Source organism: Mesorhizobium sp. M0140 (assembly GCF_040322475.1).
In the GTDB taxonomy this organism is placed as follows: Bacteria; Pseudomonadota; Alphaproteobacteria; order Rhizobiales; family Rhizobiaceae; genus Mesorhizobium.
The window spans coordinates 1-55,893 of the sequence record NZ_JAMYTM010000002.1 but is presented as its reverse complement, the minus strand read 5'-3'; the positions used below and the strand labels follow the sequence as shown (position 1 = coordinate 55,893).

Below are 55,893 nucleotides of genomic sequence, written 5' to 3'. Positions count from 1 at the left end.
GGCCTCGCGGGTCCAGCGCCGTCTCGACGGCATCGCCGCCACCATGGTGGATGTCTCGCACGGACGGCTGGACACCCGCATTCCGCTGACCGGCAAGGGCGACGACATCGACATCGTCTCCAGCCAGGTCAATGCCGCGCTCGATCGCCTGTCGGCACTGGTCGAAGGCATGAAACAGGTCAGCGCCAACATCGCCCACGACCTGAAGACGCCGCTCAACCGGTTGCAGATGATCCTCGACACCGCATCGGAAAAGAACCTGTCGGGCCAGAAAATCGCGGCTGAACTGGCGGAGGCGCATGCCGAGAGCCTGCAGATCAACGAGACCTTCGATGCGCTGCTGCGCATCGCGCAGATCGAAGCCGGCGCGCGCCGGGCGCGGTTCACCGATGTCGATCTGGGCGAGGTGCTGCAAACCATCGCCGAGATCTATGCCGATGTTGCCGAGGACGACGGAAAGTCGCTGTCGTTGGCGCAACCACAGGAAACGACGGACCGGATCCATGGCGATCGCGAGCTGTTGACGCAGATGTTCGCCAATCTGGTCGAGAACGCGCTGCGCCATTGTCCATCGGGCACGACGATAAAGCTGTCGGCGACGCGCCAGGGCGAACGCGTCGTTGCCGGTGTCGCCGACAACGGTCCCGGCATTCCCACCGACGAACATGAAAAAGTGTTTCAGCGGCTTTATCGGCTGGACCATAGCCGGTCGACATCCGGCAGCGGGCTGGGTCTCAGCCTTGTCAGGGCCATCGCCGACCTGCATGGCGCGTCGATTACGCTTGAGGATTGTCGGCCTGGCCTTGAGGTGGCGGTGAGCTTTCCGCCGGCGCTGGATTGGTAGGCGAAATGAACCATTCGTCCAATGCCTGAGGTAAGGAAATTGGCGAAAGCCGAAGTGACGGCCAATCTCCCCCCTTGCGGGGGAGATGCCTGGCAAGGCAGAGGGGGGTGCTGTCCCGCCGACCTGTCGATCTGTCACACGGCGCAGATGGCCGAGGCTAGCGCCTGAGCCTGCCGGCCATCTCCCCCGCAAGGGGGGAGATCAGCAGCTTCACCTATCTATCCGCGTCGACAGGATGATCGACGACAAAGTCCGTTCGACTCCGTCCATGGCGCCGATCTGGTCGAGCAGCATGTCGAGGTCGCGGATCGACGGCGCGTCGACGATGACGATCATGTCAAAATTGCCGCTGACCGAATGCAGCGTCCTGACCGTCGCCAGGCCGCGCAGGGCGCGCACCACCTTGTCGGCGAGCTTGGGCGTCACGGTGAGCAGCACATGTGCCCGCACCAGCCCCTGCTCGTAGTCCGGCGCCAGCCGCACGCCATAGCCTGATATGATGCCGCGCTGCTCCAGCCGTTCGATCCGGCTCTGTACCGTGGTCCGCGAGACGCCAAGCCGCCGCGCCAGCTCGGCGGTCGAGGCGCGCGCATTCTCGCGCAGCAGGGAAAGCAGGGCTTGTTCGGCGTCACTGAGCATTTCGACGATTCTTCTCGGCAGACTAGCCAATAGATGGTTTCGTTTCGAACAAAACCACGCTTCCATTCGACGGGCAAGCTGCGAATCTGGGCTTACAATCAGTGAGGGATCGGTCATGAAGAAAATTGTCGTTGTCGGCGCCGGAAAGATCGGCTCGACCATTGCCGAGATGCTCGCCGCCACGGGGGATTATCAGGTCACGCTCGTCGACCGCTCGGCAGCACAACTCGCTTCCGCCGAAGTGCCGGCCACGGTTGCGACGCTGGAGCTCGACATCGAGGCATCCGGCACGCTGGAAGCCGCCCTCGCCGGCAAATTCGCGGTGCTCAGCGCCGCTCCCTTCCATCTGACCACCCGCATCGCCGAGGCGGCGACCAGTGCCGGCGTGCACTATCTCGACCTGACCGAGGACGTCGTCTCGACCCGCCGGGTCAAGGAATTGGCGCACTCGGGCAGAAACGCCTTCATCCCGCAATGCGGCCTGGCGCCGGGCTTCATCTCGATCGTCGCCAACGATCTCGCCAGCCGCTTCGACACGCTGGAGAGCGTGCGCATGCGCGTCGGCGCTTTGCCGCAATACCCGTCCAACGCGCTGAACTACAATCTGACCTGGAGCACCGACGGCGTCATCAACGAATATTGCGAGCCCTGCGAGGCGATCGTCGAGGGCGAACTGGTCGAAGTGCCGCCGCTGGAGGAGCGCGAGGAGTTCTCGCTCGACGGCGTCACCTACGAGGCCTTCAACACCTCCGGTGGGCTCGGCACGCTGGCCGAGACGCTGAAGGGCAAGGTGCGCACGCTGAACTACCGCACGATCCGCTATCCCGGCCACGCCGCGATCATGAAGGCGCTGCTCAACGACCTTGGCCTGCGCCACCGCCGCGACGTGCTGAAGGACATTTTCGAGAGCGCCCTGCCGGCGACGCTGCAGGATGTGGTCATCGTCTTCGTCACCGTCTCGGGCCGCAAGAACGGCCGCCTGCTGCAGGAGACCTACGCCAACAAGATCTACTCGAAGCGTGTCGGCGACACGGTGCGCAGCGCCATCCAGATCACCACCGCATCCGGCATCTGCGCCGTGCTCGACATGCTGGCCGACGGCAGCCTACCGGCGACCGGCTTCGTCAAGCAGGAAGACATCGCGCTCGACGCATTCCTAGCCAACCGCTTCGGCCGCGCCTATGCCCAGCACGAGATGGTGAGCCGGCTGGCGAGCTGAAGTTCTTCACCCTCCCCCTTGTGGGGAGGGTCGGCTCGCATGCGTAGCGAAGCGTAGACTGCGAGACGGGGTGGGGTGAGCGCTGACGGTCGGCGAGGACCCCCACCCCGCTCCGCTTCGCGGATCGACCCTCCCCACAAGGGGGAGGGTAAGCATCCTCAAATATGCAGCGCGTGCCCCAGCGCCTTGAGCGCCGCTTCCTGGAACCCTTCGCCCTGCGTCGGATGCGCATGGATCGTGCCGGCAATGTCCTCCAGCCGCGCGCCCATCTCCAGCGCCAGCCCGAATGACGCCGCCAGTTCCGACACACCTTGCCCGACCGCCTGGATGCCAAGCACCAGATGGTTGTCGGCCCGCGCCACTACGCGGACGAAGCCGTCTTCGCCCAGCTTCGTCATCGCCCGGCCATTGGCGGCGAACGGGAACATGCCGATCTTGATCTCGCCGCCCAGAGCCCTGGCCTCTTCCGGTGAAAGACCAGCGGTGACGAGTTCCGGATCGGTGAAGCAAACGGCGGGAATGGCGCGCTTGTCCCAGTTGCGCTTGTGACCGGCGATGATCTCGGCGACCATCTCGCCCTGGGCCATCGCCCGGTGCGCCAGCATCGGCTCACCGGTGACGTCACCGATGGCAAAGATGCCGCGCATCGAGGTGCGGCACTGCTCGTCGATGCGGATGAATTTTCCAGCCATATCAAGGTCGATCTGGTCGAGCCCCCAGCCTTCGGTCACCGGCTTGCGGCCGACCGTCACCAGGATTTTTTCGGCGGCGACCTTGGCGCTCTTGCCGTCGGATGTCTCGATCAGCAGCGCGTCGCCTTTGGCACCCTTGGCCTTGGCACCCGTCATCACCTCGATGCCGAGCGCGTTGAGCCGCTTGACCACCGGACGCGTGAGCTCGGCGTCATACTGCGCCAGCACGCGTGGCAGCGCCTCGACGACAGTCACCTTGGCGCCCATCTTGGCGAAGGCCATGCCGAGCTCGAGGCCGATATAGCCGCCACCGACGACGGCAAGCTTCTTCGGCACTTCGCTTAGCGCCAGCGCGTCGGTGGAGGAGATCACCGACCCGCCAAAGGGCAGGAACGGCAGTTCCACCCGCGTCGAGCCGGTGGCGATGACGATCGCCTCGGCGCGGATCACTTGGCTTCCCGTCTCGGTCTCGACCTCCACAGTCTTGCCGTCGCGAAAGCTCGCCCAGCCATGCACGGTCTTGACTCCTGCCTTCTTGAGCAGGCCGGCGACGCCGCTGTTGAGCCGGCTCACGATGCCGTCCTTCCAAGTGATCGTCTTAGCCAGGTCGAGCGTCGGTGCGGTGAGCGAAATGCCAAGCGGGCTCTTGCCGCCCGCCATGTGTGAGACCCTCTCGAACTCTTCCGCCGCATGGATCAGCGCCTTGGATGGGATGCAGCCGACATTGAGGCAGGTGCCGCCCGGTTTGCCGGCCTCGACGATTACCGTATCGACGCCGAGCTGTCCCGCGCGGATGGCGCAGATGTAACCGCCAGGACCGGCGCCGATGACGAGCAGCTTGCAGGAGATTTCTTTCATGACGGCACGCTCTCTATGGTGACGAAGGCCCCCTCATCCGGCCGCTTCGCGGCCACCTTCTCCCCGCTGGGGAGAAGAGACTGGCGCCTGCGCTGACGACCTCCTCTCCCCTCGGGGAGAGGTCGGATTGCCCCGAATTGCCTTTGCAATTCGGCTGGCAATCCGGGTGAGGGGGACTTCGACATCGGCCTCATCACCCTCAATCCACGAAAATCAGCGCCGGTGTTTCCAGCAGCGTCTTTATCCGCTGGATGAACACCGCCGCGTCCCAGCCGTCGATGACGCGATGGTCGAAGCTCGACGACAGGTTCATCATCTTGCGCGGCATGAACTGGGTGCCGTCCCACACCGGCCGCACCATCATCTTGTTGACGCCGATGATCGCCACTTCCGGATGGTTGATCACCGGCGTCGTCGCCACGCCGCCCATGGCGCCGAGCGAGGTGATGGTGATGGTCGAGCCGGACAGCTCGTCGCGTGTCGCGGTGCCGGACTTGGCCGCCTCGGCCAACCTGATGACCTCAGTGCCGCATTCCCAGATGTCGCGCGCCTCGGCATGCCTGACCACCGGCACCACCAGCCCCGACGGCGTCTGCGCGGCAATGCCGATATGGATGCCGCCATGCTGGTGGATGATGCCGGCCTCGTCGTCGAACAGCGAATTGAGGTTGGGCTGGTCCGCTATCGCCTTGACCATCGCCCGCATCAGGAACGGCAGCAGCGTCAGCTTCGGCCGCTCCACGCCCGGGCGCTTCTCCTTGTTGAGTGCGGCGCGCAATTCCTCGAGTGCTGTAACGTCGATCTCCTCGACATAGGTGATGTGCGGGATGCGCGATTTGGACAGCGTCATCTTCTCGGCGATCTTGCGCCGCAGCCCGACCACCTTGATGTCCTGTATCGTATCGTTGCGGGCGAGACCGGATGTCCTGGCGACCTGCGGGCCGCGCGCCAGGAACGCCTCGATATCCTCATGGCCGATGCGCCCGGCAGGGCCGCTCCCCGCAACCTGCCGGAGATCGATGCCCGCCTCTTTTGCCCGCAGACGGACGGCCGGAGAGGCCAACGGTCTTTCGCCCTCGGGACGGGGTGCGCCGGCGGGCGCGACAACTCCGGACGTCGGCGCAGTACCCCCGCCCCTAGCCCCTCCCCACAAGGGGGAGGGGGATTCTGTCTGCGCTGCTCGCACGCTTTTTGCGGAGGACTCTGATGATGGCGAAGTAGATTTTGCTCCGCCCTTGGAGGCCGTGGCGCGTCCCCCTCCCCCTTGTGAGGGGCTAGGGGTGGGGGTACTCTCAGCCGTGACTTTTGCCGGCGTCGCACCACCCGCAACATTGCCCTCGCCCGCCACCTTCAGCCGCACGATGGGCGAGCCGATCGCCACCGTGTCGCCGATCTCGGCGCCCAGCCACAGGATTTCGCCGTCGACAGGCGACGGGATTTCGACCGTCGCCTTGTCGGTCATGACGGCGGCAAGCACGGTGTCCTCGCGCACCATGTCGCCGATCTTGACGTGCCATTCGACGAGCTCGGCTTCGGCGACACCCTCGCCGACATCGGGCAGCTTGATGATGTGTTCGCCCATCTCAGGCCCCCATGGTTTCAAGCAAAGCACGGCCTACCCGGGCGGGACCGGGGAAATAGTCCCATTCCTGCGCATGCGGATAGGGCGTGTCCCAGCCGGCAACGCGAGCGACCGGCGCTTCGAGGTGATAGAAGCAGTTTTCCTGCACCAGGGCCGACAGTTCGGCGCCGAAGCCCGACGTCAGCGTCGCCTCGTGCACGATGACGCAGCGCCCAGTCTTCTTGACCGAGGCGACGATCGTGTCGAGATCGAGCGGCAAAAGGGTCCTGAGATCGATGATCTCGGCACCGATGCCGGTTTCCTCGACCGCGGCCTGCGCGACATAGACCATGGTGCCGTAGGCGAGCACGGTGAGGGCCGAGCCTGCCCGGCGGATCGCCGCCTTGCCGAGCGGCACGGTGTAGTGGCCGTCGGCGACCTCTCCGAGCTCATGTTTCGACCACGGCGTCACCGGCCGGTCGTGATGGCCGTCGAAAGGGCCGTTGTAGAGCCGCTTCGGCTCCAAAAAAATCACCGGATCGGGGTCTTCGATCGCCGCGATGAGTAGCCCTTTGGCGTCATGTGGGTTGGACGGCACCACGGTCTTCAGTCCCGACACATGGGTGAACAGCGCTTCCGGGCTCTGGCTGTGCGTCTGGCCGCCAAAAATGCCGCCGCCGGTCGGCATGCGCACCACGATCGGACAGGTGAAATCGCCGTTGGAGCGGTAACGCAGCCGTGCCGCTTCCTGCGTCAGCTGGTCGTAGGCCGGATACATGTAGTCGGCAAACTGAATCTCCACGCACGGCTTCAGGCCATAGGCGGCCATGCCGATGGCCGAGCCGACAATGCCGGATTCGTTGATCGGCGCATCGAAGCAGCGGCTCTTGCCGTATTTGGCCTGCAGGCCTTGCGTGCAGCGGAATACGCCGCCGAAGAAGCCGACATCTTCGCCGAACACGACGACTTTGTCGTCGCGCCCCATCGACACGTCCATGGCATCGCGAATGGCCTCGATCATGGTCCGTCTCGGCATGGCTCAAACCCCCGCCTGCTGGCGCTGGCGTCTGAGATGCGGCGGCATCTCGGCATAGAGCCCTTCGAACATGTCGCGCGTCGACGGCTTGCCACCGGCATGCAGCGTGCCGTGGCTTTCCGCTTCCTTTTGCGCCGCGATCACGGTGTCGAGGATTTCCGCCTCGGCCTGCGCGTGCCGCTCGTCCGACCAGACGCCGAGCGCGATGAGATGGTTCTTCAGCCGCACGATCGGGTCGCCGAGCGGCCAGGCGTCGGATTCGGTCTTTGGCCGGTAGGCCGAGGGATCGTCCGAGCTCGAATGCGCGCCGGCACGGTAGGTGACATATTCGACCAGCGTCGGCCCGAGATTGCTGCGCGCCCGCTCCGCCGCCCATTTGGCAACGGCATGCACCGCGAGATAATCATTACCGTCGACGCGCAGCGACGGGATGCCGAAGCCAAGGCCTCTCGCCGCGAAGGTGCCCGAGCCGCCGCGTGCGATGCCTTGAAAGGTCGAGATCGCCCACTGGTTGTTGACGACGTTGAGCACGACGGGCGCCTTGTAGGTGGAGGCGAACACCAGCGCCGAATGGAAATCGGATTCGGCCGTCGAGCCGTCGCCGATCCACGCGGCTGCGATGCGCGAATCGTTCGATATCGCCGAGGCCATCGCCCAGCCGACCGCCTGGATGTACTGCGTCGCCAGATTGCCGGAGATCGAGAAGAAGCCGTGCTCCTTCGACGAATACATGACCGGCAATTGCCGGCCCTTCAGTGGGTCGGCCTCGTTGGAATAGATCTGGTTCATCATCGTGACCATCGGATAGCCGTCGGCGATGAGCAGCCCTGCCTGGCGATAGGTCGGAAAATTCATATCGCCCGGCGCCAGCGCCTTGCGGAAGGCGCAAGCCACCGCCTCTTCGCCCAGATGCTGCATGTAGAACGAGGTCTTGCCCTGCCGCTGCGCCATCTGCATGCGCGCGTCGAAGGCCCGCAGCGTCATCATGTGGCGCAGCCCGGCCAGCAGCTCGTCGCTGGAAAGCAGGCCGGCCCAGGGACCGACGGCCTCGCCATTGCGGTTCAGCACACGGATGATCGAGAAGGCATGATCGCGGATGGTTCGGGGATCGACGGAGATTTCGGGGCGCGGCACCGAGCCGGCCTTGGGGATCGGCACATTGGAAAAGTCAGGCGTCCCGCCCGGCCGCACTTCCGGCTCCGGAACGTGGAAACGCAACATCCCAGCATCGGCCATGACGTCTGTCCTCCAATGTTGCCTGGTGCCGATATTTGCATATCTGCGCCGCCAGGCCAGTGCGAATTCGTCGGGGTAGCCTGCGGACGTCGGTCCCGGCCGCGCCGGCCGATCCAGCCTCCCCAGCACCAAGATGAAGATATGTCGACGAAATTTCTTGTCGATGTTGGGGGACGGCGCGCAATTAGGGAGAAGGTTGGGCTGGGTTTGCCGGAAGATAAGGTGATTGGCGAAGGCGGCGAAGCGTAATCTCCCTCCTTGAGGGGGAGATGGCCGGCAGGCCAGAGGGGGTCGGTTCGACTGGATGCGACCTCCTTGCGGCAGACGAAGGTTAGCGCTCCACGCGCAACGACCCCCTCTGTCGCCTTCGGCGACATCTCCCCTCAAGGGGGGAGATTACTCGCTCCGCCGCTTTTGCCAATCTTCCACGCTGCGAGAAAATCACGCGCATCATCCTTTGCCCCAATCACCAACCTCCATTCACCCCGCCCCCGCATCATGCTAACCAACCCGCCATGGCACAGAAGAAAGCATATGAGGTCGATGGGTGGTTGGCGCGGCCTGATGCGCGCATTTCCATCGTCCTGCTTTACGGCCCCGATCGCGGCCTCGTCTCCGAGCGGGCGAAGGCCTTTGCCGGCAAGACCGGCCTGGCTCTCGACGATCCCTTCTCGGTGGTCAGGCTCGAGGGTTCGGAGGTCGACCGCGACGAGGGCCGGCTGCTCGACGAAGCCCGCACCGTGCCGATGTTTTCCGACCGGCGGCTGCTATGGGTGCGCAATGCCAGCGGCCAGAAGGCATTGGCCGACGACGTCAAGGCGCTGACGGCGGAGCCCGCGCGCGATGCCATCATTCTCATCGAGGCCGGCGATCTCAAGAAGGGTGTCGGCCTGCGCGCCATCGTCGAGGCGGCGGACAATGCCATGGCGCTGCCGTGCTATGCCGATGAGGCGCGCGACATCGACGGCGTCATTGATGCCGAACTGGGCAAGGCCGGCATGTCGATGACCATGGAGGCGAGGCAGGCGCTGCGCCGTAATCTCGGCGGCGACCGGTTGGCCTCGCGCGGCGAGATCGAAAAGCTCGTGCTCTACGCCCATGGCCAGAACGAGATCGGCCTGGAAGAGGTCAAGGCGATGTCGGGTGATGTCTCCGGCGCCTCTTTCGACGACGCGGTCGACGCGCTTCTCGAAGGCAAGATCGGCGACTTCGATATCGCCTTCACCCGCCATTGCCAGTCTGGCGGCCAGCCCTTTCTGGTGCTGTCCTCGGCGATGCGGCAGCTGCAGCAGATCCAGGCCATGCGTGGCCAGATGGAGTCCGGCAACCGCAACGCCGCCTCGGTCGTCGCCGCCGCCCGCCCGCCGGTGTTTTTCTCCAGGCGCAAGCTGGTCGAGAAGGCGCTGGAACGTTGGAACGTCGACGCGCTCAGCCGCGCGCTGATGCGGCTGCAGACGGCGGTGCTGCAGACCAGGCGGCGGCCGGATCTTGCGGTTGCGCTGGCAAGGCAGGCGCTGCTTGGGATAGCGGTGGAGAGCAGCCGGCTGGCGCAGCGCGCCTGATCTCCCCCCTCGAGGGGGAGATGTCGCCGAAGGCGACAGAGGGGGTCGCCGCGCGTGAAGCGCCGACCTCCATCTGCCGCAAGAAGGTCGCATCCAGCCGAACCGACCCCCTCTGGCCTGCCGGCCATCTCCCCCTCAAGGAGGGAGATTCGCGGCTTCGCCGATCTCGCCAATCACCAACGCGACAAAAGGAAAAGGCCGGCCCAACGGCCAGCCCCTTTCTCATATGCGCCAATCAATCTCCGGGTAGAAGATAGTTTGCCGGCTAATTACCGATCCTGCTTCAGCCGCCTGCACAGCTCATCAAGCTGTTCCAGCGACCGGTACGAAACCCGCAGCACGCCGCCTCTGCCCTTGTGATCCACCGACACGATCATGCCGATCGTGTCGGTCAACAGTTTTTCCAGCGCCAGCGTGTCGGCGTCCTTTTCGTCAGGACTTGGCGCCGGCTTGGCTTCCCTGGCGCTGCTGGTGCCGGCCGGCATCTGCGCCAGCGCTTCGGCCTGGCGCACCGAAAGGCCCTCTTCGACGATGCGCTTGGCAAGGCCGGCCGGATCTTCCGCCGTCACCAGCGTGCGGGCATGACCCGCCGACAGCGCGCCGTCGACCAGCATGTCGCGGATCACGTCGGGCAGCTTCAAGAGCCTGAGCGTGTTGGCGACATGGCTGCGGCTCTTGCCGATCACCTGGCCGAGATCGGCCTGGGTGTAGCCGTGCTCGTCGATCAGCTGCTGATAACCAAGCGCCTCCTCGACCGCATTGAGATCGGTGCGCTGGACGTTCTCGATGATCGCCAGTTCGAGCGCGGTGCGGTCGTTGACCTCGCGGATGATGACCGGAATCTCGGACAGCCCGGCGCGCTGCGCCGCGCGCCAGCGCCGCTCGCCGGCGATGATTTCGTAGCGGCCGGCCTGTGTCGGCGAAGGCCGCGCCACCACCGGCTGGACGACGCCATGTTCGCGGATCGATTGGGCAAGGTCCGTCAGCTCGGCATCGCCGAAATGCCGGCGCGGATTCTTCGGATTGGGGGTCAGGAACTCGATCGGCACCTTGCCGTCGGCGCTCATGCCAGGCTTTTCGGGGACTGCCGGACGATTGATCTCGCCGATCAGCGCTGCCAGCCCACGCCCCAGTCTCTTTCTTGAAAGGTCTTCGCTCATCTTTATTCCAGTTGGCTATTCCAAATCGTTTCGGTATCGAATCGGCTCTTAGCTATGCATCCGGCCTAATCAAGCGGCGCGCAACTTGCGCTCGCGGCGGATCACTTCCGACGCCAGTTGCAGATAGGCCTGACTGCCGGAGCACTTCAAATCATAGAGGATCGCCGGCTTGCCGTAGGACGGCGCCTCGGACACCCGCACATTGCGCGGAATGACGGTCTCGTAGACCTTGTCGCCCATATGCGCTCGCACATCCTGCACCACCTGGTTGGCGAGATTGTTGCGGCCGTCATACATGGTCAGCACGATGCCCTGGATGGTGAGATCCGGATTGATCGAGCGGCGCACCTGCTCGACCGTCTCCAGCAACTGGCTGAGACCTTCGAGCGCAAAAAACTCGCATTGCAGCGGTACAAGAACAGAATCGGCCGCAGCCATTGAATTCAAAGTCAAAAGATTGAGCGATGGCGGGCAGTCGATCAGCACATAGCCGAATGGTGCGCCGCGCTCGGTCGCAGCGCGCAGCGCATTGCGCAGCTTGAGCACACGGTCGGGCGCCGAGGCGATCTCCATTTCGATGCCGAGCAGGTCGAGCGTCGACGGCACGATCGACAGGCCGGGCACGGCTGTGGGGATGGCCGCGGCCTCCAGCTCAAGCTCGCCGGTCAGCACGTCATAGGAGGACACCGTGCGGTCCTTGCGATCGATGCCGAGGCCGGTGCTGGCATTTCCCTGCGGATCGAGATCGACGATCAGCACCTTTTCGCCGATCGCGGCCAGCGCGGTCGCCAGATTGATGGCGGTCGTCGTCTTGCCGACACCGCCCTTCTGGTTGGCTACAGTGATGATTCGGGGGCCATTCTTCATCATGGGTTTATGCCAGAAATTCATTTTGGGCGCCAAATCGCCTGTCAGTGACGGATCAGACAGGTCGCAGGTTGGACAATTCCAGGATGACGCCGCCAGCGTCGGTCACACTTGGATGTTCTACCAGATCGAAGGACCATCGGTGAACGCTTTCTTGCACTTCGGTGCGGTAATCCCGGCCTTTGTGGAACAGGCCGCGTGCGCCTGAAATCAGCCAGGGCGCCGACAGGTCCAGCAAGGTCGAAAGCGAGGCCAAAGCCCGCGCCGTGACAACTTGCGGTGTCGAAACAAGCGCATGGCTGTCATCGATGCGGCGCGCCACGACTCGCGCCGGCAGGCTGAATTGCCCGACGACGGTCTGCAGGAAGGACGCCTTTTTGCGATTGCTTTCAACCAGATCGATGCTAGCGCCGTCGCGCTCGGCAAGCAGGAAAGCCATGACAAGGCCCGGAAATCCGCCGCCCGAGCCGAGATCCACCCAGCGCGTGGCTTGAGGCTCTAAGCGCCCGAGCTGCGCACTGTCCAATATATGGCGCTGCCAGACATCGCCCGACGTCGATTGCGCCACCAGATTGATGCTGCGATTCCATTTCTGGAACATCTGCTCAAAGGCCACCAGCCGATCGAATGTTTCACGTGAAACCGGGCCCGCCGCGTCCTGCAGGCTCTCTAGGGACATAGAATTCACGCAACATCCTTCTGTGGGCGCTGGGCGCTCTCCGCGTGGCGGACATGCGCGACGATGATCGCCAGTGCCGCCGGCGTCATGCCTTCCATGCGCTGGGCATCGGCGATGGAGCGCGGCCGCCGCGCTTGCATCTTCTGCTTCAACTCGTTGGACAGCCCCGGCACCCCGGCGAAATCGACCGTCTCGGGGATCAGCCGGCTCTCTTCATGCCGGATCTGCGCCACATCCGTCTTCTGACGATCGAGATAGACTGAATATTTCGCTTCCGTCTCGAGGCGCTCCGCCGTCTTGCCGTCGATCGCCGCAAAGCGCGGATCGACGCCAGCCAGCCAGGCGACATCGACGTCAGGATAGGACAGCAATTCATAGCCGGACCGGCGCACGCCATCCCGGTTGATGTCCAGCCCGTGTCGCGCCGCCTCATTCGGTGTCATGGTGAGCGACTTCGCCAAGTCCCGCGCCTCGTCCAGGCTTTGCATGACCTGCCCGTAGCGTTGCATGCGCTGTGCCGAAGCGATGCCCAGCTTTGCAGCCAGAGGCGTCAGTCGTTCATCCGCATTGTCGGCACGCAGCGACAGCCGGAATTCGGCCCGAGAGGTGAACATCCGGTAGGGTTCGCTGATGCCGCGGCTGGTCAGGTCGTCGACCATCACCCCAATATAGGCTTCGGTGCGGCTGAGCACGATCTGCTCGCTCCCCGCCGCCCGCCGCGCCGCATTGAGGCCTGCGAGCAAGCCTTGCCCGGCTGCTTCCTCATAGCCGGTCGTGCCGTTGATCTGCCCGGCGAGGAAAAGACCCCTGATGCGCTTCGTCTCCAGCGTCTGATGCAGTTCGCGCGGATCGACGTGATCATACTCGATGGCATAGCCGGGCTGCAGCATGGTTGCGCGCTCCAGCCCCGGAATGGTTTTCAATATATCGAGCTGTACGTCTTCGGGCAGCGAGGTCGAAATCCCATTGGGATAAACCGTGTTGTCATCGAGCCCTTCCGGCTCGAGGAAGATCTGGTGCCCGTCCCTGTCGCCGAACTTGACGATCTTGTCCTCGATCGACGGGCAATAGCGCGGCCCAACGCCCGCGATCGAACCGGAATACATGGCCGACCGGCCAAGATTGACGCGGATCAACTCATGCGTGGCCGTCGTCGTGCGGGTGATGCCGCACTCGATCTGCGGCGTGGTGATGCGGTCGGTCATCAGCGAGAACGGCACAGGATTCTCATCCGCCGCCTGGCTTTCCAGCGACGCCCAGTCGATGGTCCGGCCGTCGAGCCGTGGCGGCGTGCCGGTCTTCAGCCGTCCGAGTTTGAAACCCGCGCGGTCCATCGTCGCCGAGAGCCCAAGGCTGGCCTGCTCGTTCATGCGGCCGGCGACAATCTTCTTCTCGCCAATATGGATAAGCCCACGCAAAAAAGTTCCGGTCGTCAGCACGACCGCGCCACAGCCAAGCCGCCTGCCGTCGGCGAGGAGAACAGCCGTGATCCGCCCATCGGCGATCTCAAAATCCAGAACCTCGCCTTCGACCACGTCGAGATCATTCTGCTGCCGAATCGCTTCCTGCATGGCAAGGCGATAAAGCTTCCTGTCGGCCTGCGTGCGGGGGCCGCGCACGGCGGGACCCTTGCGGCGGTTGAGCAGGCGGAACTGGATGCCAGCCGCATCCGCCACGCGCCCCATCAGGCCATCCATGGCATCTATCTCGCGGACCAGGTGGCCCTTGCCGAGCCCACCGATCGCCGGATTGCACGACATGACCCCGATCGTGTCAAAGCGCAGCGTCACCAGCGCGGCCCTGGCACCAGCGCGCGCGGCAGCACTGGCCGCCTCGCAACCCGCGTGGCCGCCGCCCACCACAACCACATCATAGTGATTGGTCATTCCAACACGTCCCAGACTCAAAAAAGATTGAGGGACACATGTCCCTGCAGAGCAGTGCTGTCAAGAAAACTCCGCAGCGAGTTTCACGTGAAACAAGGTGGTGGGGAGTTGCAGCGGTGTTTCACGTGAATCATTTGGAATGGGACCTTTTGCCGGAGCCCTGCCAACTTTCGTCATCCACGGGCGGAGCGGGAGCGAAGCGGACGCGCAGACCCGAGGATCCATTCCGTGAACGAGATCGAGGAATGCGACGCAACAGAATTCAGCACCGCTGCGACGCTCCAAGTCACGGCATGGATCCTAAGGTCTGCGCTGCGTCGCTGCGCTCCCTGCTCCGCCGTGGCTGACGAAACGTTAAGCGTTTCCGCCAATTGCCAACGCATGCGGCCCAAGCGCGCCGTCAAGCCTCTGCGCCAGAAACCAATTCCTGTTCGAGGACCCATTGTTTCACGTGAGTCATTTGCCAATACAGAACTGCGAGAAGATCACGTCCAGCATGTCCTCGACGTCGATGGCGCCGAAAATACGGCCCAGGCGATCCGCGGCAAGCCGCAACTCTTCGGCGCGCAATTCTTGCCCGACAGTCTGGCCGTCGGTTGCGCGAAGCAGGTGGATATTCGCTGCGCCAAGCAATTCGACGTGGCGCAGGCGCGATGGCAGGACATCACCGACGCTGCCGGCTGCTTCCGCAGCTCGCCGGCCGATTTCCGCCAGCAGTCTCTCCACGCCCGTCCCGTTTTTTACCGAAATGATGAGGTCATAGTCCGCGGCCGCATCGATTGCAGCGCGGTCTTCCAGCAGATCAAGCTTAGTGCCGACCCGCAAGCTCGGAGCGCCGGTCGGTAGCAGACCGATGTCCCTGGGGTCCGCAACGTCCTGCAGCAACAGCAACAGATCGGCGCCATGCGCCTTGGCCCTCGCCTTCTCGATGCCGATCGCCTCGACCTTGCCCGGCGCATCGCGCAGCCCGGCCGTATCGGTAAGCCGGACCCGCAGCCCCCCGAGATCAAGTGTCACTTCAAGCAGATCCCGCGTCGTGCCGGGTTCATCCGTTACTATAGCGGCATCCCGCCGGGCCAGGGCATTGAACAGACTCGACTTACCGGCGTTGGGCGCGCCAAGGATAACGACCTCGAAGCCGTCGCGAATGATCTCGGCGCCGCGAAACCCGGCGATGTGGCGATCGATCTCGCCGATCATGGTCCTGACATCAGACCAGACCGTATCCGAAACGGAACCGGGGACATCGTCCTCATCGGCGAAATCGATTTCCGCCTCGATCATGGCCCGGGCATGGATCAGTCTGCGGCGCCAGCCAAGATAGAGTTCGCTCTGGACGCCTTCGGCATTTTGAACGGCAAAACGCCGCTGCGCCTCGGTCTCAGCATTGACGAGATCCGCCAACGCCTCGGTCTCGACCAGGTCGACCTTGCCGTTGAGAAAGGCGCGGCGCGTGAATTCGCCGGGTTCCGCGTGCCTGACGCCGTCATGGCCTGCGATCGTCTCCAGCACTTTTGCCACAACGGCACGACCGCCATGGACGTGGAATTCCGCAACGTCCTCGCCGGTGAAACTGGCCGGACCGCGAAAGAAAACGACCAGGCCAGTGTCGAGCACGGTCCCATCGGGTGCCCTGAATCGGCGCAGAACTGCCGAGCGGTCCTTAACCATGCCGCCGGCAATCGTTTCGATTACGAATCGAGTCTGCGGGCCGGAAATACGGATGACGGCGACGCCGGCCGGGAGCCGGCCGCTCGACAGCGCTACGATGGAACCGCTTGAAATCATTTGCCCGCTCTACCGAACCGCCCTAGCTTTACACCCATCAGCCAATCGCACCCGAGTTTGCCCAGTGACGCTGCCAGCGCAAAACCTGCTTGCCGAAGAAGCCAGCCCCTATCTGCAGCAGCACAGCGGCAATCCCGTCCACTGGCGGGCCTGGTCGCCGGCTTCGCTCGAGGAGGCGAAGGCGCTGGACAGGCCGATCCTGCTCTCGGTCGGCTATGCCGCCTGCCATTGGTGCCATGTCATGGCGCATGAAAGCTTCGAGAACGATGGTGTCGCCGCCGTCATGAACCGTCTGTTCGTCAATATCAAGGTCGACCGCGAGGAGCGTCCCGACATCGATCAGATCTATATGGCCGCACTCTCCGCCATGGGCGAGCAAGGCGGCTGGCCGCTGACCATGTTCCTGACGCCGGACGGCAAGCCGTTCTGGGGCGGCACCTATTTTCCGCGCGAGCCACGCTATGGCCGCCCCGGTTTCATCCAGGTGATGGAGGCGGTGGACAAGGCCTGGTGCGAGAAGCGGGCGAGCCTCAACCAGAGTGCCGACGGCCTGACCATACATGTCGAGGCGCGGCTTGCCGGCTCGCATGCGAAAACAGGGCTCGATCGCGGCACGCTGGCTGAGCTTGCCAAGGGCATAGACGGCATGATCGACCGCGATCTCGGCGGCTTGCGCGGCGCGCCGAAATTTCCCAATGCACCGTTCATGCAAACGCTGTGGCTGTCCTGGCTGCGCGACGGCAACGCCAGCCACCGCGACGACGTCCTACTCAGTCTTGAGCAGATGGTGAGCGGCGGCATCTACGACCATATCGGCGGCGGGCTCAGCCGTTACTCGACCGACGCCGAATGGCTGGTGCCGCATTTCGAAAAGATGCTTTACGACAATGCCCAGCTGATCCGCTTCTGCAACTGGGCCTATGCCGCAAGCGGCAACGAGTTGTTCCGGGTCCGAATCGAAGAGACGATCGACTGGCTGCTGCGCGAAATGCGCGTCGACGGCGGCGCATTTGCCGCCAGTCTCGACGCCGACAGCGACGGCGAGGAAGGGCTGTTCTACACTTGGAGCAAAGACGAGGTCGAGGCCGCACTCGGTGACGATTCCGCCTTGTTTGTCAATCACTTCACGCTCTCCAGCCCGCATGGCTGGGAAGGCAAGCCGGTTGTTCACCAAACCCTGTCCCAGCAATCGCAATATGTGATCGATCGCGAAGAGATCAGCCCGCTCAAGGGGAAACTCCTTGCAGTCCGGGAAGAGCGGGTCAGGCCCGGCCTTGACGCAAAGACCCTCACCGACTGGAACGGCCAGATGATCGCGGCGATTGCAGAAGCCGGCCGGTCGCTGGCGCGGCCTGACTGGATCGATGCGGCGGCAAAAGCCTTTGCCCATATCCGCGCTGCCAGCCGCGACGGCCGCTTGCCGCATTCGATGCTCGGCGCCAGAAAACTGTTTCCTGCTTTGTCCAGCGACTATGCCGCCATGACCAACGCAGCCATCTCGCTGTTCGAGGCCACTGGGGATTGGAGCTATGTCGACCAGGCCGGCCAGTTTGTCGAGCAGCTCGACCATTGGCACGCCGATACCGAAAAGGCAGGTTATTACCTGACTGCCTCGGACAGCACCGACGTGCCGATCCGCATCCGCGGCGATGTCGACGAGGCCATTCCGTCCGCCACCGGCCAAATCATCGAAGCACTGGTCCGGCTCGCCTCCGTCACCGGCGATCTCGAGCTGCACGAGAAAGCCTGGGAGGTCGCCGAACATGCCGCCGGCCGTGCCGCAAACCAAGCCTATGGCCAGGCCGGCATCGTCAACGCCTGCGCGCTGGCGATCGAGCCGCTCAAACTGGTCATCGTCGATACGCTGGGCGATCCAAAGCTCGTTCCGGTTGCGAATCAAAACCCGGATCCAAGGCGGGTGGACATCATCGTGCCGATCGGTACGGATACGAATCGACCCTTGCTACCCGGCGGGATGCTGCCGCCGACCGATAAAGCGGGCGCCTGGCTCTGCACCGGCCAGGTTTGTCTTCCCGCCGTCACGGATCCCGAAGAGCTGGAACGCCTTCTCAACCACCAATAGGTCAGGCGCCTTGCGCCGGCTCGGAGAACGCCTCGGTCGAAGAACCAGCCGGCCGGCGCTTGAACAGCAAATCCCTGGCAGCAACCACCGCGCCAATGGTGATCAGCACGCAGGCGAGCGCCACCGACCAGTGGAAGACGCCAAAGCCTGCCAGCAACAGCACGATGACCGACAACAGCGGCGCGGCGTAGGACAGGGCGCCGAGGATCATGATGTCCCCGTGCTTGCAGCCAAAATCCCAGGCGTAGAAGCCGGCTCCCAGAGGAATCGTGCCCAGAATGACGATAGCCGTCCACTGCGTCGGCGTCTGCGGCCAGACCGTGGTCTCGAGCATCAGGTGCAGCGAGAAAGCGACCGCCGCCGTGATGAAGCAATAACCGGCCACGACATCCGTCGGCACCTGACCGAAGCGGCGTGACAGGACGGAATAGCCAGCCCAGATGAAGGCGCAGAACAGCGCGATGACATGGCCCTTCATCACCCCATTGGCTAGGCCGACATTGCCGCCCTTGGTGATCACCACGATGGCGCCGGCAAGCCCGAGAACGACGCCCACGACGTGGTGAGCCTTCAGCCTTTCACCGGGCAGGAAGGCTGCAAAGACGACGATCAGCAATGGCCAGAGATAGGCGATCAGGCTGACCTCGACCGGCGGCGCCGACTGGATCGCAAAGAAATAGGCGCAGTGGTAGATGCACAGTCCCGCCGTGCCGATCGCCCAGACCGGCCATGGCTGCCGCAGCGATCGGATCGCGCCTGGGCGGAAGATCCAGCTGCCGGCGCCGACCAGCCCTCCGAGCAGGAAGGTCATGGCTGCCAGCTGAAACGGCGGGATCGGGCCAGCGGCGGTCGAAAGCAGCGCCAGGAAAGACCAGGTCAGGATGGCCGAAAAGCCGATCAGGGTCGGGATCGTCTTCTTCACATCGCTGCTTCCAGTTTGCAGACACGAGCTTTGCATGAAGGGAGAATCGTCTGCCGCCACATACAGCCGCCCTATATCGGGAAAGCGACCTGCCGCCGGACAATGAAAAACCCCATCCCGGTCTTCCGGAATGGGGCTTCAATACATAAGCCGGAAGATTTCGGCCTGACCTTTACGTGTTCATCGAATCGAAGAAATCCGCATTGGTCTTGGTCTGCTTGAGCTTGTCGATCAGGAACTCGATCGCGTCGGTGGTTCCCATCGGCGCCAGGATGCGGCGCAGCACGAAGATCTTCTGCAGATCCTGCTTGGAAACCAGCAAGTCTTCCTTGCGGGTGCCGGACTTCAAGATGTCCATGGCCGGATAGATGCGCTTGTCGGCCACTTTGCGGTCGAGCTGGATTTCGCAGTTGCCGGTGCCCTTGAACTCTTCGAAGATGACTTCGTCCATGCGGCTGCCGGTATCGATCAGCGCGGTGGCGATGATGGTCAGCGAGCCGCCTTCCTCGATGTTGCGGGCCGCGCCGAAGAAGCGCTTCGGCCGCTGCAGGGCGTTGGCGTCGACACCACCGGTCAGCACCTTGCCGGATGACGGCACGACGGTGTTGTAGGCGCGGCCGAGGCGGGTGATCGAATCGAGCAGGATGACGACATCGCGGCCATGTTCGACCAGGCGCTTGGCCTTTTCGATGACCATTTCGGCGACCTGCACGTGGCGCACCGCCGGCTCGTCGAAGGTCGAGGAGATCACCTCGCCCTTCACCGAGCGCTGCATGTCGGTCACTTCTTCCGGCCGCTCGTCGATCAGAAGCACGATCAGATAGCATTCCGGATGGTTGGCGGTGATCGAGTGGGCGATGTTCTGCATCAGAACCGTCTTGCCGGTACGCGGCTGCGCGTTGATCAAAGCGCGCTGTCCCTTGCCGATCGGCGCGACGAGGTCGATCACCCGGGCCGAGATGTCCTTGGTGGTCACATTCTCGATTTCCATCTTCAGCCGCTTGGTCGGATAGAGCGGCGTCAGATTGTCGAAGTGGATCTTGTGACGGATCTTCTCGGGATCGTCGAAATTGATGGTGTTGACCTTGAGCAGCGCGAAATAGCGCTCGCCCTCTTTCGGGCTGCGGATCGGCCCTTCGACCGTATCGCCGGTCTTCAGCGAAAAGCGCCGGATCTGCGACGGCGAAATATAGATGTCGTCGGGACCTGGCAGATAATTGGCGTTGGCGGAGCGCAGGAAGCCGAAACCGTCCTGCAGCACCTCGACCACGCCATCACCGATGATCTCGATCTCCTGGGCGGCCAGCTTCTTCAGGATCGCAAACATCAGCTCCTGCTTGCGCATGACGCTGGCGTTTTCGACCTCGAGCGATTCGGCATAAGCGATCAGCTCTGGCGGTTTCTTGTTCTTGAACTCGGCGAGTTTCATTTCTTGCATAGACGGACCTTGGTAGATTGAGTCTGGGAATAGATGGAGTCTGGGTAGGCTTTGGGAAAATATCGGCGGGATGCGACAAATGCCGGGCGCGGCCGAAAACAACGAGGGGCGGCGCATGACGGGAAGGAAGACCCGTCTTTTATCGTCGGTCGGGTGAAAGAGCAAGCTGCGTTTTGCGTGGCCTATGAAGGCTTAAAACGCATCAATGCCTGTCGCTGGCTCCTGGCCGTTTTGATCGACATGCATCAGAACGGCTTGACCACCACCAGGATGACGATTGCGATCATCAGCAATGTGGGGATCTCGTTGACCATTCGCCAGTGCCTGGCCGGTTTTTCATTGCGGTCCTCGGCGAATTTGCGCACCGCGCCCGAGAGATAGCCATGCATGGCCGACAGCAAAAGCACCGCTCCGATCTTGGCGTGCAGCCAGCCGCCCTGGAAACCAAAACCCTTCCAGGCGAGCCACAGGCCGAACACCCAGGTGACGATCATCGCCGGGTTGATGATGCCCCGCAGCAGGCGCCGCTCCATCACCTTGAAGGTTTCCGACTGCACCGAGCCCTTCTCGGCATCGGCGTGATAGACCAGCAGCCGCGGCAGATAGAGCATGCCCGCCATCCATGAGATGACGGCGAGGATATGGATCGCCTTGGCCCAGGGATAGAAACTGTCGGGTGCCGCGAAATACAAAAGCGCGGTGAAAACGACCAGTACGGCGATACCTGATATCATGCGCATCATCGCCTGGCCGGTGCTGTTCGTGTTGTTCATCTGAGCCATCAGCGTGTCGCGCTCCGCACCTGTTTCACCATCGCCTCGACATGGGCGATCGGCGTCTCCGGCGTGATGCCGTGGCCGAGGTTGAAGATCAGCGGCCCGTCTCCCAGCGCTCCCAGGATCGCCTCGACGCCATCCGACAGCGCCTTGCCGCCAGCCACGAGCCGCAAGGGATCGAGATTGCCCTGAACCGCACCTGAGCGCTGCAATTCCTTCGCCGCGACCAAGGGCACCGTCCAGTCGATCCCCAGCGCCGTTACGCCGGTCTTTTGCCGATAGGTCCGGTAGCGCGAACCGGCGCCCTTGGGAAAACCGATGATCGGAACATCGGGATGAACCGCCCGCACCCGGCCAACGATCTCGGCCATTGGCTGAACGCAGAACAGGTCGAAAGTTTCATCGTCCAGCACGCCGGACCAGGAATCGAAAATCTGCACCACATCCGCACCCGCCTCGATCTGGCGGATGAGATAGGCGGCCGAATGTTCGGCAAGCACCTTCAGCAGTCGTTGAAACGCCACCGGCTCGCGATAGGCAAAAAGCCGCGCCGGCGCCTGGTCGGGTGTGCCATGGCCGGCGATCATGTAGGTCGCCACCGTCCACGGCGCGCCGCAGAAGCCTATCAGGGTTGTCTCTTCGGGCAGTTTGGCCCGCAACCGGCGAACCGTCTCGTAGACCGGTTCGAGATTCACGTGAAACACCTTGCCTTCCAGAGCCAAAATCTCCGGCGCGGTGATCGGCGTCAGCAGCGGCCCTCTGCCCTCTTCGAAGCGCACGTCACGGCCAAGCGCATGCGGAACGACAAGGATATCGGAAAACAGGATCGAGGCATCGAAACCAAAACGCTCGATCGGCTGCAAGGTCACTTCGACCGCAAGGTCGGGATCGTAGCAGAGATCCAGGAACGAGCCTGCTCGCCTGCGTGTCTCCCGATACTCCGGCAGATAGCGCCCGGCCTGACGCATCATCCAGAGCGGAGGCGGAAAATGGGCCTTGCCCCTGAGGACATCCAGCATGATCCGGTTCTGGGGCATCGGGCGCTCGCTTCTCCCAGCCTCTTCTATAATCAAAGATTCTTATATCTAAAATTCTTCTGATTCTAAGAGTCTGTTGGTTCTGGTGGTTGTCACCTGTCCCGCTTTGCCCCGGAAAACACCAGCCAACATATTGTCGCGTGCTTCTTTTTCCCAGATGTAGGGTTCTGGGGATAGCTCCGAATCGATCAATTGAGTCAAAGTGTTAGGCACAGCGGTGAAAGGCGGGTCCTGTGGACGGACCGTAGTCGAAAAAAGCCGTCCCCAAACTTGTCCCCAGTCGCCCGACGAAGCTGACAGCGCATCGAATTGTGGACAAACTGCCATCTGATACAGTCGCCTCCGACAGGCCCGTCTTTTCATCCCGCTTTATCCACAGAAGCCCACAGCCCCAGGTGACCCCTGTGAACAAACCCCAGAGCTTCTTCCACCTGCACCTGATTTCCGACGCGACCGGCGAAACGCTGCTTGCCGCCGGCCGGGCAGCTTCGGCGCAGTACAAGGACGCGCGCGCCATAGAGCATATCTATCCGCTGATCCGCACCGAAAAGCAGGTGGCGAAGGTGTTCGAGGACATCGAGGAAGAGCCGGGCATCATCCTCTATACGGTCGTCGACCAGAAGCTGGCGCGCGGCATCGACGAGCGCTGCGCGGCCATGGGCCTGCCCTGTGTATCGGTGCTGGAGCCGGTGCTGACCGTGTTCCAGTCCTATCTCGGCACCCCGGCCGGCCGCCGCGTCGGCGCCCAGCATGTCCTCGACGCCGAATATTTCCGCCGCATCGATGCGCTCAATTTCACCATGGACCATGATGACGGCCAATTGCCGCTCAATATGGACGATGCCGATGTGGTGCTGATCGGCATTTCTCGCACGTCGAAGACGCCGACCAGCATCTATCTCGCCAACCGCGGCATCAAGACCGCCAACATCCCGATCGTGCTCGGCGTGCCGGTGCCGGAAAGCCTGGTTGCCGCCAGCAAGCCCCTGATCGTCGGGCTGATCGCCACCGCCGAGCGCATCTCGCATGTCCGGCAAAACCGCATCCTCGGCAACAGCAGCTCGTATGAGGCATCGGATTATGTCGACCGCGCGGCGATCAGCGAAGAGCTCGCCTATGCCCGCAAGATCTGCACGCGCCATGGCTGGCCGATGATCGACGTCAGCCGCCGCTCGATCGAGGAAACGGCGGCGGCCATCGTTGCCCTGCGGGGGAAGACGCGCTAGGGCGTCGATATTCAGGTGATGCCGGCCTGCAAATGGCGGCTTCCTGCGCTTCCGGTGCTCACGTACTTTAAGTACGCTCCGCTCCGGTTCTCGGAAGCCACCATTTTCGACTCGGCCTGACCTGAATCTCAACACCCTAGTCGGTGCCAGAAAACCAGGCGTAAAAACCATGACTGAAAAACTCATCCTCGCTTCAGGCAGCCCGTTCCGCAAGGCGATGCTCGTCAATGCCGGCGTCGATGTCGAGGCGGTGCCGGCTGAAGTCGACGAGCGGGCGCTCGAGGGGCCTTTGCAGGATAGCGGCGTCTCGCCCGAGGACGTCGCCCTGGTGCTGGCCGAGGCCAAGGCCACCGAAGTCAGCGAGCGCAGGCCGGGCGCCCTGGTTCTGGGCTGCGACCAGACGCTGTCCCTTGGCGACGAGGTGTTCCACAAGCCGGCCGATAGGGAAGGCGCACGCCGTCATCTCTTGGCGCTGTCGGGCAAGACCCATCAGCTCAACAGCGCCGCTGTTCTGGTCCGCGACGGCAGGGTTTTGTGGCGGCATGTCGGCATCGCCTCGATGACCATGCGCAAGCTCGACCCGGCCTTCATCGGCCGCCATCTCGCCCGCGTCGGCGCCAAGGCGCTGGGAAGCGTCGGCGCCTATCAGATCGAAGGCGAAGGCATTCAATTGTTCGAGAAAATCGAGGGCGATCATTTCACCATTGTCGGCCTGCCGCTTCTGCCGCTGCTGGCCGAACTGCGCACGCTGGGAGCGATCGATGGCTGAGGCGTCGAAAAAAGCCTTCGTGTCGGGCCATCCGGTCAAGCATTCGCGCTCGCCGAAGATTCATGGCCACTGGCTGGCCAAACATGGCATCGACGGGAGCTACCGGGCCATCGATATCGCGCCGCAAGACTTTGCCGTATTCGTGAAAACGCTGCAGGCAAACAATTACCGCGGCGGCAACATCACCATCCCGCACAAGGAAGCGGCTTTCGCATTGGCCGAACGCCGCGACCAGGCGGCGCAAGAAATCGGCGCCGTCAACACGCTGTGGTTCGAGGATGGCGTCCTGTGGGGCGGCAACACCGACGGTCACGGCTTTGCCGCCAACCTCGACGATCATGCGCCGGGCTGGGCGAGCAAGGGCCCGGCGGTCGTGCTTGGCGCCGGCGGCGCGTCGCGCGCCGTCATCCATGCGCTGAAGGAGCGCGGCGTGACCGACATCCGCATCGTCAACCGTACGCTCTCCCGGGCTATAGAACTGCGCGATCGTTTCGGCGCCGGCGTGTCGGCGCATGGCATGGCGGCTACGGATGAACTGCTCGGCGATGCCGGCCTGCTGGTCAACACCACGGCGCTCGGCATGCATGGCAATGAAGGCCTGTCGGCCGATCCCGCCCGGCTGCCCGACCATGCCATCGTCACCGACATCGTCTATGTGCCGCTGGAGACGCCGCTGCTCGCGGCCGCCCGCGCGCGAAAGCTGAAGACGGTCGACGGCCTCGGCATGCTGCTGCATCAGGCCGTGCCCGGCTTCGAACGATGGTTCGGTGTCAGGCCGCGGGTGACGGCCGAACTCCGGGCGATCATTGTTGCCGATCTGGTACCAAAACCATGATCGTGCTCGGCCTCACAGGCTCGATCGGCATGGGCAAGTCGACCACGGCCAGGATGTTCACTGACGCCGGCGTGCCGGTCCATGATTCCGACGAGACGGTGCATCGCCTCTATGCCGGCAAGGCAGCCCCTTTGGTCGAGGCGGCGTTTCCGGGCACCACATCTGCCGGGGTGGTCGACCGGACAAAACTTGGCGCGCGCGTGCTCGGCGACGCCGCCGGGCTGAAGCGGCTCGAGGCGATCATTCACCCGCTGGTGCGCGCCGACGCCGATACCTTTCTGGCCAGGCATCGTGGATCAGGCGCGCCGATCGCCGTCCTCGATATTCCCCTGCTGTTCGAAACCGGCGGCCGCAACCGCGTCGACAAGGTCGTCGTCGTCACCGCATCGGCCGAGACCCAGCGCGAGCGTGTGCTGGCGCGGCCAGGCATGACCGAGGAAAAACTGGCGTCGATCCTGGCCAAGCAGGTGCCGGATGCGGAAAAGCGTCGTCAGGCCGATTTCGTGGTCGACACCGGCCAGGGGCTGGACGCCGCGCGGGATCAGGTGAATGCGATCATTGCGGAACTGATCGGGGTCGGCAAGCCGGGCCATTGACACTGGCTGCCGTCTGTCAACGTCAGCGCCGCCCCTCATCTGCCTGCCGGCATCTTCTCCCCGTATAGTGACGGGGAGAAGGAGCTGGCCGCGACCTCGGCTACTCTCTTGCTAACGCAGGAGATTGGCGAAATCCTTTGCGAAGGCGTCGTTCTCCCCGTCACTATACGGGGAGAAGTGCCCGGCAGGGCGATGAGGGGCAGCGCAAACCTGTAGTGATTGCCCTGATCAGCTTCGTTTCCCATTGCCATTTTGTTCCGGTCTCATGATTCTGCTCCTTTGGAGCGACTGATTCGATGCGTGAGATCATCTTCGACACGGAAACCACCGGCCTCGATTTGCGCGACGACCGCGTGATCGAGCTGGGCGGCGTCGAGCTGGTCAACCGCTTCCCGACCGGAAAGACCTTCCACCACTACATCAACCCGCAAGGGCGCGCGATCCATGCCGAGGCACAGGCGGTGCACGGCATCAGCGCGGCGGACCTCGCGGGCAAGCCGACCTTTGCCGAGATTGTGCAGGAATGGCTGGACTTCACCGACGGCGCCAAGCTGGTCGCCCACAACGCAACCTTCGACATCGGCTTCCTGAACGTTGAATTCGGCCGGCTCGGTCATCCCGTCATCGACAACGGCCTCGTCGTCGATACGCTGGCGCTGGCGCGCCGCAAGCACCCGATGGGGCCGAATTCGCTCGATGCGCTCTGCCGGCGTTACGGCATCGACAACACCAGGCGCACCAAGCACGGCGCCCTGCTCGATTCCGAATTGCTGGCCGAGGTCTATATCGAGCTGATCGGCGGCAAGCAGGCGGCCCTTATCCTCGACAGCGCCACCGCGCCGGCGCAAGGCGAAAATGTCCGCCAGATCGAGATCATCATCAGCCAGCGCCCGGCACCCCTGCGGCCCCGCCTCACCGAAGCCGAACGCGCCGCGCACGCCGGCATGGTCGGGACGTTGGGTGAGAAGGCGTTGTGGCTGAAGGTTGCTGCTGGCAGTTAGAGAAGCGATGGCGGCAAGGCTGGAAGGGCCGACCCTCAAGATTGGCAGCGGACCCGATAACTTCGTCATCCTAGGGCGAAGCAAGGAGCGAAGCGACGCGGCGCAGACCTAAGATCCATGCCGTGACGGTGATGATATGTTCCGGCGGTGCAAGAAACCGAGCGTTACCACCCCGTCCCGCGAAACAGCTCGAACCACTCTGGATTGGCCTTTTCGATCAATTCGATCTTCCATTGGCGCGGCCAGCGCTTCAGGGACTTCTCACGTTGGATCGCATCGGTGATGTCGAAAAACTCCTCGTACCAGACCAACCGCTGAACACCGTAGCGGCTGGTGAAATTAGAGCCTTGGCCCGACTTGTGCTCCGGCATGCGGCGACCGAGGTCGTTGGTGACACCGATATAGAGGGTGCCACCTTTCTGGCTCGCAGTCATGTAGACATAACCGGTCATGGTTTTAGCGTAGCGAGCACAGGCGCGGGGACAAGCGCCATTCTGATCCGTTGCATTCTAAGGCGAATGTCACGGCATGGATCCTAGGGTCTGCGCTGCGTCGCTACGCTCCTTGCTCCGCCCTAGGATGACGAAGACGCGAGGGGCCTTCAGCCAACCTCGAAGGGGCGCTGCCCCGCCAGCGTTCCAAACAGAAAACCCGGCACAAGGCCGGGTTCTCAGAAACAACAACGATGACAGCAGGCCTCAGCTCACCTTGACCTTGGACGCCTCGTCCTCGGCCAGCTTCTGCTGGAACATCTGGGCGAAGTCGATCGGGTCGAGCATCAGCGGCGGGAAGCCGCCATTGCGGGTTGCCTCGGCGATGATCTGCCGGGCGAACGGGAACAAAAGGCGCGGGCATTCGATGAACAGGATCGGCAGCATGTGCTCCTGCGGAAAGCCTGCGATGGCGAACACGCCGCCATAGACCAGCTCGACATTGAACAGCACTTCCTGGTCGAAGGACGCCTTGGCGTTCAGCGTCAGATTGACGTCGAACTGCTTGTCGGAGAGCGGGTTGGCGTTGACGTTGACGTTGATGGCGATGCCCGGCGCCTTGTCGCGGCCGCGCAGCGAATTCGGCGCGCCGGGGCTTTCGAACGACAGGTCCTTCACATATTGCGCCAGAACGTTGAGCGACGGCTGCGCCGCATTGCCGTTTCCGTTGGCTGCGCCGACCGGCGCGTCATCCTTGCTGGCCATAAGCCTTGTCCTCTTGCCTGGGCAGCGTCGCTGACCGAATTGAAATCGGGCGTTCGCTACCATGGCGGGGATGACAAGACAAGGTTTGCCGCCTTGCTTCTCGGCTGCGGATATAGATGGGACGGCGCCCTAATCGTCCTTCAGGCGGCGCCACGGCGAGTTGTGATCCGGGCCGCGCTTCAGATCGTCCTCGCGCGAATAGTCGCCGTCTTCGAGGTCGATGACCCTGTCGCGCTGGCGGCTGCGAAAACCGCCGGTCGAGAAATTGGTGGCGACGACAATGCGGCCCTTGAACCGGTTCCAGGCAAAGTCACGCAACGGCGGCAGGAACAGCAGCAGGCCGATGATGTCTGATATGAAGCCGGGGATGATCAGGAGGATCGCCGCAACCACGATCATGGCGCCGTGCGCAAGGTGGCGGCTTGGGTTCTGGCCGGCGGCCATCTCGGTGCGGATGCGGGCCATGACACCAAAGCCCTGGTACCGGAGCAAAAGCACGCCGGCGATGCTCGAGGCCAGCACGAGGCCGACCGTTGCCAGCGCGCCGACCTCACGGCCGACGATGACGAAACCGGCGATTTCCAGCAGCGGAAGCGCGAGGAGAAAGAAGGGAAGCAGCGAAATGCGCAAGTCTTGCCAGCCTTTTTCGATCGCTATGATCGTTTTGATTGTTTTGGCCGCCAGCTAGCAATCGCCGCTGGCACTGAGGCTGTTAGATAGGTATGCCTGCCTTTGATTTGAATGATTGCGCCTTGCGTTCTATATGCTTTGAATGTTGAACGCTATGCGACCGTGGCCATTGGGCCTGACGGTCCGGCCACAGGGCAGGGATTGATTGGCGGAAGATATGGGATTCTTCGACTTCGGCACGATTTTCTTTCTGATTGCGGCGGTGGTCATCTTTTTCCAGCTGCGCAACGTGCTGGGCCGCCGCACCGGCAGCGAACGGCCGCCCTTCGATCCCTATTCGGCGGCTCGCACCGGCGACAAGGATGCCGCCCAGAAATCCGAAAACGTCGTCTCGCTGCCGCGCAAGCGCCCGCCAGGCGAGCCGGCTCCCGACACCTATGCCGCGATCGACGCTTTCGCCAAGCCCGATACCGACCTCAACAAGGGTCTGCGCACGATCAAGGACAATGATCCGTCCTTCGAGCCGAAGGGTTTCGTCGACGGCGCCAAGATGGATTACGAGATGATCGTCATGGCCTATGCCGACGGCGATCGCAAAACGCTGAAGAACCTGTTGTCGCGCGAGGTCTATGACGGCTTTGTCGCCGCCATCGGTGAGCGCGAGGCCAAGGCGGAAAAGATCCAGTCCTCCTTCGTCGGCATCGACAAGGCCGACATCGTCTCGGCCGAGATGAAGGGCGGCGAGGCGCATGTCACGCTGCGCATCATCAGCGAGCTGATTTCGGCGACCCGCGACAAGGCCGGCGCGGTCATCGACGGCGACCCGGAAACCGTCGCAGAGGTCAAGGATGTCTGGACCTTCGCCCGCGACACGCGCTCGCGCGACCCGAACTGGAAGCTCGTCGCCACCGAGGAAGAAGACTAGTTCGGAAACACGCGGCGAGGCTCCGGTGTCGCTATCGCCTCTTTTTGTCGAGAAAGCCTTCGGCGACCTGCCCGGCTGGGGAGATGACGACCATTCGGCGGCTTTCGCCGCCTTTCGCCGCTCGGCCTTCCATGTCCTGACCAAACCCTATCGCAGTGGTGCGCTCGGCATCGACTTCGACGCCTTTGCCGATGCCTACGCCAAGGCCCGGACCGTTTCGCCGGCGAATCAGTCGCCGACCCGCGGGGAAGCCCGCGCCTTCTTCGAGCGCCATTTCGTCCCGGCGCTTATCCCCGCCGAACATGCCGGCGCCGGGCTCGTCACTGGTTTCTATGAGCCGCAGGTCGAGGCGTCACCGGTGCGCACGGATCGGTTTTCGGTGCCGTTGCTGTCGCGCCCGGCCGATCTCGTCGATATCGACGAGAGCAACCGGCCGCCCGGCCTGGATCCCTACCTCGCTTTCGCGCGCCAGACGCCGAGCGGGCCGGTCGAGTATCCCGACCGTGGCGAGATCGAGCGTGGCGCGCTCGACGGCAAGGGTCTGGAAATCGCCTGGCTGGCCGACAAGGTCGATGCCTTCTTCATTCACGTGCAAGGTGCCGCACGCCTCGCCATGACCGACGGCCGGCTTGTCCGCGTCACCTATGCCGCCAAATCCGGCCAGCGCTTCACCGGATCCGGCAAGATCTTGAGCGAGCTTGGCGAGATCCCGCTGGAGAAGGTGACGATGCAGTCGATCCGCGCCTGGTTCAAGGCGCATCCGGGCCGCGTCGACGAGATCCTGCGGCAGAACCGCTCTTACATCTTCTTCCGCGAGGCCGATGTCGAGGACGCGGCCCTTGGCCCGATCGCCGCCGCCAAGGTGCCGCTGACGCCGGGCCGCTCGATCGCCGTCGACCGCCTGCTGCATACATTCGGCACGCCTTTTTACATCGACGCACCGACGCTGACTGCTTTCGACGCAGAACCGTTCCGCCGGCTGATGATCGCGCAGGACACCGGCTCGGCCATCACCGGGTCCGCGCGGGGCGACCTGTTCGCCGGTTCGGGCGATGCCGCGGGCGAGATCGCCGGCGTGGTCCGCAATGCCGCGGATTTTTATGCGCTGATCCCGCGCGCGCTCGTTGCAGGTGCGGTCCGATGACCCGGCGCCCGGACAAGCTCAGCGAGGACGACCGGGTTCTGTGGAACCTGGTGGCGCGCACGGCCAAGCCGCTGAAGGGCAAATTTGCCGTCGACATCCCTGAAATCCCTGCCGAGGTCAGGCCAAGTCAGCCGCAACCGGTTCAGCCCATGGCCAATCCCGGGGCAGCCAAACCAAAGACGCAGCATGTCGCGCATGCGCTCGACGAACCGACCTTGGACAAGCTGTCGAAGGGCCGGCTGCCGATCGAGGGCCGCGTCGATCTGCACGGCCTGACCCAGGACGAGGCCTATTCGCTGCTGTTTTCATTCCTGCACCGGGCGCATGCCGGCGGCGTCCGCTATGTCCTGGTCATCACCGGCAAGGGCTCGTCCTCCGGCGGCGATGGCGTGTTGCGGCGCGCGGTACCGGCCTGGCTGTCGACGCCCGCCTTCCGGCCGCTGGTCTCCAGCCACGACCATGCCGCCCGCAATCATGGCGGTTCGGGTGCGCTCTATATCCGCCTGCGGCGGGCGCGCCTGTGAGGAGCTCTATCATGAGGGTGGGGACATGACCCCGTTCGGAGAGAAGCTGCGGACGCTTAGGAGCGAACGCGGTGTCCGCCAGAAGGACATGGCGGCGGCGATCGGCGTCAGCGCCGCCTATCTGTCGGCGCTCGAACATGGCAGGCGCGGTGCCCCGACCTGGACGCTGATCCAGAAGATCATCGGCTATTTCAACATCATCTGGGACGATGCCGAGGAACTGGCGCGGCTGGCCGAGGCCTCGCATCCGCGTGTAAAACTCGACACGTCGGGTCTTTCCCCCGCCGCCACCGAGCTTGCCAATCTGCTGGCGGAAAACATCGAGAAACTCGACGAAACCGAGCTCCGCCGCATCACCGCATCGATCCGCGCGGCGTTAAACCAGCGGCCGTAGTCCGACGATCCGAGCGTGATGCAAGTTCGCCTGCTTCAGAAGGAAACTGCCCGCCGGCGGACCGCCAGCGGGCACAGTGGTGAGATCACTTCTTGCCGGCCGTGCCGCCATTTCCGCCCCGGCCGTGATCGCCATTGCCGCCATGGCCATTGTTTCCGCCGCCCAGGCAGTCCGACGCCCCGGCATCACCGCAACAGCGGCCGGCCCAGAGATCGTTGAGGTTGGTTTTGGCACAGCTGGTGGTGGTCTGATCGGCCATGGCGGATCCGGCCATGCTCGACACCGCGAGAGCGGCAAGAAGGGTGTTTCGCAGAAAAGCAGTCATCTGAAGTCTCCATGGTTGGTTTCGGTTCACGGCTGTGTGTCGCTGGCCGGAGCGAAATGGTTCACGGAGAGATGCGAGATTATTAGAGGATGCGCGCGGCGTCGGGCCACGAGCGAGACGCTGGCGCCAAGGATCGCCGATGCCGCCCTGTTCGTGCAGAAGCTACTGCACCGCGCCGACCAGAACCTGCTGGCCACCGCGGATCGAGACCCAGCGGCCGGTGTTGTCGATCGCCTGCCGCTTGAGGAAGCGGTAACCGGTCGCGTCCCATGGTTTGACCTTGTCGGTCAGATTGTCGAGCACATAGTCGCCCTCGTCGGTGCGCACCGTCAGCACGGCGTGACCCTCGCCGTCGGGCTTGCGCACGACGGTGATCAGAAGATCGGCAAGCGAGATGCTCATGCGCGAAAGCTGGCGCCGCTTTTCCAGCACATAGTCCTCGCAATCGCCGACGCCCTTGTCGGGATAGGCCCAGACCTCGTCCTTGCCGTAGATATCCATGTCGCTCATCGGCTTGACGGCGGCGTTGACCCTGGCGGTGACATTGAGAAGCTTGCGCATCAGCCCGTCGCTCATCGGAGCCGGCGCCAGATTGGTCGGGCGGATCGAGCACTCGCCCGGATGCAGCTTGCAGAAATCATAGTGGCCGATCGGCTGCGAGGTGAGCCCCCCGGTCGCCATCGCTCCACCCGCCAAAGCCGGTGCCACCCAGCCCGCCGTCATTGCCAGCCCGGCCGCCACATACACGCGCAGCCGTCGCGCCATCGATGAGGAAATCATTGTCCCCGCTCACCCTTTGTTATTAACGAAAGGTTAAGGGGGATTTACAGTCCGTGTCAATTACGACGACGGTCGGATTGTCGGCATGGTTACCCGAGGGGCTGGACAGCGGCACTTGTGCAACAGAATCGGCCAGCCAGCCGGCTTTTACCGTCCAATTTCACGGTTTATCGCCGTTAAGCTTGGTTTATGCAGGTCATCTTCCCAAAACCCCGCAATTTTGGGCGGCCTTGCATTATCTCTTGGCGGCGCGGACCAGCTTCGGTTTCACCGCGACACGCTCCTGGCGGCCATAGCTGGTGATGAAGTCGACGATGCGCGGCACGATTTCGGAACGGAAGCGCGAACCGTTGAACACGCCGTAATGGCCAACCGCCGGCTGCATGTAGTGGGCATGCCTGTCTGCCGGGATGTTGGGGCACAGATCATGCGCCGCCTTGGTCTGGCCAAGGCCCGATATGTCGTCGTTTTCGCCTTCGACCGTGAACAGCGCGACGTTGCGGATCGCCGACGGATCAATCCTGGTGCCGCGATGCGTCATCTCGCCCTTGGGCAAGGCCTGGCGCACGAAGACCGTGTCGACGGTCTGCAGGTAGAATTCCGCCGTCAGGTCCATGACGGCAAGATACTCGTCGTAGAAATCCCGGTGCTTCTCGGCATTGTCGCCATCATGCTTCACCAGATGCATGAAGAAGTCCTTGTGAGCGATGATGTGGCGGTCGAGGTTCATGCTCATGAAGCCGGACAGCTGCAGGAAGCCTGGATAGACCTCGCGGCCGAAGCCCGGCACCGGCCAGGGCGCCTGCATCACGACATTGTCGCGGAACCAGTCGATGCCCTTTTCCTGCGCCAGCAGATTGACCGCGGTCGGGTTGCTGCGGGTGTCGATCGGGCCGCCCATCAAGGTCATGGTCGAGGGCACGAAGGGGTCGCCCTTGGTTTCCATCAGCGCCACGGCGGCCAGCACCGGCACGGAAGGCTGGCACACCGCCATCACATGCGTGTCCGGCCCCAGCGTGTGCAGCATGTCGATGACATAGTCGATGTAGTCGTCGAGATCGAATTGGCCGTCGGCAAGCGGCACCATGCGGGCATCGACCCAGTCGGTGATGTGCACGTCGGCATAGGGTAGCATGGCTTCGACCGTGCCGCGCAGCAGCGTCGCATAGTGGCCCGACATCGGCGCCACGATCAGAAGCTTCGGATCGGGCTTGCGTCCGGCGGGGACCGTGCGCTCGAAGCGGACGAGATTGCAGAACGGCTTCGACCAGACGGTCTTTTCAGTGACCTCGACGCTCTTCCAGTCGACCACGGTCTTGGTCAGGCCGAAGGCCGGCTTGCCGTAGCGGCGCGTGGTGCGCTCGAACAGTTCGGCCGTCGCCGCGATCGAACGGCCCCATTGCGTGTGGGAAAACGGATTGAGCGGATTGGAGTAAAACATCCGCACCGCGTCGGCATAGAGGCGCGCCGGCTGCAGGGCGGCGTGGTTCATCTCATAGAGCTGGTAGAACATCGAGAACCCCGCTGCTGCCTGCGACCGAAGGGACGGCGAGCCGCGCCGAGCCCTAGATGTCTCGCGGGGAAGTTAACAACTAATTGCTGCGATGCAATACGTCACGCGGCGTGACCAATGCTTCTTTGGTTCAAGACCGTGGAAATCGGGGCCGAACGATGCGAGCCGGCTCAGTGTGCGACTGCGAAATGTGTAGGCAATGTGTCCGGCCCTCTTGCCGGACACAGGAAGCTCTAGACGCGCGCCATGCACACGGACGTGTGGCCGGAGCCGATGAAGCCGAGCTGGCCGGCCGCACCTTTCGACAGGTCGAGCACGCGCCCCTTGATGAACGGACCGCGATCGTTGATGCGCACGACGACGCTGCGGCCGTTGTTCTTGTTGGTCACTCGGAGCTTGGTGCCGAAAGGCAAGGTGCGATGCGCAGCGGTCAGCGCCGAAGGGTTCATGCGCTCGCCCGATGCGGTCTTGGAGTGCAGGGCATACCACGAGGCGCGACCGCACTGGCTGGCCGCGGTCGCCGAAGAAGCGCCGACCATCAGGCCAGCAGCGATCGTTACCGCGACAAGCGCGGTCTGTTTTGGGTTCTTCATATTTGGGGGATGGCTCCGTTTTTGACAGACCCCAGCCGTTAGGTGCCAAATAAGGCGCGAAATGCGGCAGTCATCTGGCGGTTCCGTGGCAATGGCACACGTTTGGAGTCGCTGAGTAACAGTCTGTCAGGGATTTTCCGCCGCGCGATGATCAATCAATGATGATCTTTGTCCTGCTGCCAGGCATCCGTTTGACAAGATCGAACATTAATATCCAAGTAGAGTCCGGCACGGACGGGCCACTTCCTTCGGCTCTTTTATCGCGGCCCCGATGCTGCAGCCAATCGACTTCAAAAGGGAGATCCTGCAATGAGGCTGACGAAAAATCTGCTGGCGTTGATTGTGCTTGCCGTCGGCGCGCTGTGGTCGCTGCAAGGCATCGGCGTGGTCGGCGGCAGCTTCATGACCGGCCAGTCGCAATGGCTCTATATCGGTGTCGTCACCATGCTGGTCGGGCTGGCGGGATTGGTCTGGGCGAACCGGTAGGGGGTGAGCTTCGAAGAAAGGTCGACCCCCACTCCGTCGAGCTTCGCTCGCCACCTCTCCCCCGATCGACGGGGGAGAGGAAAGGCGCGAGCTTGCCGACCCAAGCCCCTTTCCTCGCCCCCACGGGAGTGGGGAGAGCGTGGCGCTGCGGAGCAGCGACGGAGTGGGGGAAGCCGCTCACCAATTGCGCCGCCGCCCCCGACAGCCTACCCGAACAGCCGATCCAGTATCTTGCCCTCAAGCCGGGCCAGCTCCACCGACCCGCGCCGCCGTGGCCGTTCGGCGGGCACATCCAGATCAAGCGCGATCCGGCCTTCGCTGATCACCACGACCCGGTCGGCCAGCGCGACCGCTTCGGCGACATCATGCGTGACCAGCACGGCCGTGAACTTCTGCGCGATCCAGATGCGTTCCAGAAGCTGCTGCATCTCGATGCGGGTCAGGGCGTCGAGTGCGCCGAGCGGCTCGTCGAGAGCCAGGATCTGCGGGTGGCCGACCAGCGCGCGGGCCAGCGCCACGCGCTGCTTCTGACCTCCGGACAGCACCGAAGGCCATTCGTCGGCCCGATCGGCAAGCCCGACCTCGCCGAGAATGTCGAGCGCGCGTTGCCTTGCCTCCGCGCCGGAAGCAATCCCGGTCAGCCCGACCTCGACGTTTTTCACCACGCTGGCCCAGGGCAGGAGCCGTGGCTCCTGGAACATGAAGCGCGTGCGGCTGTGTCCTTCCTCTGCCACGCCGAATGTCAGCGATCCCGATGTCGGCCGGTCGAGCCCGGCCAGAAGCCGCAAAAGCGTGCTCTTGCCGCAGCCGCTCTTGCCGATGACGGCAAGGAACTGCCCGGCCGGCACGTCCAGGTCGATGCCGTCGAGCACGGTCTTGTCGCCGAAGCGCTTGCCGGCTTGCCTGAAGGCAAAGGCCCGCTGCCCTTCGACGGAGCCGATCGGCCGCACCGGCGTGGCGACGAAGGAACGGGCTGCGGTCAGGCTGGCGGCGGTCATGGGCAATCTCTCATCCGTTCTGGAAGGCCGGATGCCAGCCGAGCGACAGCCGCTCGAGCAGGCGGGCGAGGCTGTCGGCGAGCTTGCCGAGCAGCGCGTAGATCAGGATCGACAGCACGACGACGTCGATCAGCAGGAATTCGCGCGCCTGCATGGCCATGTAGCCGAGGCCGGAGCTGGCCGAGATGGTTTCGGCGACGATCAGCGTCAGCCACATGATGCCCAGGGCATAGCGCAGGCCGACGAAGATCGCCGGCAGCGCGCCGGGCAGGATGACGCGGAAGAACAGGGCGCGCCGGTCCATGCCGTAGACGCGGCCCATCTCGACCAGCTGCGGGTCGACGCTCTGGATGCCGAGCAGCGTGTTGACGTAGATCGGAAAGAACACGCCAAGCGCCACCAGGAACAGTTTGGCTTCCTCGTCGATGCCGAACCACAGGATGACCAGCGGGATCAGCGCCAGGTGCGGGATGTTGCGGATCATCTGCAGCGTCGTGTCGGTCAGGCCGCGGCTGAGCGTAGACAGCCCGTTGGCAAGGCCAAGCGCAAAGCCGATCGAGCCGCCGACGGCAAAGCCGGCAAGGGCGCGCGCGGTCGAGACCCCGATGTTGCGGATCAGTTCGCCTGACAGCGTCAGCCGCCAGAAGGCTTCGGCGACCGCGCTCGGCGCCGGCAGCACGTTGGCGGGCATGACGCCCGCGCGGCTGGCAATCTCCCAGCCGGCAATCACCAGCGCCGGGAGCAGCCAGCCGATGCCATTGCTGCGCAGGCGCGTGGAAAAGCTCATGACGAAGCCTGCAGGCGGTTGGCGCCATGGAAGCCGACCGAGAATTCGTTGGCGATGTTCTCATGCGCCCGCTGCCGCCTGGTGCCGAGCCCGAGCTTTGGAAACAGAAGCTCGGCGACGCGGTAGGCCTCCTCGAGATGCGGATAGCCCGAGCCGATGATGGTATCGATGCCGATCGCCTGGTATTCCCGGATGCGCTCGGTGATCTGTTCCGGCGTGCCGACCAGCGCCGTGCCGGCGCCGCCGCGCACCAGCCCGACACCGGCCCACAGATTGGGCGAGACGACCAGCCTGTCACGGCGTCCGCCATGCAATTGCGCCATACGGCGCTGGCCGACTGAATCCATCTGGTTGAGGAAGCGCGCCTGCGCGTTTTCGATCTGCGCGTCGGTGACATGGCTGATCAGCCGGTCGGCGGCGCGCCACGCTTCGTCCTCGGTCTCGCGGACGATGAAATGCAGCCTGATGCCGAAACGTAGTTTTCTGCCGCGCCGTGCCGCTTTTGCGCGCGCCGCGGCCAGCTTCTCGGCAACCTGCGCCGGCGGCTCGCCCCAGGTCAGATACATGTCGACGAGGTCGGCGGCGAGGTCCTGGCCTGCGTCCGACGACCCGCCGAAATAGAGCGGCGGCCGCTCCTGGTGCGGCAGAAGGTCGAGGCGGCCACTCTCGACGCGGTAATATTTGCCGTCGAAATTGACCCGCTCGCCCGACACCAGGCCGCGCCAGATGGTCAGGAACTCATGCGCCTGGGCATAGCGCTCGTCATGCGGCAGGAAGACGCCGTCGCCGGCGAGCTCGGTCGGATTGCCGCCGACCACGACATTGAGCAGCAGGCGGCCATTGCTCAAGCGATCGAGGGCGGCGGTCTGGCGCGCGGCGAAAGTCGGCAGCGTGACGCCCGGCCGCAGCGCAACGAGAAACTTCAGCTTTTCGGTCAGCGTCGCGAGACCTGTCGCGGTGATCCAGGAATCCTCGCAGTTCTGACCCGTGGGCAGCAGCACGCCGGGAAAGCCGAGCCGGTCGACCGCTTGCGCGATCTCCTTGAAGTAACCGAATTCAGGCGGCCGCTGCTGCTCCTCGGAGCCGAGATAGGAGCCATCGCCATGCGTCGGGATGAACCAGAAGAAATCGAGCGGTGCGGTGCTGGCAGGCGCGGTCATGTCTGGCACAGTCACGGGCGGATCTCCTGGAGATATGGGTGCAAACGCAAAGGGCGCCGGGCGTTCTCACCCGGCGCCGTCAGGGGACAAGTTAGTTGCCGGGTGCTGTCCACACCGCGTCGGAGATGCGGACCGCTTTCGGGATCAGCCCGAGCTTATAGAAGCGGTCGGCGGTGGCCTGCTGGCCGGCGATGATCTCGTCGGTGATCGGAAAGATGCCGAACTTGGTGCGGTTGGCGGCGATGATCTGCGCGTCGAGCGGCACACCGGTCACCTCATGCAGCGCCGCGGCCACCTCGTCGCGGTTCTGGTCGGCCCATTTCGCCGCCTCGCCAAGGGCCGATATCGTCGTGGTGATGGTTTCGGGGTGCGCCTTGGCGAAATCCTTGTTGGCGAGGAAGTAGGTGTTGACCTTGAGCACCTCGCTGGAGCGAGCCAGCACACGCGGCTGGTAGCGGGTTTCGGCGATGGCGAAGAACGGATCCCAAACGCTCCAGGCATCGATCTGGTCGCTGGCGAAGGCTGCGGCTGCATCCGCCGGGCTGAGATAGACCGGCGTGATCTGGTCGAACGGAATACCGGCCTTTTCCAGTGCGGCGACAAGCAGATTATGCGCGCTGGTGCCCTTGCCGACACCGACGCGCTTGCCCTTGAGATCGGCGACCGACTGAATCGGCGACGCCGGCTTGACGAAGATCGCCTCGCCGTCGCCATTCGACGGCAGTGCCGCCGCATAGACGATGTTGGCGCCGGCCGACTGGCCGAAGATCGGCGGTGCGTCGCCGGTCCAGCCGACATCGATGGCGCCGACATTGAGCGCCTCGACCAGCGGCGGCCCGGCGGTGAACTCGACCCATTTGACCGTCACGCCCTTGTCTTCAAGTGCCTTTTCGATCACCTGCTGCTGCCTGGCGATCACCGGCAGGCCGGTCTTCTGATAGCCGATGCTGAGCTGCTTCAGCTCCTGCGCTGTGGCGCCGGATGACAGGACAACCGTAGCCGCCAGCAGGCCGATGCCGAAAACACGTCTCGTCAGATTGAAAGGCTTGGTCAGATTGAACATTGATCCCTCTCCTTCGCTGCGGATCGGCGCCGGGAAATGGCCTCGCCGGTTGGAAGATGGATCAGGCTAGGTAGTTCTATAAATTTAGTAGAGGAATAATTTTGCGAGATGGACTTGAAGAGCGGATTTGTTTTCTGCAGGCAGCCCCAGCTTTCGTCATTCTAGGGCGAAGCAAGGAGCGAAGCGACGCGGCGCAGACCCTAGGATCCATGCCGTGACGGTGATGCTATGCTCCGGCGGTGCAAGGAACCGAGCGCCGACCAGCCGGTTCCACGAAAGAGCTCGAACCACTCCGGATTGGCCCTCTCGATCAGCTCGATCTTCCATTGTCGTGGCCAGCGCTTCAGTGATTTCTCACGTTGGATGGCGTCGGGAATGTCGAAATACTCTTCGTACCAGACAAGGCGTTGCACGCCGTAGCGACTGGTAAAGCCTGGGCCTTGGCCGGACTTGTGCTCGGGTACGCGGCGGCCGAGGTCGTTGGTGACACCGATGTAGATCGTACCGCGCTTCTGACTCGCGGTCATGTAGGCATAGCCGGTCATGGTTGAAGGGTAGCCCGCGTGAGTTGGCGTGCAAAGCGACATTTCTGATCCGCCGCATTCTACGACCACCGTCACGGCATGGATCCTAGGGTCTGCGCCGCGTCGCTTCGCTCCTTGCTTCGCCCTAGGATGACGAAGCTTAAGTTAAGCCGTCTTCGTGACACAAGTCGTGCCCCGCCCCCTTCACTGCGACCAATACTGCCAAGCCCAGTAAAAACTCTCGTCGCGTGGCGGCAGGCGGTCGCGCTCGGCGTCCCAGCGGACCGGCGTTGGCGATTTCAGTTGCTGTTCAAGCGGCTGGCTTTCCCTGGTCCAGGCGAGAAGCCAGTTACCGGCTTGGGCGAACAGCACGGCGGTGGAATGGGTCATCGTCATTCTCCTGCTCCTCTGGGCTTCGATCATTCGCGTCCCGCCCACGGGACGAGCACGCGCTCGATCCTGCGGATGGTGAATTCGAGCACGAAGGCGATGGCCGCGATCACCAATATGCCCATCACCACCACGTCGGTGACGAGGAACTGGGCGGCCGACTGGATCATGAAGCCAAGCCCGCGTGTCGCCGCCACCAGTTCGGCGGCGACCAGCGTCGACCAGCCGGCGCCGAGCGCGATGCGCAGTCCGGTCAGGATCGACGGCAGCGCGCTGGGCAGAATGACGTGGCGGACCACTTGTGCTGGCGTCGCACCCAGTGAGCGCGCCGCATTGATGCGCTCCTGCGAGACGCCGCGAACGCCGGACGCGGTCGACAGCGCCACCGGCGCCAGCATGGCAATGGCGATCACCAGGATCTTCGACGGCTCGCCGATGCCGAACCAGATGATGACCAGCGGCAGGTAGGCGAGCGGCGGGATCGGCCGCAGGAATTCCAGCAGCGGATCGAAGATGCCGCGCCCGATCGTGCTGATGCCGATGGCGAGCCCAACCGGCACGCCGATGAGGATGGCGGCGACCAGCCCGGCGAAAACCCGGCCCAGGCTGGCGACCGCATGCTGCAGCAGCGTCGCATCGACGAAGCCATCACGGGCGACGGTGATGAACTTGTTCCACACGGCGGCAGGCGATGGCAGAAACACTGGCGACACCAGTTGCAGGCGGGCCGACAGCGCCCACAGCGCCAGCACCACCAGGATGGTGACAGCGCTGACCGCGCGGGCCGAAACGCCTTTGCGCTTGGGGCTGGGACGCGACCATGGCACCGACAGGCCGTCGGCCTCGTCGATCTTGTGTCCCGGTCGCTCCGTGTAGGAAGTAACGGTCATGCCGCTTCTCCTTCGAAGATCGCATCGGTCAAGTCCGCGCGGGCTTCGGAAAAAATCGGATCGGCCTTGATCGTGCGAATGGCTTCGCCAGACGCGTAGCGTCGGGAAAAACCGGGCTCGAAGCTCCGCACCACGCGGCCCGGACCGGGCGCCAGCACGACGATGCGGGTGGCCAGCACCAGCGCCTCCTCGATGCCATGCGTCACCATCAGCACGCCGACCTCGCTTGCCGTCCACAGATCGAGCAGCGTCGTCTGCATGCGTTCGCGCGTCAGCGCATCGAGCGCGCCGAGCGGTTCGTCGAGCAGCAGGAATTCGGGTTCGGCGGCGAGCGCCCGGGCCAGGCCGACGCGCTGGCGCATGCCGCCGGAAAGCTCCCAGATGCGCTTGTCGCCGGCGTCGGTGAGCTTCACCAGCGCCAGCAACTCATCGGCGCGCTGGGCCCGCTCGGCTGGCCTGACACCGCGCAGCCTGAGCGCGAAGGCAACGTTTTCGCGCGCCGTCAGCCATGGGAACAAAGCATCGTTCTGGAACACCACCGCCCGGTCCGAGCCCGGCGCGGTGATCGGCTTGCCGTCGATGGAAGCCGTACCTCGCGCCGGCGCGACAAGGCCGGCGGCGACGTTGAGCAGCGAGGTCTTGCCGCAACCGGAACGGCCGACCAGCACGACGAAATCGCCCTTGGCAACATCGATCGACACCCGTTCGACGGCAGGCTCCGCCTGGCCGTCATAGTGGATCGAGACCTTGTCCAGCACGAGATGGGGGTCGAGCACGAGATGCGCCATGGATGCCTCGCAGATTTGAAGGAAAAACGCCTGTCCCGGAACCACTCCTCGTCAGCGGTTCCGGGGCAGGCAGCACGCGGCGTCAGGGAAGGAGATCCGCGCGCGTTCGTTTGGCGTCAGGCGTTCAGTTCGAGGCAAGCGCCTCGGTGACGTATTTCGACGACACGTATTTGGAATAATCGGGAAGCACGGCGTCGATCTTGCCTTGCTCCTTGAGGAAGGCGGATGTCGCTTCCACCGCCTTGACCGTGCCGCCGCCGAGGAACTTGTCCGAAGCCTGCTCTTCGAGCGTCGGGAAGACATAGCCCTTGAGCAGCTGCGGCACCTCTTCCAGCTTGGCGCCGGTGATCTTGGCGATCGCGGCCGCCTGTGGCGACGACACCGACCAGGCGTCGGGCTTGGCGAGGAACTCGGCATAGGCGGTGCCCGTCACCTTGACGAAGTCGCGCACTGCCTCAGGGTTCTTTTCGGCGAAGTCGGTGCGCACGATCCAGGCGTCGAAGGTCGGCGCGCCCCAGGCGGCGACCTGCGAGGAATCCAGCACCACCTTGCCGGTCGTCTTGATCTGGCCGAGCGCCGGATCCCAGACATAGGCCGCGTCGATATCGCCGCGGGAAAAGGCCGCCGCGATCTCGGGTGGCCTGAGATTGAGGATCTCGACCGACTTCGGATCGACGCCCTCATGCTTCAGTGCGGCGAGCAGGCTGTAATGCGTCGTCGAGACGAAGGGCACGGCGACCTTCTTGCCGGCGAGGTCGGCGACCCCAGCGATGCCGGCGCCGTTGCGGGCAACCAGCGCTTCGGATTCGCCGATCAGGCCGACGATGAAGATGGTCTGGATCGGCAGCTCGCGGCTCGCCGCCGCCGCCAGCGGGCTCGAGCCGACATAGCCGATATCGACCGAACCGGAAGCGACCGCGGCGATGACATCGGCGCCGGAATCGAATTTGCGCCAGTCGATGGTGGCCTTCGTCGCCTTTTCATAGGCGCCGTCGGCCTGCGGCACTTTCGAGGGTTCGACCACTGTCTGGTAGCCGATGGTGATCTTGAGGTCGTCGGCAAGGGCAGGGCCGAGGAAGGCGGCGCCGGCTAGTGCGGCGGACGAGAGAAGAACAATGCGTCGCGAAATCGTGGACATGAAGGGCTCCTGAAAAGAGAGAATTGGAATGCCCCATGATAGTCAGCTAATTCTATCACTCTTGTAGAGTTAAATCCTTCCAACCAAGGCGAGCTTGTTAGAAAAAAGCTGTCGATGGTGGGGTGGCGAGGCGGATAGGGCGGCTGCAAGCGATCTCCTGGCTTGATCCAAGCCGTGACGTTGGGGGCTCGGCTACTGTCCGAAGTCTTCCGATGTCGGCGGGACAGCACCGCCTCTGGCCTGCCGGCCATCTCCCCCGCAAGGAGGGAGATCGCTGTCATCCCGGCTTTCGCCAATCGCCATCGTTGCAGGTGTTGAACCTACGGTGGATCTGCCAATCTCCCCCCTTGCGGGGGAGATGCCCGGCAGGGCAGAGGGGGGTGCTGTCCTGCCAGCGTCCGGCAAGGTTCTGCACGCACCAACGCTCGAAGGAATGGCATGACCTCGATCGCGAACGAGAATTCCTAGTCTTGCCCCTGTCAGGCAAATCCATACCCAAAAAAGCCATGGATTCGAAAACACCTTCCACAGTGCTCCAGCATAAGTATAGTATTCTTATCGACATGAGAGAGTTGGAGTCGGCGATGAGCGGCCACCACATCACCATGATCGCTCGCGGCATGGATCGGCTTTCGCCGTCGCGTCAGTCGATGCCGACCACATCCGGCCCTGGAGGACCATTTTGCCATCCCACTGCTCTCAAAGGGCATTTTTGTGCTTTCGAGGGCACAAGGTCGGGCTAAAATGGCCACAGCGGGCTTGAAAACGAAGCAAAATCAACAGTTCTCGGCTTGTACATCATGTCACTAGAATTTATGTGTCATGCGGGCTTGGACGCGGCGGCAACGCACGCCAGGCGTTTTGCAACCGATGGTTCCACGCCGTCGCATGACAGAGAAATTTTGATCTCATGCTCACGAAAAAGGGCAAGTACGGCCTCAAGGCGCTCGTCCATCTCGCGCAATTGCCGGCCGGGCAGCTTGCCTTCGTCAACGACATCGCCACCGGCAACAACATCCCGAAGAAATTTCTCGACGCCATCCTGGGCGAGTTGCGCAATGCCGGCTTCGTCCAGAGCCGCAAGGGCAAGGATGGCGGCTATCGCCTGGCGCGCCCCGCCGACGAGATCAAGGTCGGCCATGTCGTGCGCGTCCTCGACGGTCCGCTGGCGCCGATCCCCTGCGCCAGCCGCACCCAGTACCAGCGCTGTGAAGATTGCAACGAGGCGACATGCCAAGTCCGACATCTGATGCTCGAGGTCCGGCAGGCGATCGCCGAGGTGCTCGATCAGCGCAGCCTCGCGGAAATGCGCGACATCGTCCTCGACGACCTATCGGTCGCGAAGGGCATCGACGATCTGCCGGTTGCGAGGGACATCGGCGATCTGCCGGTCGCGGTGAAGGTCCAGGCCTGACACTGGCGCTGCGCAGAGCGAAGGCATGCCTATGACCGGGCGTGCCAACTCCATGATCATTGTCGGCGGCGGCGCCAGCGGCGTCGTGCTGGCCGCGCATCTCCTGAAGTCGCCCAATCCCGACCTGCGCGTCACGCTGATCGAAAGGCGCCCGCATTTCGGCCAGGGCATCGCTTATTCGACGCTGCTCTCGGCGCATGTCTTGAATGTCAGCGCCGCCGGCATGAGCGCCTATGCCGACGATCCCGGCAATTTCTGGCGCTGGCTGCAGGAGCGCGGCCTGGCAACGGCCGAGCAGGCGCCCTTCTATGCGCCGCGCAGCATCTATGCCCGTTACCTCGGCGAATTGCTCGACGAGCTGCAGGCGCGCGAAAAGCAGACCGGGCGGCTTCGGCTGATCCGCGAGGAAAGCCTCTCGATCACGCCCACCGCATCCGGTGTCGAAGTGGCGCTGGCCAACGGCACCAGCGTCGTTGCGCATCTCGCCGTGCTGGCCACCGGCCACGACGAGGAGCCGGCGCAAGGCCATGCCGTCAGGATGGGGTCGGAAGCCGACACAGCACTTCCCCCCGACGCCGGCGTCATGGTGCTGGGCACCGGCCTCAGCATGGTCGATGCCTTCCTGGCGCTCGAGCAGCGCGGCCATCGCGGCGACATCATAGCTGTGTCGCGGCGCGGCCTGTTGCCCTCGCCGCATCGCAAGGGCAATCCGATCAAGCTCGACGTCGCCGACATTCCGCTCGGCACGCAGCTCTCCTATTTCGTCGGCTGGTTCCGCGACCTGATCAAGGAAAACCAGAAGGCCGGCATCGACTGGCGCGACGTCGTCGACGGCCTGCGGCCGTTCAACCAGAAGATCTGGCAGAACTGGCCGGCTTCCGCCAAGCGCCGCTTCGTCGAGCACACCAAGGCCTGGTGGGACATCCACCGCCATCGCATGGCGCCCGAGGTCTACGCCCGCGTCACCGAAGCCGTGCGGTCCGGCCGCATCCGCCTGGTCGCCGGCCGCGTCGTCGACATCGCGCGCAACGGCGAATTCACCGTCCAGGTCCAGTCGCGCCACACGCAGCGCCTCGAGACCTTCGAGGTCGCCCGCATCTATGATTGCTCTGGTATCGTCAGGGACATCTCGACCTCGTCGAACAGCGTCGTGCGCTCGCTGGTCGACCGCGGCCTGGCACGGCCGGATCCGCTGCGCATCGGCCTCGATGTATCGGCCAAATGCGAGATCATCGCCGGCGACGGAACCGTCTCGGCCAAGATCCTCGCCGTCGGCCCGCTGACGCGCGGCACCTTCTTCGAGATCGACGCCATTCCGGATATCCGCGTGCAGTGTGCGAGGCTGAGCAAGCAGTTGTTGGGGTGAAGCAGAACCTTTGATGCCGGCGGGACAGCACCCCCCTCTGTCCTGCCGGACATCTCCCCCGCAAGGGGGGAGATTGGCAGCTTCACTTTTGGCACGTTCTCTTCAGCGTTGAAGATTGGCGAAACCGGCGGCGACATCCGATCTCCCCCCTTGCGGGGGAGATGGCCGGCAGGCCAGAGGGGGGTGTGACGGAGTGCTGCGGTAGCGTTTTGTTTGAGACCACAGCCACAACCCGGAATTTCATTCCACATCTGGCCGGTTGATTGGCACGATCTATCTTCTTTCCAACTGCAAAGGGCTGGAAAAGAGGCTACGCTGCCGCTCTGCCTCGAGGCGGTCGCTTGGTCATGGAGCATCGATATGAGCGAGCACGAGATCGCCGCAGCCGACGAATTGTCCCGCCTGCGTCCGCCCTACAAATCCGTCCTCGACCTGATCGGCCAGACGCCGGTGGTCGAGCTGACCAAATTCGACACCGGCAAGTGCCGGCTGTTCATCAAGCTCGAAAGCCAGAACCCCGGCGGCTCGATCAAGGACCGCATCGCACTGTCGATGATCGCCGCGGCTGAAAAGCAGGGCAAGCTCAGGCGTGGCGGCACCATTGTCGAGGCGACCGCCGGCAATACCGGCCTCGGCCTCGCCCAGGTCGGCATCCCCAAGGGCTACCGCATCGTGTTGGTCGTGCCCGACAAGATGTCGCGCGAAAAGATCCAGCATCTGCGCGCGCTCGGCGCCGAAGTGCGCATGACGCGGTCCGATGTCGGCAAGGGCCATGCCGAATATTACCAGGACATGGCCGAGAAGATCGCAGCGGAAACGCCCGGCGCCTTCTATGCCAACCAGTTCGCCAACCCGGCCAATCCGCTGGCGCATGAAACCACCACCGGCCCGGAGATCTTTTCGCAGCTCGACGGTGACGTCGATGCCGTGGTCGTCGGCGTCGGCTCCGGCGGCACGCTGACCGGGCTTGGCCGTTACTTCGCCAAGGTGTCGTCGAAGACCGAAATGGTGCTGGCCGATCCGGTCGGCTCGGTGCTGGCGCCGCTGATCAAGACCGGCAAGATGGAAGAGGCCGGCAGCTGGACGGTGGAAGGCATCGGCGAGGATTTCGTGCCGCCCAATGCCGACCTGTCGCTGGTCAAGAAGGCCTATTCCATCCCCGACAAGCAGAGCATGCTGGCGGTCCGCGACCTCTTGTCCAAGGAAGGCATCCTCGCCGGCTCGTCCTCAGGCACGCTTTTGTCCGCCGCGCTGCGCTATTGCCGCGAGCAGACGGTGCCGAAACGCGTCGTCACCTTCGTCTGCGACAGCGGCAACAAGTATCTGTCGAAAGTGTTCGACGATTTCTGGCTGGCCGAGCAAGGCCTTGCCGAGCACGAGCAGCATGGCGATCTGCGCGATCTGGTGATGCGCTCGCACCGCACCGGCGACACCGTCTATGTCGGCCCGGACGAAAGCCTGCTCAACGCCTATGGCCGCATGCGCCGTTCCGATGTCTCGCAGCTGCCGGTGCTCGACAATGGCAAGCTCGTCGGCATCGTCGACGAAAGCGACATCCTGGCCAAGGTCGACGGCCCCTATGACGGCCGCTGGGAGCGCTTCAACGGCCCGGTGCGCACGGCCATGACCTCCAATCTGCACACGCTGCAGGCCAGCCAGACGCTGGATGCGCTGCTGCCGGTCTTCGACCGCAACGAGGTCGCCATCATCTTCGACGGCGAAGAGTTCGTCGGCCTGATAACCCGCATAGACCTGATCAACCATTTGAGGCGCGCACGATGACCAGCAATATTCCGCCAGCCGGCCCATCTTCAGCCGGCAAGAACCGTCTGGCTTTCTCGACGCGCACCATCCATGGCGGCCAGAGCCACGACCCGCTGACCGGCGCGGTGATGGTGCCGATCTACGCCACCTCGACCTTTGCCCAGCAGTCTCCCGGCGTGCACAAGGGCTTTGAATATGCCCGCAGCCAGAACCCGACGCGCTTTGCCTTCGAGCGCGCCGTGGCTGATCTCGAAAGCGGCTCGGCCGCCTTTGCCTTCGCGTCCGGCCTGGCGGCGATCGCCACCGTGCTGGAACTGCTCGATTCCGGCGCCCACATCGTCGCCACCGACGACATTTATGGCGGCTCGTTCCGGCTGATGGAGCGGGTGCGCAAACGCTCGGCCAACCTGCAGGTCTCGTTCGTCGACTTCACCGACCTCGCTGCCGTCGAGGCGGCGATCCGGCCCGAGACGAAAATGCTGTGGGTCGAGACGCCAACCAACCCGCTGCTGCGCATCGTCGACCTCGAAGGCGTCGCCGCACTCGCCAGGCGCAAGGGGATTCTGACGGTCGCCGACAACACCTTCTGCAGCCCCTATATTCAGCGGCCGCTGGAACTCGGCATCGACATCGTGGTGCATTCGACGACCAAATATCTCAACGGCCATTCCGACATGGTCGGCGGCGTCGCCGTGGTCGGCGACAACAAGGAGCTCGCCGCCCAGCTGAAATTCTTGCAGAACGCCATCGGCGCCATTTCAGGCCCGTTCGACAGTTTTCTCGCCCTGCGCGGCCTCAAGACGCTGGCGCTCAGGATGGAGCGTCATTCCGCCAATGGCCTCAAGATCGCGCAATGGCTGGAAGCGCGCCGCGACGTCCGCCGCGTCATCTATCCCGGCCTCGCCAGCCACCCGCAGCACGCCGTCGCCGTCCAGCAGATGCACGCCTTCGGCGGCATGATCACAGCCGTGCTCGACCGTGACCTTGCCGGCACCAAAAAGTTCCTCGAACGCACGCAACTGTTCACGCTCGCCGAAAGCCTCGGCGGGGTGGAAAGCCTGATCGAGCATCCGGCGCTGATGACGCATGGGTCCATTCCGGCCGAGAAGCGGGCCGAGATCGGCATATCGGATTCGCTGGTAAGATTGTCGGCGGGGATCGAGGATGGCGACGATCTGATCGCGGATCTGGATCAGGCGCTGGGGGGATAGGCAGCGATCCTTCACACCCCCCTCTGTCCTGCCGGACATCTCCCCCTCTAGTGGGGAGATCAGATGTCACTTCCGCTTTCGCTAATCTCGAACGTTGCAAGACGAGCGGCGCCATCGAAGCTGCCAATCTCCCTCCTTGCGGGGGAGATGGCCGGCAGGCCAGAGGGGGGTGCTGTCCCGCCGACGTCGGACCGATCTCTTCGCCGCGACAACGGTCAACGGCAAACCGCGCTTCGCGCATCGTTCAGCCAAGCCCCGTTGACCCCGAACCCCATCTGCCCGAAGTGTAGCGCCCCATGGCTACACACGCCCCACCCAAACCCACCGACACCCCGCTCACCTTCGCGGTGCTGGTGTTTCCCGGCTTTCCGATGATGGCGTTCAGCTCGGTCATCGAGCCGCTGCGTGCCGCCAATGTCCTGGCGAAAAGAGAATGCTATCGCTGGATCATCGTCGGCGGCACGAAAGGCGCGGTCGAGGCGTCGAATGGCGTCGTCATCCAGCCGGGTTTTTACGCCGAGGATGCCCCGAAGGTCGATCGCATCGTCGTCTGCTCGGGCGGCGATGCCGATCATCTCGTCGCCGAGGACGCGGCACACTGGATCCGCAAGAGCCTGCGCAACGGTGCCCATATCGGCGCGGTGGCCGATGCGGCGTTCTTCCTCGCCCGCGCCGGCCTGCTCGACGGCCATGCCTGCACCTTGCACTGGACCAGCCAGGCCGCCTTCACCGAGGCCTTCCCCAACATTGAGCTCAGGCGCGACCTCTATGTCATCGACCGCAAGCGCTTCACCTCGGCCGGCGGCGTCGGCAGCCTCGACATGATGCTGGAGATCATCACCCGCGATTACGGCGCCGAGCTCGCCGCCGGCGTCGCCGAATGGTTCGTGCACAGCCAGCTGCGCTCCAGCATCGACCGCAAGATGATGCCGCTGCGGCTGCGCACCGGCGTCCAGAACGAACTGGTGCTGTCGGCCATCGCCATCATGGAGGACGCGGTCGAGGAGCGGCTCGGCATGGCCGAGCTGACCGCGAAGCTCGGCGTCTCCTCCGACAAGCTCGAACGCTCCTTCCGCTCCGAACTCGCCATCTCGCCCAATGGCTATTACCGGCGGCTCCGGCTGAAGCGTGCCGCCGACCTTTTGGCGCATTCGACGCTCGCCGTGCGCGACGTGGCGCTCGCCTGCGGCTTCGCCTCGATGTCGAGCTTTGCCCGGGCGTTTCGCGAGGAGCACGGGCATCCGCCGAGATTGGCGAGGAGGCATTAGTTTGTCGATGTTGGCGGGACAGCACCCCCCTCTGTCCTGCCGGACATCTCCCCCGCAAGGGGGGAGATCAGCGGCTTTGGCCTCCCGCGCTTTCTTCAACGTTGAAAATTGGCGAAAGCGCTCGTGACAGCCAATCTCCCTCCTTGCGGGGGAGATGGCCGGCAGGCCAGAGGGGGGTGCTGTCCCGCCAGCGTTCCGCATTAGGCTCCAGCGGCATCCCGCACAACACCTGCGGTTTTCAGCACAATCCCTCCGCCCCTCTTGCGCCATGCTCAACCCTCGCAACCCAGCCAAGGCCGACCCCAATGAGCATCGTCGTATTCGACCCCGACAGCACCGAGGACGTGGACTTCAAGGACCGCATGCGCCACCCCGCGGCGGCCGATCCGGCGGGCGGTATGTGGCTGTCGGACACCGAGCCGTCCTTCATCGATGCCGATGCGCTGCGCAAGGGCCGGCTGGCGAAACTGCGCGGCTGGATGCGTGAGGCCGGCTATGGCGGCGTCGTGTTGTTCGACCCCTATAACCAGCGCTACGCCACCGGCTCGCGCAACATGTTCGGCTATTTCCTGCGCAACTCGACCCGCTATTTCTTTATCCCGACCGTTGGGCCGATCGTGCTGTTCGAATACCCGCAGAGCTATCATGTCTCCATGGTGCTCGACACGATTGACGAGGCGCGTCCTTCCAAGCTCGTCTGGTCGTCGGTGTCGGGCCGCGACGACGAAACCGCCGGTCCCTTCGCCGACGAGATCGCCGAGCTTCTGAAGCAGCATGGCGGCGGCTCGATGAAGCTCGGCCTCGACCGCTGCAGCCATCTGCAGGCGCTGGCGCTGGAAAAGCGCGGCTGCGAGGTTCGCGATTGCCAGGGCGAGATCCTGGCGGTGCGCGCCGTGAAGACGCCCGAGGAAGTCAAATGCCTGCAGGTGTCGATGGCCGGCGCCGAGGCCGCCGTCTATGCGGTGCGCGAGGCGATCAAGCCCGGCGTTTCCGAAAACGACCTGTTCGCCATCATGTATGGCGAGGTCATCCGCCAGGGCGGCGAGTTCATCGAGACCCGGCTGCTCACCTCCGGCCAGCGCACCAACCCCTGGTTCAACGAGGCCAGCGGCCGCAAGATCCGCCCCGGCGAACTGCTGGCGCTCGATACCGACACCATCGGCTGCTACGGCTATTATTCGGATTTCTCGCGCACCTTCCGCTGCGGACCGGGCAAGCCGACCCCCTACCAGAAGTCGCTCTACCGCATGGCGCACGACCAGGTTCAGCACAACATCGGGGTCGTCAAACCCGGCATGGCGTTCCGCGAGATTGCCGAGAAGGCGTGGAAAATCCCCGACCGTTTCGTCGACCAGCGCTACACCTCGGTCATGCACGGCGTCGGCATGCATGGCGAAACGCCGTTCATTGCGCACGCCATGGATTACGAGACCTATGGCCGCGACGGCCATATCGTGCCAGGCATGGTGGTGAGCGTCGAAAGCTATATCGGCGAGAAAGGCGGCCGCGAGGGCGTCAAGCTGGAGGACGAGATCCTGATCACCGACACCGGCACCGAACTCCTGTCGCGCTTTCCCTATGAGGATGAGTTTCTGGAGAAGCAGGTTTGATACGCGCAACTAACGCTCACAACAAGCGCCTCATTCCGTCGCACCCCCCTCTGTCCTGCCGGACATCTCCCCCGCAAGGGGGGAGATTGGCAGCGTCGCCTGGAGCGCTTTTTCCTGCAACTCTGACGATTGGCGAGGGCATTCGCGACGGCCGATCTCCCCCCTTGCGGGGGAGATGCCCGGCAGGGCAGAGGGGGGTGCTGTCCCACCGGCACAGGCAAGAGTCTTGGACTGCTCCGCCCGTGGATAATGAAGCCGCATGAAAACCCCCATCGCCATCAAGCGCGGCACGGTGGCCGCGATCTTCATCGACCTGCAGGAAGAGCACCGGCAGGACAAGCGCTACCTGGTCGACGGCTTTGCCGGCATCCTCGCCAACGTCCAGCGCCTGCAGGCGGCGGCGCGGCAGCACCATGTGCCGCTCTACCACTGGGCCTACATCGTCGATCTCGACAAGCAGGACCGGCCGTTTCATCCGGTCGGTGAGGACGGCAAGTCGGCCTTTTCCGACAAGAGCGATCCGCTGACCGAGATCTGCCATGAGGTGGCGCCGGCCATGGGCGAGGCGCTGCTGGTCAAGGCCGAGGCCAGCGCCTTCCGCACCGGGCCGGCGGCGCGCGACATCAAATCCGCCGGCATCGAATGGTTGGTCGTATCAGGCGTCTGGACCGAGGCCTGTATCGACGCCTCGGTGAAAGACGCGGTGGCAAAGGGCTTTCGCGTGCTGCTGGTCAAGGATGCCTGTGGCAGCGGCAGTGCCGCCATGCACCAGACCGGCATCCTCAACCTCGCCAACCGGCTCTATGGTGGCGCCGTCACCGATACCGACGGCGCCTGCCGGCTGCTGGCCGGCGAGACCGTCACCGCCTGGCAGGTCGAAGGCTCGGTGCCGCTGCGCTTCTCCTTCGACAACGCGGCCGCGCTCTACGCCGATCTATGACTGTCGAAAGCATGACTCGGGGCAAATACGAAACCCGGCTCGCCCCCGAACTCTGGGCCTATATCGACGTGGTCAACACCTGGTATCCGCCTGAGATCATCGGCCTGCCGATCGACAGGCAGCGCGAAGTCTATGACCGGATGAGCCGCGCCTTCCATCAGGGCCGCCCGCCCGGCGTCACGGCCAGCGACAGCCTGATCGCCGCCGCCGGCCGCGACATCCCCATCCGCCGTTACCGGTTTGCCGGCAAGGCCGCCCAGGCGATGGTGATCTACTACCACGGCGGCGGCTTCATCCTCGGCGGGCTCGAAAGCCATGACGACATCTGCGCCGAGCTCTGCGCCGGCACCGGCTTCGACGTGCTGTCGGTCGACTACCGGCTGGCGCCGGAGCATCTTCATCCCGCCGCCTTCGACGATGCGGTGGCCGCCTTCGAATGGGCGGCAGTGTCATCAGATCTGCCGCTGGTGCTGTGCGGCGAAAGCGCGGGCGGCAACCTCGCCGCCGCGGTGGCGCAGGCGACGCGCCGCCATATCAGAGCTGCGGTCGGCCAGGTGCTGATCTACCCCGAGCTCGGCGGCGACGAGCGCGCCGGCTCCTATATCGAGCACGCCGAGGCGCCGCTGCTGTCGGTGGCCGACATCGCCTTCTACCGCGACGTCCGTTCGGCCAGGCGGCAATCACCTGACGATCCGACCTTCTCGCCGCTGCGCGACACCGATTTCTCCGGCCTGCCGCCGACGGTGATCGTCACGGCGCAATGCGACCCGCTGTCGTCGGATGGCGAGGCTTATCGCGACCGTATTGCGGCCGCCGGCGGCAAGGCGTGGTGGCACGAGGAGCCGAGGCTGGTGCACAGCTTCCTGCGCGCCCGGACAACGGTGCCGGCGGCGGCGGAGGCGTTTGCGCGGATTGTTGCGGCGGTTGGTGCGTTGGGTAAGGGCGAGTGGCCGTATTGAGTGGCTGAGGAAGGAAGGCGCCGGCGGTGGGGCGCCAATCTCCCCCCTTGCGGGGGAGATGTCCGGCAGGACAGAGGGAGGTGCTGTCCCGCTGACCTTTCAGCTAATCAGCTAAGTCCAGCCGCGCTCTCAGGCCGATTTTAAATGATCTGGGGATCGAAGGTCGGCGATCCTTCACACCCCCCTCTGTCCTGCCGGACATCTCCCCCGCAAGGGGGGAGATTGGCTGTCACGTCACCCTTCGCCAATTTTCGAAGGGGGAGGCCCTCGCTTGGCACCCTGCGGAACCCCGCACAATCACTGCGGATTCCCGAACACTTCCCGGCGTCACCCCGCTCTATCATTCCCCTCAGGCAATGGCGTCCCGGCGGTCGCGTCCGCCCCCGCGTCTGTCGATCGGCCGGGGCGATTTTTCTGTGCATGCTGTTGTCCCAAAACCGCTGGGCACTTTTGGGCGGCATGCATCAACAACAGGGGAACGACGATGAAATTCATGCTGACCGACCGCAAATTGCACCCGCAAGCCAAGCCCGTCGCCGACGATTTCAGGACCGGCGGCATCAACCGTCGCGAATATCTCGCTTTGATGGCCGGCCTCGGCGTCAGCGCCGCCGGCGCGCTGGCGCTGGGCGGGCTGAGCACCACCCCTGCCCGCGCGGCGGAACCGAAGAAGGGCGGCGTCTTGCGCGTCGCCATGAACGTCAAGGGCTTCAAGGACCCGCGCACCTTCGACGGCGTGGAGATGTCGAATGTCGCCCGCCACTGCAACGAATATCTGGTGCGCTGGAACACCGACTTCTCCTTCGAGCCCTGGCTGCTCGAAAGTTGGGAGGCGAGCGACGACGCCAGGACCCTCACCCTGCATGTGCGCAAGGGCATTTCCTGGTCGAATGGCGATGCCTTCAACGCCGACGATGTCATTCACAACCTCACCCGCTGGTGCGACGCCTCGGTGCCCGGCAATTCGGTCGCAGCGCGCATGGGCGCGCTGGTCAATGCCGACACCAAGAAGGTCGTCGACGGCGGCATCGAAAAGGTCGACGACTTCACCATCAAGCTCAACCTGCCGAAACCCGACATTTCGCTGATCGCCGGCATGGCCGATTATCCCGCGCTGATCATGCACCGCTCCTATGAGGGCGACGGCGACCCGCTGAAGGCGCTGGCCATCACCACCGGCCCCTGCGAGCTGGTCAGCTGGGATGCCGAGACAGGCGCCGAGGTGAAGCGCAAGGATAAGCCATGGTGGAAGGGCGAATTCCACCTCGACGGCATCAAATGGGTCGACTACGGCTCCGACCCCAACGCCATGCTGTCGGCCTTCGAATCCGGCGAGATCGACACCGACCACGAGACCGCCTCCGATGCCGTCTCGCAGACCGAGCAGATGGGGCTGATGAATTCCGAGATCGCCACCGGCTCGACCATCGTCGCCCGCTTCAATGTCGCCAATGCGCCCTATGACGACGTCAAGGTGCGCCGCGCCGCCCAGCTCGCCGTCGACAATTCCGCCGTGCTGACGCTCGGCCTCGGCGGCCGCGGCAAGCCCGCCGACAACCACCATGTCGGCCCCATGCATCCCGAATATGCCGATATCGGCCCGGCCAGGCGCGACGTCGACCAGTCGAAGAAGCTGCTCGCCGAAGCCGGTAAGGCCGACCACGAATTCGAGCTCATCTCCGTCGATGTCGAATGGCAAAAGAGCACCGGCGATGCCATCGGCGCGCAGATGCGCGAGGCCGGCCTCAAGATCAAGCGCACCGTGCTGCCGGCCGCCACCTTCTGGAACGACTGGAGCAAATACCCCTTCTCCTGCACCGAATGGCTCGGCCGCCCGCTCGGCGTCCAGGTGCTGGCGTTGGCGTATAAATCGGGCGCCGCCTGGAACGAGAGCGCCTACGCCAATCCGGAGTTCGACACGCTGCTCGACAAGGCGCTGGCGACGCCCGACGCCAAGGCCCGCAAGGAGATCATGGGCAAGATCGAGCAGAATTTGCGCGACTCAGGCATCATCATCCAACCCTACTGGCGCTCGGTCTACCGGACGTACCGCAAAGGCGTCGAAGGTTGCGAACAGCACCAGGCGCTCGAGCAGCATTTTGAGAAGGTTTGGATTGAGAGTTGAGGCTTTCCATCCTTGGGTTCCTCGCCCCCACGGGAGTGGGGGAGAGGTGGGCCGGCGAAGCCGGGACGGAGCGGGGGACGCCCTTCGCGAAACCAAAACCGTATCAAGAATGAGAGCTGGCTGACACGACAGCAACCCTTGAGAAACTACCTCCCAACGCCGCGCTGGCCCCTCTCCGTCCCGGCTTCGCCGGGCCACCTTGTATCTACACGAGAGAGATTTCGTGGGATTAGAGCGATTGAGCCAAGGTCCGGGCGGCCGCCCGGACCTTGGCTTGG

The 55,893-nt window shown here is 63.9% G+C and carries 52 protein-coding genes and 1 pseudogene (1 of these 53 only partly in view); 23 read left to right on the top strand and 30 right to left on the bottom strand.

Annotated elements, in window-relative coordinates; translation table 11 throughout:
- Positions 1-844, top strand: partial view of a HAMP domain-containing sensor histidine kinase gene (locus tag NKJ37_RS02285; RefSeq protein WP_023813395.1) — the 3' portion only. It extends 530 nt beyond the left edge of the window; the window shows 844 of its 1,374 coding nt (coding positions 531-1,374); its start codon lies beyond the left edge, outside the window; it ends in the stop codon at positions 842-844.
- A gap of 210 nt (positions 845-1,054) precedes the next feature.
- On the opposite strand, the gene NKJ37_RS02280 is transcribed toward NKJ37_RS02285, so the two are convergent.
- The gene (locus tag NKJ37_RS02280) at positions 1,055-1,483 is read right to left on the bottom strand and encodes an Lrp/AsnC family transcriptional regulator (protein ID WP_023813397.1); all 429 of its coding nucleotides are present in this window, start codon (positions 1,481-1,483) and stop codon (positions 1,055-1,057) included.
- A gap of 115 nt (positions 1,484-1,598) precedes the next feature.
- Between NKJ37_RS02280 and NKJ37_RS02275 the strand changes: the two genes are divergently transcribed.
- Positions 1,599-2,702: a saccharopine dehydrogenase family protein gene (locus NKJ37_RS02275; protein ID WP_352772459.1), complete on the top strand. Its 1,104-nt coding sequence runs from the start codon at positions 1,599-1,601 to the stop codon at positions 2,700-2,702.
- A 158-nt stretch (positions 2,703-2,860) separates the two neighbouring features.
- On the opposite strand, the gene lpdA is transcribed toward NKJ37_RS02275, so the two are convergent.
- The 4 genes from lpdA to NKJ37_RS02255 form a co-directional block, all read right to left on the bottom strand.
- Positions 2,861-4,252, bottom strand: a complete 1,392-nt coding sequence (gene lpdA, locus NKJ37_RS02270) for a dihydrolipoyl dehydrogenase (RefSeq protein WP_352772457.1) — start codon at positions 4,250-4,252, stop codon at positions 2,861-2,863.
- Positions 4,253-4,451: 199 nt separating this feature from the next.
- Complete coding sequence (locus tag NKJ37_RS02265) at positions 4,452-5,834, bottom strand: dihydrolipoamide acetyltransferase family protein (RefSeq protein ID WP_352772454.1); 1,383 nt, start codon at positions 5,832-5,834, stop codon at positions 4,452-4,454.
- Between the two features lies 1 nt (position 5,835).
- Positions 5,836-6,849 carry an alpha-ketoacid dehydrogenase subunit beta gene (locus tag NKJ37_RS02260; RefSeq protein ID WP_352772451.1) on the bottom strand — a complete coding sequence of 338 codons (1,014 nt, stop codon included), beginning with the start codon at positions 6,847-6,849 and terminating at the stop codon, positions 5,836-5,838.
- A 3-nt stretch (positions 6,850-6,852) separates the two neighbouring features.
- Positions 6,853-8,085, bottom strand: a complete 1,233-nt coding sequence (locus NKJ37_RS02255) for a 3-methyl-2-oxobutanoate dehydrogenase (2-methylpropanoyl-transferring) subunit alpha (RefSeq protein ID WP_352772449.1) — start codon at positions 8,083-8,085, stop codon at positions 6,853-6,855.
- Positions 8,086-8,600: 515 nt separating this feature from the next.
- Between NKJ37_RS02255 and holA the strand changes: the two genes are divergently transcribed.
- Positions 8,601-9,647 (top strand): DNA polymerase III subunit delta, encoded by a 1,047-nt coding sequence (holA, locus tag NKJ37_RS02250; RefSeq protein WP_352772447.1) that lies wholly within the window; start codon positions 8,601-8,603, stop codon positions 9,645-9,647.
- A gap of 269 nt (positions 9,648-9,916) precedes the next feature.
- On the opposite strand, the gene NKJ37_RS02245 is transcribed toward holA, so the two are convergent.
- The 5 genes from NKJ37_RS02245 to mnmE form a co-directional block, all read right to left on the bottom strand.
- Positions 9,917-10,807 carry a ParB/RepB/Spo0J family partition protein gene (locus tag NKJ37_RS02245; RefSeq protein WP_352772444.1) on the bottom strand — a complete coding sequence of 297 codons (891 nt, stop codon included), beginning with the start codon at positions 10,805-10,807 and terminating at the stop codon, positions 9,917-9,919.
- 69 nt (positions 10,808-10,876) lie between these two features.
- Positions 10,877-11,677, bottom strand: coding sequence for a ParA family protein (locus NKJ37_RS02240; protein ID WP_013528736.1), 801 nt, complete (start codon positions 11,675-11,677; stop codon positions 10,877-10,879).
- A 52-nt stretch (positions 11,678-11,729) separates the two neighbouring features.
- Positions 11,730-12,362: a 16S rRNA (guanine(527)-N(7))-methyltransferase RsmG gene (rsmG, locus tag NKJ37_RS02235; protein WP_352723053.1), complete on the bottom strand. Its 633-nt coding sequence runs from the start codon at positions 12,360-12,362 to the stop codon at positions 11,730-11,732.
- Entirely contained in the window at positions 12,359-14,239 is a 1,881-nt protein-coding gene (mnmG, locus tag NKJ37_RS02230) for a tRNA uridine-5-carboxymethylaminomethyl(34) synthesis enzyme MnmG (protein ID WP_352772441.1), read from the bottom strand. Before mnmG ends, rsmG begins: the two co-directional genes overlap by 4 nt.
- Before the next feature lie 456 nt (positions 14,240-14,695).
- Positions 14,696-16,027, bottom strand: a complete 1,332-nt coding sequence (mnmE, locus tag NKJ37_RS02225) for a tRNA uridine-5-carboxymethylaminomethyl(34) synthesis GTPase MnmE (protein WP_352772438.1) — start codon at positions 16,025-16,027, stop codon at positions 14,696-14,698.
- 64 nt (positions 16,028-16,091) lie between these two features.
- Here mnmE and NKJ37_RS02220 point away from each other — a divergent pair, with 64 nt between their 5' ends.
- Positions 16,092-18,110: a thioredoxin domain-containing protein gene (locus tag NKJ37_RS02220; protein ID WP_352772435.1), complete on the top strand. Its 2,019-nt coding sequence runs from the start codon at positions 16,092-16,094 to the stop codon at positions 18,108-18,110.
- 1 nt (position 18,111) lies between these two features.
- Here the strand turns inward: NKJ37_RS02220 and yddG are convergent, their stop codons facing one another.
- The 4 genes from yddG to hemE all read right to left on the bottom strand — a co-directional run bounded on the left by yddG (position 18,112) and on the right by hemE (position 22,283).
- Positions 18,112-19,032, bottom strand: a complete 921-nt coding sequence (yddG, locus tag NKJ37_RS02215) for an aromatic amino acid exporter YddG (protein WP_352772432.1) — start codon at positions 19,030-19,032, stop codon at positions 18,112-18,114.
- A gap of 172 nt (positions 19,033-19,204) precedes the next feature.
- Positions 19,205-20,470: a transcription termination factor Rho gene (gene rho, locus NKJ37_RS02210; protein WP_013528732.1), complete on the bottom strand. Its 1,266-nt coding sequence runs from the start codon at positions 20,468-20,470 to the stop codon at positions 19,205-19,207.
- A 245-nt stretch (positions 20,471-20,715) separates the two neighbouring features.
- Positions 20,716-21,252, bottom strand: coding sequence for a protoporphyrinogen oxidase HemJ (gene hemJ, locus NKJ37_RS02205; RefSeq protein WP_352772428.1), 537 nt, complete (start codon positions 21,250-21,252; stop codon positions 20,716-20,718).
- Positions 21,252-22,283, bottom strand: a complete 1,032-nt coding sequence (hemE, locus tag NKJ37_RS02200) for a uroporphyrinogen decarboxylase (RefSeq protein ID WP_352772425.1) — start codon at positions 22,281-22,283, stop codon at positions 21,252-21,254. The genes hemJ and hemE overlap by 1 nt, the downstream gene beginning before the upstream one ends.
- Before the next feature lie 311 nt (positions 22,284-22,594).
- On the opposite strand from hemE, the gene NKJ37_RS02195 reads away from it, so the two are divergent.
- The 5 genes from NKJ37_RS02195 to dnaQ all read left to right on the top strand — a co-directional run bounded on the left by NKJ37_RS02195 (position 22,595) and on the right by dnaQ (position 26,710).
- Positions 22,595-23,509, top strand: coding sequence for a pyruvate, water dikinase regulatory protein (locus NKJ37_RS02195; protein ID WP_502897117.1), 915 nt, complete (start codon positions 22,595-22,597; stop codon positions 23,507-23,509).
- A 169-nt stretch (positions 23,510-23,678) separates the two neighbouring features.
- Positions 23,679-24,278 carry a Maf-like protein gene (locus NKJ37_RS02190; RefSeq protein WP_352772422.1) on the top strand — a complete coding sequence of 200 codons (600 nt, stop codon included), beginning with the start codon at positions 23,679-23,681 and terminating at the stop codon, positions 24,276-24,278.
- Entirely contained in the window at positions 24,271-25,113 is an 843-nt protein-coding gene (locus tag NKJ37_RS02185; RefSeq protein WP_352555697.1) for a shikimate dehydrogenase, read from the top strand. Before NKJ37_RS02190 ends, NKJ37_RS02185 begins: the two co-directional genes overlap by 8 nt.
- Positions 25,110-25,709, top strand: coding sequence for a dephospho-CoA kinase (coaE, locus tag NKJ37_RS02180; RefSeq protein ID WP_352555698.1), 600 nt, complete (start codon positions 25,110-25,112; stop codon positions 25,707-25,709). The genes NKJ37_RS02185 and coaE overlap by 4 nt, the downstream gene beginning before the upstream one ends.
- Positions 25,710-26,005: 296 nt before the next feature.
- Entirely contained in the window at positions 26,006-26,710 is a 705-nt protein-coding gene (gene dnaQ, locus NKJ37_RS02175) for a DNA polymerase III subunit epsilon (protein ID WP_352772418.1), read from the top strand.
- A gap of 164 nt (positions 26,711-26,874) precedes the next feature.
- On the opposite strand, the gene NKJ37_RS02170 is transcribed toward dnaQ, so the two are convergent.
- From NKJ37_RS02170 to NKJ37_RS02160, 3 genes are all read right to left on the bottom strand, one after another.
- Positions 26,875-27,162: a GIY-YIG nuclease family protein gene (locus NKJ37_RS02170; protein ID WP_023813419.1), complete on the bottom strand. Its 288-nt coding sequence runs from the start codon at positions 27,160-27,162 to the stop codon at positions 26,875-26,877.
- A 246-nt stretch (positions 27,163-27,408) separates the two neighbouring features.
- Positions 27,409-27,906 (bottom strand): protein-export chaperone SecB, encoded by a 498-nt coding sequence (gene secB / locus NKJ37_RS02165; protein WP_023813420.1) that lies wholly within the window; start codon positions 27,904-27,906, stop codon positions 27,409-27,411.
- Between the two features lie 129 nt (positions 27,907-28,035).
- Complete coding sequence (locus NKJ37_RS02160; RefSeq protein WP_352772415.1) at positions 28,036-28,536, bottom strand: FxsA family protein; 501 nt, start codon at positions 28,534-28,536, stop codon at positions 28,036-28,038.
- 217 nt (positions 28,537-28,753) lie between these two features.
- Between NKJ37_RS02160 and NKJ37_RS02155 the strand changes: the two genes are divergently transcribed.
- Genes NKJ37_RS02155 through NKJ37_RS02140 form a run of 4 tightly spaced genes read left to right on the top strand, consistent with a single transcriptional unit; the run spans position 28,754 to position 31,523 of the window.
- Positions 28,754-29,461: a Tim44/TimA family putative adaptor protein gene (locus NKJ37_RS02155; RefSeq protein ID WP_352772412.1), complete on the top strand. Its 708-nt coding sequence runs from the start codon at positions 28,754-28,756 to the stop codon at positions 29,459-29,461.
- Positions 29,462-29,486: 25 nt separating this feature from the next.
- Positions 29,487-30,605, top strand: a complete 1,119-nt coding sequence (mltA, locus tag NKJ37_RS02150; RefSeq protein WP_023813423.1) for a murein transglycosylase A — start codon at positions 29,487-29,489, stop codon at positions 30,603-30,605.
- Complete coding sequence (locus tag NKJ37_RS02145) at positions 30,602-31,129, top strand: Smr/MutS family protein (RefSeq protein WP_023813424.1); 528 nt, start codon at positions 30,602-30,604, stop codon at positions 31,127-31,129. Before mltA ends, NKJ37_RS02145 begins: the two co-directional genes overlap by 4 nt.
- Before the next feature lie 25 nt (positions 31,130-31,154).
- The gene (locus NKJ37_RS02140) at positions 31,155-31,523 is read left to right on the top strand and encodes a helix-turn-helix domain-containing protein (protein WP_013528719.1); all 369 of its coding nucleotides are present in this window, start codon (positions 31,155-31,157) and stop codon (positions 31,521-31,523) included.
- A gap of 85 nt (positions 31,524-31,608) precedes the next feature.
- Here the strand turns inward: NKJ37_RS02140 and NKJ37_RS02135 are convergent, their stop codons facing one another.
- The 4 genes from NKJ37_RS02135 to NKJ37_RS02120 all read right to left on the bottom strand — a co-directional run bounded on the left by NKJ37_RS02135 (position 31,609) and on the right by NKJ37_RS02120 (position 34,734).
- Positions 31,609-31,848, bottom strand: a complete 240-nt coding sequence (locus NKJ37_RS02135; protein WP_023813425.1) for a hypothetical protein — start codon at positions 31,846-31,848, stop codon at positions 31,609-31,611.
- A 162-nt stretch (positions 31,849-32,010) separates the two neighbouring features.
- The gene (locus NKJ37_RS02130) at positions 32,011-32,628 is read right to left on the bottom strand and encodes a transglutaminase-like cysteine peptidase (protein WP_128305613.1); all 618 of its coding nucleotides are present in this window, start codon (positions 32,626-32,628) and stop codon (positions 32,011-32,013) included.
- 235 nt (positions 32,629-32,863) lie between these two features.
- On the bottom strand, positions 32,864-34,141 hold the full coding sequence (locus NKJ37_RS02125; protein WP_128305614.1) for a polyhydroxyalkanoate depolymerase: 1,278 nt from the start codon (positions 34,139-34,141) through the stop codon (positions 32,864-32,866).
- 233 nt (positions 34,142-34,374) lie between these two features.
- A complete protein-coding gene (locus tag NKJ37_RS02120; protein ID WP_127297693.1) occupies positions 34,375-34,734 on the bottom strand; it encodes a septal ring lytic transglycosylase RlpA family protein in 360 nt (119 codons plus the stop codon).
- A gap of 309 nt (positions 34,735-35,043) precedes the next feature.
- Between NKJ37_RS02120 and NKJ37_RS02115 the strand changes: the two genes are divergently transcribed.
- On the top strand, positions 35,044-35,220 hold the full coding sequence (locus NKJ37_RS02115; protein WP_352772407.1) for a hypothetical protein: 177 nt from the start codon (positions 35,044-35,046) through the stop codon (positions 35,218-35,220).
- Positions 35,221-35,426: 206 nt separating this feature from the next.
- Here the strand turns inward: NKJ37_RS02115 and NKJ37_RS02110 are convergent, their stop codons facing one another.
- The 9 genes and pseudogenes from NKJ37_RS02110 to tauA all read right to left on the bottom strand — a co-directional run bounded on the left by NKJ37_RS02110 (position 35,427) and on the right by tauA (position 42,958).
- Entirely contained in the window at positions 35,427-36,218 is a 792-nt protein-coding gene (locus NKJ37_RS02110; protein ID WP_352772405.1) for an ATP-binding cassette domain-containing protein, read from the bottom strand.
- A gap of 10 nt (positions 36,219-36,228) precedes the next feature.
- Complete coding sequence (locus NKJ37_RS02105) at positions 36,229-37,005, bottom strand: ABC transporter permease subunit (protein WP_352772402.1); 777 nt, start codon at positions 37,003-37,005, stop codon at positions 36,229-36,231.
- Positions 37,002-38,165, bottom strand: coding sequence for an FMNH2-dependent alkanesulfonate monooxygenase (gene ssuD / locus NKJ37_RS02100; protein WP_352678036.1), 1,164 nt, complete (start codon positions 38,163-38,165; stop codon positions 37,002-37,004). The genes NKJ37_RS02105 and ssuD overlap by 4 nt, the downstream gene beginning before the upstream one ends.
- A 91-nt stretch (positions 38,166-38,256) precedes the next feature.
- A complete protein-coding gene (locus tag NKJ37_RS02095) occupies positions 38,257-39,228 on the bottom strand; it encodes a sulfonate ABC transporter substrate-binding protein (RefSeq protein ID WP_023813434.1) in 972 nt (323 codons plus the stop codon).
- Between the two features lie 260 nt (positions 39,229-39,488).
- Positions 39,489-39,773, bottom strand: a pseudogene (locus NKJ37_RS02090) (GIY-YIG nuclease family protein); the annotation flags it as partial.
- 183 nt (positions 39,774-39,956) lie between these two features.
- Positions 39,957-40,142, bottom strand: coding sequence for a hypothetical protein (locus tag NKJ37_RS02085; RefSeq protein WP_031213663.1), 186 nt, complete (start codon positions 40,140-40,142; stop codon positions 39,957-39,959).
- Between the two features lie 29 nt (positions 40,143-40,171).
- A complete protein-coding gene (locus NKJ37_RS02080) occupies positions 40,172-41,032 on the bottom strand; it encodes an ABC transporter permease subunit (RefSeq protein ID WP_352772399.1) in 861 nt (286 codons plus the stop codon).
- Positions 41,029-41,820 (bottom strand): taurine ABC transporter ATP-binding protein, encoded by a 792-nt coding sequence (locus NKJ37_RS02075; protein WP_352723028.1) that lies wholly within the window; start codon positions 41,818-41,820, stop codon positions 41,029-41,031. Before NKJ37_RS02075 ends, NKJ37_RS02080 begins: the two co-directional genes overlap by 4 nt.
- A gap of 124 nt (positions 41,821-41,944) precedes the next feature.
- Positions 41,945-42,958 carry a taurine ABC transporter substrate-binding protein gene (gene tauA, locus NKJ37_RS02070; RefSeq protein ID WP_352723027.1) on the bottom strand — a complete coding sequence of 338 codons (1,014 nt, stop codon included), beginning with the start codon at positions 42,956-42,958 and terminating at the stop codon, positions 41,945-41,947.
- Positions 42,959-43,868: 910 nt separating this feature from the next.
- On the opposite strand from tauA, the gene NKJ37_RS02065 reads away from it, so the two are divergent.
- From NKJ37_RS02065 to NKJ37_RS02025, 9 genes are all read left to right on the top strand, one after another.
- Positions 43,869-44,372 carry an RrF2 family transcriptional regulator gene (locus NKJ37_RS02065; RefSeq protein WP_023813440.1) on the top strand — a complete coding sequence of 168 codons (504 nt, stop codon included), beginning with the start codon at positions 43,869-43,871 and terminating at the stop codon, positions 44,370-44,372.
- Between the two features lie 31 nt (positions 44,373-44,403).
- Positions 44,404-45,738: an FAD/NAD(P)-binding protein gene (locus NKJ37_RS02060; RefSeq protein ID WP_023813441.1), complete on the top strand. Its 1,335-nt coding sequence runs from the start codon at positions 44,404-44,406 to the stop codon at positions 45,736-45,738.
- Positions 45,739-46,098: 360 nt separating this feature from the next.
- On the top strand, positions 46,099-47,520 hold the full coding sequence (locus tag NKJ37_RS02055; RefSeq protein WP_023813442.1) for a pyridoxal-phosphate dependent enzyme: 1,422 nt from the start codon (positions 46,099-46,101) through the stop codon (positions 47,518-47,520).
- The gene (locus NKJ37_RS02050) at positions 47,517-48,713 is read left to right on the top strand and encodes a trans-sulfuration enzyme family protein (protein WP_352772394.1); all 1,197 of its coding nucleotides are present in this window, start codon (positions 47,517-47,519) and stop codon (positions 48,711-48,713) included. The genes NKJ37_RS02055 and NKJ37_RS02050 overlap by 4 nt, the downstream gene beginning before the upstream one ends.
- 296 nt (positions 48,714-49,009) lie before the next feature.
- The gene (locus tag NKJ37_RS02045; RefSeq protein ID WP_128305626.1) at positions 49,010-49,981 is read left to right on the top strand and encodes a GlxA family transcriptional regulator; all 972 of its coding nucleotides are present in this window, start codon (positions 49,010-49,012) and stop codon (positions 49,979-49,981) included.
- Positions 49,982-50,286: 305 nt separating this feature from the next.
- Positions 50,287-51,591 (top strand): M24 family metallopeptidase, encoded by a 1,305-nt coding sequence (locus tag NKJ37_RS02040; protein ID WP_111544005.1) that lies wholly within the window; start codon positions 50,287-50,289, stop codon positions 51,589-51,591.
- A gap of 259 nt (positions 51,592-51,850) precedes the next feature.
- Positions 51,851-52,531, top strand: coding sequence for an isochorismatase family protein (locus NKJ37_RS02035; protein ID WP_128305628.1), 681 nt, complete (start codon positions 51,851-51,853; stop codon positions 52,529-52,531).
- A gap of 11 nt (positions 52,532-52,542) precedes the next feature.
- Positions 52,543-53,490 carry an alpha/beta hydrolase gene (locus tag NKJ37_RS02030; protein WP_352772389.1) on the top strand — a complete coding sequence of 316 codons (948 nt, stop codon included), beginning with the start codon at positions 52,543-52,545 and terminating at the stop codon, positions 53,488-53,490.
- Positions 53,491-53,974: 484 nt separating this feature from the next.
- Entirely contained in the window at positions 53,975-55,615 is a 1,641-nt protein-coding gene (locus tag NKJ37_RS02025) for an ABC transporter substrate-binding protein (RefSeq protein WP_352772387.1), read from the top strand.
- The last annotated feature ends 278 nt before the right edge of the window (positions 55,616-55,893 follow it).

Excerpts from the sequence above, each read along its gene's own strand:
- NKJ37_RS02035 (WP_128305628.1), top strand. The coding sequence starts at position 51,851 with ATGAAAACCCCCATCGCCATCAAGCGCGGCACGGTGGCCGCGATCTTC.
- NKJ37_RS02140 (WP_013528719.1), top strand. The coding sequence starts at position 31,155 with ATGACCCCGTTCGGAGAGAAGCTGCGGACGCTTAGGAGCGAACGCGGT.
- NKJ37_RS02105 (WP_352772402.1), bottom strand. The coding sequence starts at position 37,005 with ATGAGCTTTTCCACGCGCCTGCGCAGCAATGGCATCGGCTGGCTGCTC.
- NKJ37_RS02120 (WP_127297693.1), bottom strand. The coding sequence starts at position 34,734 with ATGAAGAACCCAAAACAGACCGCGCTTGTCGCGGTAACGATCGCTGCT.
- tauA (WP_352723027.1), bottom strand. The coding sequence starts at position 42,958 with ATGTCCACGATTTCGCGACGCATTGTTCTTCTCTCGTCCGCCGCACTA.
- NKJ37_RS02135 (WP_023813425.1), bottom strand. The coding sequence starts at position 31,848 with ATGACTGCTTTTCTGCGAAACACCCTTCTTGCCGCTCTCGCGGTGTCG.
- NKJ37_RS02110 (WP_352772405.1), bottom strand. The coding sequence starts at position 36,218 with ATGACCGCCGCCAGCCTGACCGCAGCCCGTTCCTTCGTCGCCACGCCG.
- rho (WP_013528732.1), bottom strand. The coding sequence starts at position 20,470 with ATGCAAGAAATGAAACTCGCCGAGTTCAAGAACAAGAAACCGCCAGAG.
- dnaQ (WP_352772418.1), top strand. The coding sequence starts at position 26,006 with ATGCGTGAGATCATCTTCGACACGGAAACCACCGGCCTCGATTTGCGC.
- NKJ37_RS02040 (WP_111544005.1), top strand. The coding sequence starts at position 50,287 with ATGAGCATCGTCGTATTCGACCCCGACAGCACCGAGGACGTGGACTTC.
- NKJ37_RS02050 (WP_352772394.1), top strand. The coding sequence starts at position 47,517 with ATGACCAGCAATATTCCGCCAGCCGGCCCATCTTCAGCCGGCAAGAAC.
- NKJ37_RS02245 (WP_352772444.1), bottom strand. The coding sequence starts at position 10,807 with ATGAGCGAAGACCTTTCAAGAAAGAGACTGGGGCGTGGGCTGGCAGCG.
- NKJ37_RS02025 (WP_352772387.1), top strand. The coding sequence starts at position 53,975 with ATGAAATTCATGCTGACCGACCGCAAATTGCACCCGCAAGCCAAGCCC.
- NKJ37_RS02115 (WP_352772407.1), top strand. The coding sequence starts at position 35,044 with ATGAGGCTGACGAAAAATCTGCTGGCGTTGATTGTGCTTGCCGTCGGC.
- hemJ (WP_352772428.1), bottom strand. The coding sequence starts at position 21,252 with ATGGCTCAGATGAACAACACGAACAGCACCGGCCAGGCGATGATGCGC.
- NKJ37_RS02255 (WP_352772449.1), bottom strand. The coding sequence starts at position 8,085 with ATGGCCGATGCTGGGATGTTGCGTTTCCACGTTCCGGAGCCGGAAGTG.
- NKJ37_RS02045 (WP_128305626.1), top strand. The coding sequence starts at position 49,010 with ATGGCTACACACGCCCCACCCAAACCCACCGACACCCCGCTCACCTTC.
- NKJ37_RS02030 (WP_352772389.1), top strand. The coding sequence starts at position 52,543 with ATGACTCGGGGCAAATACGAAACCCGGCTCGCCCCCGAACTCTGGGCC.
- mnmG (WP_352772441.1), bottom strand. The coding sequence starts at position 14,239 with ATGACCAATCACTATGATGTGGTTGTGGTGGGCGGCGGCCACGCGGGT.
- NKJ37_RS02260 (WP_352772451.1), bottom strand. The coding sequence starts at position 6,849 with ATGCCGAGACGGACCATGATCGAGGCCATTCGCGATGCCATGGACGTG.
- NKJ37_RS02060 (WP_023813441.1), top strand. The coding sequence starts at position 44,404 with ATGACCGGGCGTGCCAACTCCATGATCATTGTCGGCGGCGGCGCCAGC.
- NKJ37_RS02265 (WP_352772454.1), bottom strand. The coding sequence starts at position 5,834 with ATGGGCGAACACATCATCAAGCTGCCCGATGTCGGCGAGGGTGTCGCC.
- NKJ37_RS02145 (WP_023813424.1), top strand. The coding sequence starts at position 30,602 with ATGACCCGGCGCCCGGACAAGCTCAGCGAGGACGACCGGGTTCTGTGG.
- NKJ37_RS02130 (WP_128305613.1), bottom strand. The coding sequence starts at position 32,628 with ATGATTTCCTCATCGATGGCGCGACGGCTGCGCGTGTATGTGGCGGCC.
- NKJ37_RS02080 (WP_352772399.1), bottom strand. The coding sequence starts at position 41,032 with ATGACCGTTACTTCCTACACGGAGCGACCGGGACACAAGATCGACGAG.
- lpdA (WP_352772457.1), bottom strand. The coding sequence starts at position 4,252 with ATGAAAGAAATCTCCTGCAAGCTGCTCGTCATCGGCGCCGGTCCTGGC.
- mnmE (WP_352772438.1), bottom strand. The coding sequence starts at position 16,027 with ATGATTTCAAGCGGTTCCATCGTAGCGCTGTCGAGCGGCCGGCTCCCG.
- hemE (WP_352772425.1), bottom strand. The coding sequence starts at position 22,283 with ATGCCCCAGAACCGGATCATGCTGGATGTCCTCAGGGGCAAGGCCCAT.
- NKJ37_RS02280 (WP_023813397.1), bottom strand. The coding sequence starts at position 1,483 with ATGCTCAGTGACGCCGAACAAGCCCTGCTTTCCCTGCTGCGCGAGAAT.
- NKJ37_RS02055 (WP_023813442.1), top strand. The coding sequence starts at position 46,099 with ATGAGCGAGCACGAGATCGCCGCAGCCGACGAATTGTCCCGCCTGCGT.
- NKJ37_RS02085 (WP_031213663.1), bottom strand. The coding sequence starts at position 40,142 with ATGACCCATTCCACCGCCGTGCTGTTCGCCCAAGCCGGTAACTGGCTT.
- NKJ37_RS02240 (WP_013528736.1), bottom strand. The coding sequence starts at position 11,677 with ATGATGAAGAATGGCCCCCGAATCATCACTGTAGCCAACCAGAAGGGC.
- NKJ37_RS02155 (WP_352772412.1), top strand. The coding sequence starts at position 28,754 with ATGGGATTCTTCGACTTCGGCACGATTTTCTTTCTGATTGCGGCGGTG.
- NKJ37_RS02170 (WP_023813419.1), bottom strand. The coding sequence starts at position 27,162 with ATGACCGGTTATGTCTACATGACTGCGAGCCAGAAAGGTGGCACCCTC.
- NKJ37_RS02095 (WP_023813434.1), bottom strand. The coding sequence starts at position 39,228 with ATGTTCAATCTGACCAAGCCTTTCAATCTGACGAGACGTGTTTTCGGC.
- coaE (WP_352555698.1), top strand. The coding sequence starts at position 25,110 with ATGATCGTGCTCGGCCTCACAGGCTCGATCGGCATGGGCAAGTCGACC.
- NKJ37_RS02190 (WP_352772422.1), top strand. The coding sequence starts at position 23,679 with ATGACTGAAAAACTCATCCTCGCTTCAGGCAGCCCGTTCCGCAAGGCG.
- NKJ37_RS02075 (WP_352723028.1), bottom strand. The coding sequence starts at position 41,820 with ATGGCGCATCTCGTGCTCGACCCCCATCTCGTGCTGGACAAGGTCTCG.
- NKJ37_RS02065 (WP_023813440.1), top strand. The coding sequence starts at position 43,869 with ATGCTCACGAAAAAGGGCAAGTACGGCCTCAAGGCGCTCGTCCATCTC.
- NKJ37_RS02275 (WP_352772459.1), top strand. The coding sequence starts at position 1,599 with ATGAAGAAAATTGTCGTTGTCGGCGCCGGAAAGATCGGCTCGACCATT.
- NKJ37_RS02185 (WP_352555697.1), top strand. The coding sequence starts at position 24,271 with ATGGCTGAGGCGTCGAAAAAAGCCTTCGTGTCGGGCCATCCGGTCAAG.
- ssuD (WP_352678036.1), bottom strand. The coding sequence starts at position 38,165 with ATGACCGCGCCTGCCAGCACCGCACCGCTCGATTTCTTCTGGTTCATC.
- secB (WP_023813420.1), bottom strand. The coding sequence starts at position 27,906 with ATGGCCAGCAAGGATGACGCGCCGGTCGGCGCAGCCAACGGAAACGGC.
- NKJ37_RS02125 (WP_128305614.1), bottom strand. The coding sequence starts at position 34,141 with ATGTTCTACCAGCTCTATGAGATGAACCACGCCGCCCTGCAGCCGGCG.
- holA (WP_352772447.1), top strand. The coding sequence starts at position 8,601 with ATGGCACAGAAGAAAGCATATGAGGTCGATGGGTGGTTGGCGCGGCCT.